The 57671-nt window shown below is 37.7% G+C and carries 49 protein-coding genes, 1 tRNA gene and 1 pseudogene (2 of these 51 cut by a window edge); 17 read left to right on the top strand and 34 right to left on the bottom strand.

Annotated elements, in window-relative coordinates:
* From V6984_RS22040 to V6984_RS22020, 5 genes are all read right to left on the bottom strand, one after another.
* Window positions 1-437 carry the 5' portion of an alpha/beta hydrolase gene (locus V6984_RS22040; RefSeq protein WP_342757740.1) on the bottom strand. Its footprint begins 388 nt before the window's first position, so 437 of the gene's 825 nt are visible here — the first part of the coding sequence; its start codon is at window positions 435-437; its stop codon lies off the left edge, out of view.
* 80 nt (window positions 438-517) lie between these two features.
* The gene (locus V6984_RS22035) at window positions 518-1114 is read right to left on the bottom strand and encodes an ATP-binding cassette domain-containing protein (protein ID WP_342757739.1); all 597 of its coding nucleotides are present in this window, start codon (window positions 1112-1114) and stop codon (window positions 518-520) included.
* 23 nt (window positions 1115-1137) lie between these two features.
* Entirely contained in the window at window positions 1138-1896 is a 759-nt protein-coding gene (locus V6984_RS22030; protein ID WP_342757738.1) for an ABC transporter permease, read from the bottom strand.
* Window positions 1877-2968, bottom strand: a complete 1092-nt coding sequence (locus V6984_RS22025; RefSeq protein ID WP_342757737.1) for an ABC transporter substrate-binding protein — start codon at window positions 2966-2968, stop codon at window positions 1877-1879. The genes V6984_RS22030 and V6984_RS22025 overlap by 20 nt, the downstream gene beginning before the upstream one ends.
* Before the next feature lie 24 nt (window positions 2969-2992).
* The gene (locus tag V6984_RS22020) at window positions 2993-4297 is read right to left on the bottom strand and encodes a DUF6688 domain-containing protein (RefSeq protein ID WP_342757736.1); all 1305 of its coding nucleotides are present in this window, start codon (window positions 4295-4297) and stop codon (window positions 2993-2995) included.
* Window positions 4298-4595: 298 nt separating this feature from the next.
* Here V6984_RS22020 and V6984_RS22015 point away from each other — a divergent pair.
* A pseudogene (locus V6984_RS22015) lies at window positions 4596-5475 on the top strand (HAD-IC family P-type ATPase); the annotation flags it as partial.
* A gap of 1 nt (window position 5476) precedes the next feature.
* On the opposite strand, the gene V6984_RS22010 reads toward V6984_RS22015, so the two are convergent.
* From V6984_RS22010 to V6984_RS21970, 9 genes are all read right to left on the bottom strand, one after another.
* Window positions 5477-6664, bottom strand: a complete 1188-nt coding sequence (locus V6984_RS22010) for an anaerobic nitric oxide reductase flavorubredoxin (RefSeq protein ID WP_342757735.1) — start codon at window positions 6662-6664, stop codon at window positions 5477-5479.
* A gap of 112 nt (window positions 6665-6776) precedes the next feature.
* A complete protein-coding gene (locus tag V6984_RS22005) occupies window positions 6777-8351 on the bottom strand; it encodes an ABC transporter ATP-binding protein (protein WP_342757734.1) in 1575 nt (524 codons plus the stop codon).
* Entirely contained in the window at window positions 8341-9177 is an 837-nt protein-coding gene (locus V6984_RS22000; protein WP_342757733.1) for an ABC transporter permease, read from the bottom strand. Before V6984_RS22000 ends, V6984_RS22005 begins: the two co-directional genes overlap by 11 nt.
* A gap of 1 nt (window position 9178) precedes the next feature.
* A complete protein-coding gene (locus V6984_RS21995; protein ID WP_342757732.1) occupies window positions 9179-10162 on the bottom strand; it encodes an ABC transporter permease in 984 nt (327 codons plus the stop codon).
* 200 nt (window positions 10163-10362) lie between these two features.
* Window positions 10363-11964 (bottom strand): ABC transporter substrate-binding protein, encoded by a 1602-nt coding sequence (locus V6984_RS21990; protein WP_342757731.1) that lies wholly within the window; start codon window positions 11962-11964, stop codon window positions 10363-10365.
* A gap of 521 nt (window positions 11965-12485) precedes the next feature.
* Entirely contained in the window at window positions 12486-13727 is a 1242-nt protein-coding gene (locus V6984_RS21985) for an extracellular solute-binding protein (protein ID WP_342757730.1), read from the bottom strand.
* A 117-nt stretch (window positions 13728-13844) separates the two neighbouring features.
* A complete protein-coding gene (locus V6984_RS21980; protein ID WP_342757729.1) occupies window positions 13845-14795 on the bottom strand; it encodes a hypothetical protein in 951 nt (316 codons plus the stop codon).
* A 24-nt stretch (window positions 14796-14819) separates the two neighbouring features.
* Window positions 14820-15914, bottom strand: a complete 1095-nt coding sequence (locus tag V6984_RS21975; protein ID WP_342757728.1) for a hypothetical protein — start codon at window positions 15912-15914, stop codon at window positions 14820-14822.
* Between the two features lie 212 nt (window positions 15915-16126).
* Window positions 16127-16429, bottom strand: a complete 303-nt coding sequence (locus V6984_RS21970) for a hypothetical protein (RefSeq protein ID WP_342757727.1) — start codon at window positions 16427-16429, stop codon at window positions 16127-16129.
* 517 nt (window positions 16430-16946) lie between these two features.
* On the opposite strand from V6984_RS21970, the gene V6984_RS21965 reads away from it, so the two are divergent.
* The 3 genes from V6984_RS21965 to V6984_RS21955 are packed head-to-tail and all read left to right on the top strand — an operon-like array spanning window position 16947 to window position 18822.
* Entirely contained in the window at window positions 16947-17372 is a 426-nt protein-coding gene (locus V6984_RS21965; RefSeq protein ID WP_342757726.1) for a BlaI/MecI/CopY family transcriptional regulator, read from the top strand.
* 22 nt (window positions 17373-17394) lie between these two features.
* Entirely contained in the window at window positions 17395-18531 is a 1137-nt protein-coding gene (locus V6984_RS21960) for a M56 family metallopeptidase (protein WP_342757725.1), read from the top strand.
* A gap of 54 nt (window positions 18532-18585) precedes the next feature.
* Window positions 18586-18822 (top strand): hypothetical protein, encoded by a 237-nt coding sequence (locus tag V6984_RS21955; RefSeq protein WP_342757724.1) that lies wholly within the window; start codon window positions 18586-18588, stop codon window positions 18820-18822.
* A 200-nt stretch (window positions 18823-19022) separates the two neighbouring features.
* Here V6984_RS21955 and V6984_RS21950 read toward each other — a convergent pair.
* The 9 genes from V6984_RS21950 to V6984_RS21910 form a co-directional block, all read right to left on the bottom strand.
* Window positions 19023-19096, bottom strand: a tRNA-Arg gene (locus V6984_RS21950).
* A gap of 113 nt (window positions 19097-19209) precedes the next feature.
* Window positions 19210-20100, bottom strand: coding sequence for a DUF3881 family protein (locus V6984_RS21945; RefSeq protein WP_342757723.1), 891 nt, complete (start codon window positions 20098-20100; stop codon window positions 19210-19212).
* 58 nt (window positions 20101-20158) lie between these two features.
* A complete protein-coding gene (gene serS / locus V6984_RS21940) occupies window positions 20159-21436 on the bottom strand; it encodes a serine--tRNA ligase (RefSeq protein ID WP_342757722.1) in 1278 nt (425 codons plus the stop codon).
* Window positions 21429-22508, bottom strand: coding sequence for an HD-GYP domain-containing protein (locus tag V6984_RS21935; protein ID WP_342757721.1), 1080 nt, complete (start codon window positions 22506-22508; stop codon window positions 21429-21431). The genes serS and V6984_RS21935 overlap by 8 nt, the downstream gene beginning before the upstream one ends.
* 21 nt (window positions 22509-22529) lie before the next feature.
* Entirely contained in the window at window positions 22530-23045 is a 516-nt protein-coding gene (locus V6984_RS21930) for a DUF4446 family protein (protein WP_342757720.1), read from the bottom strand.
* Between the two features lie 57 nt (window positions 23046-23102).
* Window positions 23103-24011 (bottom strand): ParB/RepB/Spo0J family partition protein, encoded by a 909-nt coding sequence (locus V6984_RS21925; protein WP_342757719.1) that lies wholly within the window; start codon window positions 24009-24011, stop codon window positions 23103-23105.
* 3 nt (window positions 24012-24014) lie between these two features.
* Entirely contained in the window at window positions 24015-24782 is a 768-nt protein-coding gene (locus V6984_RS21920) for an AAA family ATPase (RefSeq protein ID WP_342757718.1), read from the bottom strand.
* 268 nt (window positions 24783-25050) lie between these two features.
* Entirely contained in the window at window positions 25051-25695 is a 645-nt protein-coding gene (locus V6984_RS21915; protein WP_342757717.1) for a response regulator transcription factor, read from the bottom strand.
* A 172-nt stretch (window positions 25696-25867) separates the two neighbouring features.
* Window positions 25868-26842: a sensor histidine kinase gene (locus tag V6984_RS21910; protein WP_342757716.1), complete on the bottom strand. Its 975-nt coding sequence runs from the start codon at window positions 26840-26842 to the stop codon at window positions 25868-25870.
* Window positions 26843-27065: 223 nt separating this feature from the next.
* Here V6984_RS21910 and V6984_RS21905 point away from each other — a divergent pair, with 223 nt between their 5' ends.
* Complete coding sequence (locus V6984_RS21905; protein WP_342757715.1) at window positions 27066-28016, top strand: alpha/beta hydrolase; 951 nt, start codon at window positions 27066-27068, stop codon at window positions 28014-28016.
* Window positions 28017-28110: 94 nt separating this feature from the next.
* On the opposite strand, the gene V6984_RS21900 is transcribed toward V6984_RS21905, so the two are convergent.
* The 9 genes from V6984_RS21900 to rpmH all read right to left on the bottom strand — a co-directional run bounded on the left by V6984_RS21900 (window position 28111) and on the right by rpmH (window position 35896).
* Complete coding sequence (locus tag V6984_RS21900; RefSeq protein WP_342757714.1) at window positions 28111-28803, bottom strand: alpha/beta hydrolase; 693 nt, start codon at window positions 28801-28803, stop codon at window positions 28111-28113.
* 43 nt (window positions 28804-28846) lie between these two features.
* The gene (gene rsmG, locus V6984_RS21895; protein WP_342757713.1) at window positions 28847-29611 is read right to left on the bottom strand and encodes a 16S rRNA (guanine(527)-N(7))-methyltransferase RsmG; all 765 of its coding nucleotides are present in this window, start codon (window positions 29609-29611) and stop codon (window positions 28847-28849) included.
* 17 nt (window positions 29612-29628) lie between these two features.
* A complete protein-coding gene (gene mnmG / locus V6984_RS21890; protein ID WP_342757712.1) occupies window positions 29629-31527 on the bottom strand; it encodes a tRNA uridine-5-carboxymethylaminomethyl(34) synthesis enzyme MnmG in 1899 nt (632 codons plus the stop codon).
* Window positions 31528-31544: 17 nt separating this feature from the next.
* Window positions 31545-32996 carry a tRNA uridine-5-carboxymethylaminomethyl(34) synthesis GTPase MnmE gene (gene mnmE / locus V6984_RS21885; RefSeq protein ID WP_342757711.1) on the bottom strand — a complete coding sequence of 484 codons (1452 nt, stop codon included), beginning with the start codon at window positions 32994-32996 and terminating at the stop codon, window positions 31545-31547.
* Between the two features lie 141 nt (window positions 32997-33137).
* Window positions 33138-33761, bottom strand: a complete 624-nt coding sequence (gene jag / locus V6984_RS21880) for an RNA-binding cell elongation regulator Jag/EloR (RefSeq protein WP_342757710.1) — start codon at window positions 33759-33761, stop codon at window positions 33138-33140.
* A 12-nt stretch (window positions 33762-33773) separates the two neighbouring features.
* Window positions 33774-35084: a YidC/Oxa1 family membrane protein insertase gene (locus V6984_RS21875; RefSeq protein ID WP_342757709.1), complete on the bottom strand. Its 1311-nt coding sequence runs from the start codon at window positions 35082-35084 to the stop codon at window positions 33774-33776.
* A 50-nt stretch (window positions 35085-35134) separates the two neighbouring features.
* Entirely contained in the window at window positions 35135-35344 is a 210-nt protein-coding gene (yidD, locus tag V6984_RS21870; RefSeq protein WP_031391728.1) for a membrane protein insertion efficiency factor YidD, read from the bottom strand.
* A 32-nt stretch (window positions 35345-35376) separates the two neighbouring features.
* Window positions 35377-35721: a ribonuclease P protein component gene (rnpA, locus tag V6984_RS21865; RefSeq protein ID WP_342757708.1), complete on the bottom strand. Its 345-nt coding sequence runs from the start codon at window positions 35719-35721 to the stop codon at window positions 35377-35379.
* Between the two features lie 40 nt (window positions 35722-35761).
* Window positions 35762-35896 carry a 50S ribosomal protein L34 gene (rpmH, locus tag V6984_RS21860; protein ID WP_031391730.1) on the bottom strand — a complete coding sequence of 45 codons (135 nt, stop codon included), beginning with the start codon at window positions 35894-35896 and terminating at the stop codon, window positions 35762-35764.
* Between the two features lie 649 nt (window positions 35897-36545).
* On the opposite strand from rpmH, the gene dnaA reads away from it, so the two are divergent.
* From dnaA to gyrA, 6 genes are all read left to right on the top strand, one after another.
* The gene (gene dnaA / locus V6984_RS21855) at window positions 36546-37898 is read left to right on the top strand and encodes a chromosomal replication initiator protein DnaA (protein WP_342757707.1); all 1353 of its coding nucleotides are present in this window, start codon (window positions 36546-36548) and stop codon (window positions 37896-37898) included.
* Window positions 37899-38204: 306 nt separating this feature from the next.
* On the top strand, window positions 38205-39314 hold the full coding sequence (dnaN, locus tag V6984_RS21850) for a DNA polymerase III subunit beta (RefSeq protein ID WP_342757706.1): 1110 nt from the start codon (window positions 38205-38207) through the stop codon (window positions 39312-39314).
* 58 nt (window positions 39315-39372) lie between these two features.
* On the top strand, window positions 39373-39582 hold the full coding sequence (locus tag V6984_RS21845) for an RNA-binding S4 domain-containing protein (protein ID WP_342757705.1): 210 nt from the start codon (window positions 39373-39375) through the stop codon (window positions 39580-39582).
* A gap of 41 nt (window positions 39583-39623) precedes the next feature.
* Window positions 39624-40703, top strand: coding sequence for a DNA replication/repair protein RecF (recF, locus tag V6984_RS21840; protein WP_342757704.1), 1080 nt, complete (start codon window positions 39624-39626; stop codon window positions 40701-40703).
* Window positions 40704-40796: 93 nt separating this feature from the next.
* Complete coding sequence (gene gyrB, locus V6984_RS21835; protein ID WP_342757703.1) at window positions 40797-42731, top strand: DNA topoisomerase (ATP-hydrolyzing) subunit B; 1935 nt, start codon at window positions 40797-40799, stop codon at window positions 42729-42731.
* Between the two features lie 47 nt (window positions 42732-42778).
* Entirely contained in the window at window positions 42779-45349 is a 2571-nt protein-coding gene (gyrA, locus tag V6984_RS21830) for a DNA gyrase subunit A (protein ID WP_342760069.1), read from the top strand.
* Window positions 45350-45430: 81 nt separating this feature from the next.
* Here the strand turns inward: gyrA and V6984_RS21825 are convergent, their stop codons facing one another.
* On the bottom strand, window positions 45431-46846 hold the full coding sequence (locus V6984_RS21825; protein ID WP_342757702.1) for a hypothetical protein: 1416 nt from the start codon (window positions 46844-46846) through the stop codon (window positions 45431-45433).
* 316 nt (window positions 46847-47162) lie between these two features.
* Between V6984_RS21825 and V6984_RS21820 the strand changes: the two genes are divergently transcribed.
* The 5 genes from V6984_RS21820 (at window position 47163) to V6984_RS21800 (ending at window position 56125) form a co-directional block, all read left to right on the top strand.
* Window positions 47163-47894, top strand: coding sequence for a hypothetical protein (locus V6984_RS21820; RefSeq protein WP_342757701.1), 732 nt, complete (start codon window positions 47163-47165; stop codon window positions 47892-47894).
* 48 nt (window positions 47895-47942) lie between these two features.
* Entirely contained in the window at window positions 47943-52529 is a 4587-nt protein-coding gene (locus tag V6984_RS21815; RefSeq protein WP_342757700.1) for a DUF7601 domain-containing protein, read from the top strand.
* A complete protein-coding gene (srtB, locus tag V6984_RS21810; RefSeq protein WP_342757699.1) occupies window positions 52519-53322 on the top strand; it encodes a class B sortase in 804 nt (267 codons plus the stop codon). Before V6984_RS21815 ends, srtB begins: the two co-directional genes overlap by 11 nt.
* 220 nt (window positions 53323-53542) lie before the next feature.
* Window positions 53543-54502 (top strand): aminoglycoside 3'-phosphotransferase/choline kinase family protein, encoded by a 960-nt coding sequence (locus V6984_RS21805; protein ID WP_342757698.1) that lies wholly within the window; start codon window positions 53543-53545, stop codon window positions 54500-54502.
* Window positions 54503-54601: 99 nt separating this feature from the next.
* On the top strand, window positions 54602-56125 hold the full coding sequence (locus V6984_RS21800; protein WP_342757697.1) for a glycoside hydrolase family 43 protein: 1524 nt from the start codon (window positions 54602-54604) through the stop codon (window positions 56123-56125).
* A 10-nt stretch (window positions 56126-56135) separates the two neighbouring features.
* On the opposite strand, the gene V6984_RS21795 is transcribed toward V6984_RS21800, so the two are convergent.
* A complete protein-coding gene (locus V6984_RS21795; RefSeq protein ID WP_342757696.1) occupies window positions 56136-56996 on the bottom strand; it encodes an AraC family transcriptional regulator in 861 nt (286 codons plus the stop codon).
* A 360-nt stretch (window positions 56997-57356) separates the two neighbouring features.
* Between V6984_RS21795 and V6984_RS21790 the strand changes: the two genes are divergently transcribed.
* Window positions 57357-57671: the 5' end (the start) of an ABC transporter substrate-binding protein gene (locus tag V6984_RS21790; protein ID WP_342757695.1), read on the top strand. 1068 nt of this gene lie beyond the right edge of the window; 315 of the gene's 1383 nt are visible here — the first part of the coding sequence; the start codon lies at window positions 57357-57359; the stop codon falls past the right edge of the window.

Here is a 57671-nt window from a genome sequence, read left to right as displayed (position 1 = left end):
AATCCATCCACATAACTTCTTGTAAGTCCATAAGGATAACCGGGGCGCTGCGTCCATGAAGGAGCCGCTGCCGCTAACAGAATCAACTGCTTTACTCCGTATCCCTGATATATGTTCATGTACCGTAATGCGATCGCTCCGCCCATGGAGAATCCTACCAAAACAATATCCGTAAGGCGAAGCGCCGTAATAATTCCATAAATATCCGCTGCCATCCGATCATAGGAATAACCGCAGGCCGGAGCATCAGAGTTGTCAAAGCCTCTTAAATCAATTGACACTACCCGATAACCACAGGCAATTAATCTCTCTACCTGATATTCGTAGATTTTATGGGAGAGCGGCCAGCCGTGAATAAGAAAAACCGTATGAGTCCCGCCGCAATCATAATTATATACTGCTATTTTTACATTATCTGAGGAAGTAATATAGAACATAGATATATCCTTAATATTTAAGTTATATTATTATATGTACTTTCCTCCGCTTCGTTATAGAATAAAAGATTCCGAAAGCCTCAAATTAATCTATGATCTCCGTTATTCAGAAATATTATTTTTCCATCCATAAATTTCGCTTCATTTTCATCGTGGGTCACCAATATAACCGTCTTACCCATACTTTTTTCCAAGGTATAGCTCATGACTTCATTTTTTTTATGTTCATCCAGCCCTTTAAAAGGTTCATCCAGAATCAGAATATCATAAGGGGACAGCAAGGCCCGTACCAGAGCGGTTCGTCTTCGCATACCGCCGGATAATTCCCTGACGGGCTGCCTTTCGCTTCCCGAAAGACCTACTCTTTGCAGTTCTTCCTCGATCTGCCGCACGGTTATCCCGCTATCGCATACCAGACGAATATTGGAAACTGCATTCAGATTTTCACAAAGTCTGTCCTCTTGAAAGACCATGCCGATCCTTTTGTTTTCCATTCCTATAACACTTCCCTCATCCGCCTTCTCAAGCCCCGCCAGAATTCTGAGAAGCGTTGTCTTGCCTGCTCCGGAGGGCGCCATAACAGAAGTAACTGTTCCCTCTTTTATTTTGATGGAAAAGTTACGAAGTACTTCTTTCTCCCCGTACTTTTTTGATACATTAATAACTTCAATATCCATTTCTTATGGTTCTCCTTGGGTTTTCAACCTCTCTCCATCTTTTTAACCAACTTATCCACAAAAAGTAGAAATATTTTCTCGAAACTCACACTCAAAAGGACAATGGTGAGTGTCCATGCAAATAAATCCGGAGTCTGCAAATAAATCTTCGCTTCATATAACTTTTCTCCGATAGATCCTTTCGGAATGCCTATCACCTCCGCTGCAATCCCCGCCTTCCAGCATAGTCCCAGGGACAGAGAGGCCGCCGTCTTAAAAAAGGGCATGATCTGAGAAAGATATATATATCTGAGGCGCCTTCCATAAGGTACTTGAAAGACCTGAGCCATTTCCAGAAGCTGCCGGTCCATCCTCTCTATACCCTCCGAAATATTATGATATACCACCGGCAGTACCATGAGAAAGGAAATAACTACCGATAAATTGCGGGAAGGCACCCATATCAATACGAGGATAATGAAGGATGCCACGGGCACTGTCTTTATTACCGCGATAAGAGGTCGTATCAGTTCCTTGATAAAGTTGTGAACAGAGCTGATTGCTGCCAATATCATTCCGGCACATAAAGCTAACAAAAATCCTCCGATGATACGAAGGAGAGAAAAGAAAATGGATTGCCAGAACGAGAAAGTAAAGGACAATTGCAGAAATTTAGTCAATACAACAACAGGAGATACCAAAAGTATCTCCTGCCCGATAGAACGCGCCGCTATCTCCCACACGAGCAGCCATAGCAAAACAGCCCATATTTTTATATTTGATTTAATTCCCTTGTCTTTCATAGTAAAAGTCATCTGCCGGAATCTCTCCTCCCACGGACTTTTCATTCTGTTCCAACAATACGCTCAGATATCCCGAAAGTTTATCCTTCATTTCCGCTCCCTCGATAAAAGTAATATTGCAATACGGCAGCGCCTTTTGTGCTACAGCGGCAGGAACGATATCGAACTTCTCGATAAGCTTTGCTGCTTCCTCCATATTTCCATTTACGTAATCTACAGATTTCTTATAGGAATCCATAAAAGCACTTATTGTCTCAGGATGCTCCTCTATGAAATCGGCTCTCGCTACAACGACTCCGGTAAGAAGGGCACTGGGCGTCTCCTCATCCTTTTGCAGCATGTCCCACTCCTCTGTCAGATCAAGCGCAATACGTATTCTGTCATCCTGTGTCTGCGCTATGGTAACGAAGGGCTGAGGGAGCAGAGCGATACCTCCATCTTCGGAGGCCGCAAGCGCCGCCACACATTCCGCATGTTCCGACTTCCATTCTATCGTTACATCTTTTTCCGGGTCTATTCCATTTTTCATAAGAATATAGTCTATTGCATATTCCGGAGTTGCGCCTTTTCCGCTGGCATATATGGTTTTTCCTTTCAAATCCGCCGCCGAATGTACCGTATCTCCCGTATCCACAATATAAAGCACCCCTAAGGTATTGATAGACAACACCTGTACCTGGCCTTCCGTATTGTTATAAAGCACCGAAGCCAGATTAGCGGGGACTGCCGCAATGTCCGCCTCACCCTGGACCAGCTTGGGAGTTACTTCATCCGCAGAAGCCGCGATGGTGAACTCATAATCGTTCCCGTTCACAGCACCGGATTCGCTTTCATTCATAAACTCTACTAAACCCATAGCGGTAGGCCCTTTCAGTGCCATGACCCGAACCGCTGTATCTGTCGTATCGGATATGTCCGCAGTCTCTTTAGTCTCTTCTCCAGGAGCCTGGCTCTCCGCCCCGGAGGTTTCCGTCGGCTGGACCTCCGAGGGACCTCCCGCCTGGCTGCCGCAGCCCGTTATTAGTGTGAGGCACAAAGCCAAACTTATAGGCAACATCAATAATTTTTTCATAATTCTTCCCTTCCTTACCATTTATTAATTTATTTCCTCAAACCTCATATGAGGTTTGGGAATATACTGCAGTGCAATTCTATTCTCCGGCTTGCTGTCACAAAGGTAAATGACCATCAGGAAAAACCATTCTGCCGGTTTCATAACATAATAAATAAAATCTGCCATAAACGGCGATTTGATATTCTTAGCAATCGGATAACCATATTTATCGTAAGCATCTCTTATCACTGCGTGCAAGCGAGGAGTCCTTTCTTCAAGAATCTGCTCGAATGCATTAGCAACGCAAAGCTGTCTATTGACGATGACCTCATGTCCGTGCCTCACTCCAAGCCGCAGAGGCTTCACCACCCTCTTATGTCCGCCTGCTGCTACCGTGCATAAATAGTGTTCGTCGTACATAACGTTCTGCGGAGCTATTCTTTTGGACAAGCTCCAATCAGCTGTCTCCGTCCAGGCCTTTATAAAGCTGTCCGGCGCCTGTCCGAACAGCATCAGGATCACGATCACAATTCCCAGAAGCGGAAGGATAAGTATCAGTCCTATGACTGGCCATTTGGATGAATTCATCAGCCATGACTGGATAAAAGAAAAGGATTCTTTTGTCTGACTTGCATCCGCAGCCTGAAGCTCCTGCCATCTGAATATAAGCTCCTTTATTGTTTTAAATACGATAAGAATAAAATTAAACGGCAATAAACTAAAAAATATGCTGTCATATTCCATTTCCCATATTTGCACAATCCAAAGAACGCACTGTGCCGCTCCCAGATACATGCCGGCAATACAGAAGGTAAGGACTAAAGGCGGTAGTTTTTCCAGCCTGCCATAGCGAACGATAATATATCCCAGCATAGAAAGGCCGATGATCGCTAATATGGTAGGCAGGGCCTCCGTAAGAATAGGAGAATGCTTTTCCAAATTCCAGAGCTCGATCCACCAATCATTAAAGGTTATATTAGAAAAACCTGAACCCGCATAGATGACGCTATAAACAATTCCAAGAAAAATGGTGAGTGCCTCAATTCTCCTGCTGCCTCTCGAAAGCTCCGAAGAGGGATTTTTAAAAAACAAGGCAGCCATATTTATTATCGTCAGCACCAAGGGTACCGCAATGAATATCCAAATAAGGATAAAAATAATAAAATACATGTACAAATCATCCTTATCTACCCCATGATTTAATATCTCTGAGATAAAAACCAAGACGGCCGGAACGGTAAAAACAGCAAAGCTAAGAACCAGACATAAAAGTATTGGATGCTTTTTATAATGAAAGACTATTTTTCTAAATAAACTTTTTATAATATTTTTTAATCTTACACCCATTGTAATAGTTCTCCCCAATCACGTTCTTACGCAGCCTAACAGCAAGTGTTAAGCTGCTGTGTAAACGGTAATCTATTATATTAAAAGTTTGTTAAATTTTTATTACACTTAAATATTACCACATAAAGCAATAAAATGAAAGAAAAGGGAAAGCTTTCGGTTGCTTGAAATGAGGATAATTTGTTATTTTACTAAGGAGGAAGAAAAATGAAGCACCATAAATATTGGGCGTGGGCGATGGTATTCTGCCTCATAATGACAATATACACCGGATATGAACACTAATGACTACGAAAGAGGAAAATATCTTGTAGCCATAGCACAAGCAGATACTATTGTCTTCGATAAGACCGGTACCCTGACCAAAGCACAACCTGCGGTTATCAATGTGGTTTCCTTCAACGGAGACTCTCCCGACGAACTGCTGCGGATGGCTGCATGCATGGAAGAGCATTTTCCTCATTCCATGGCTAAAGCCGTGGTGAACGCCGCCAGAGAAAGGAATCTGGAACATGAAGAAATGCACTCCAGGGTAGATTATATCGTCGCACACGGCATTTCTACTTTTATAGGAGATAAAAAGACGATTATCGGCAGCCACCACTTTGTATTTGAGGATGAAGGCTGCGAACTTCCTGAAGGCATGATGGAAAAATTTCATAAGCTGCCCGGGGAGCAATCTCACCTATACCTCGCCATAGACAATAAGCTGGCAGGGGTCATCTGCATAGAGGACCCGTTAAGAGAAGAGGCCGAGGGAATCATTAATTCCTTGAGAAAAGCCGGAATAAGCAAAATAGTCATGATGACCGGAGATAACAAACGTGCTGCTGCTTCTATCGCGAAAAAAGTGGGTGTAGACGAATACTATTCGGAAGTTCTTCCTGAAGACAAAGCGAAATATGTGGAAAAAGAGAAAGCAGAGGGGAAAAAGGTGATCATGGTAGGAGACGGTATCAACGATTCTCCTGCTCTATCTGCCGCAGATGAAGGAATAGCTATCAGTGACAGCCTGATGAAGCGCATCGGCACAAACTATCGTTTCATCGTCGGCTTTAAACTCCGAATTGATCGCTCTGGGAGCAGGAGGCATCCTGCAGCCCGCAACCTCTGCGCTGCTGCACAACACCTCCACTCTGGCTGTAAGCGTAAAGAGCATGGGAAATTTACTGGAATAAATTATAGTGCCTTGGCGAATTGTCTGCCATATTCCACACATGAGGTAATACCCTCCTCATCCGGCACCCAGAGCAGGCGCAGGCCGTCATTAACAACTTCAAAGCCTCCTTCACCGAGGAACTTTGTCAACTGCTTCACCGATTCGCCGCTCCAGCCGTAGCTTCCAAAAGCTGCGGCTTTTTTATTTTTGAATTTAAGGCCCTTCATCATCTCGAGAATACCGCCCATAGAAAAGAGCAGACCATTGTTAATGGTGGAGGAGCCTGTAAGAATGGCTTTGGAGCGGAATACCTCGGTAATAATATCGTTCTTGTCCTCCTTAGCAGCATTCATCAGCTTGACCGTTATGGAAGAATCGGTCTGACGAATGCCCTCCGCTATGGCTTCCGCCATTTTACGGGTAGAATTCCACATGGTATCGTATACGAGTGTAACCTGATTTTCCTGATAGTTATCCGCCCACTTTAGATAGTTCTCGATAATCTGAACCGGATTATCCTTCCAGATTACTCCATGGCTTGTACAAATCATATCTACCGGAAGGTTAAGAGCTAAGACCTCTTTGATTTTCTTCATAACAAGAGGACTAAAGGGGGTAAGGATATTCGCATAATATTTCAGTGCCTCTGCAAAAAGCTCTGCCTCATCCACAGCATCGTTATACAGAGATTCTGTCGCATAATGCTGCCCGAAGGCATCGTTGCTGAAAAGGATATTTTCTCCGGTCATATAAGTCATCATGCTATCCGGCCAATGAAGCATGGGCGCTTCCACGAAAACCAGCTTGCTTTCACCAAGATCCAGAGAATCCCCTGTCTTAACAGTTACGAAATTCCAGTCCTGATGATAATGACCCTTTATTATTTTTACACCGTTCGCCGTACAATAAATGGGTGTATCCGGAAGCTCTCTCATCAATTCGGGCAATGCGCCGCTATGATCGATTTCACTGTGGTTTAAAATAATATAATCAATTTTCTCTAAATCGATTTCCTGTTTTAATCGAGCTACGAACTCTTTGTCATAGGGCTGCCATACCGTATCTATCAGTACGTTTTTTTGGTCTCTGATCAAATAAGAATTGTAGGAAGAGCCCCTGTGGGTGGAATACTCATCTCCGTGGAACTTCATAAGCTCCCAGTCCGTTTTTCCTACCCAGCTCACTTTATCGGTCAATTTCTTTCCCATAAAATACCTCCTTTTCTCTCTCCTTTTTATATTTTCCTTTTTTCCTATATTTAATCATACCTAAAATCTTTGATGGGTACAAGCTCTATCGAAAAAGAACTTTTTAAACGATTTATATAAAAGGTTCGAGTCCGCCCTGGGCGCGTTCGGTGCTGCCGAAGGCTGCCGCTTCTATTAGTGCTTTTGTATAGCTGTTTTCTGGTGATTCAAAAATTTCCCGGGCTGTGCCGTGTTCAACTATACGTCCCTCATTCATGACGTATACCCTCTCTGCAATCATACGTAATACTGATAAATCATGAGTGATAAAAAGCACAGCAAGGTGACGTTCACGACGGAGCTTTTCGAGCATATTCAATATCTGGTTCTGAACGACTACATCCAACGCCGACACTGATTCATCACATATTAACAAATCGGGGCGGGGCGCCAGGGCATGCGCAATTGCTACTCTTTGTCGCTGTCCCCCCGATAATTTGGCGGGTTTTCGATCCAGAAGTTCTGCGGGTACTTCAGCTAGAGATATCAATTCTTCTAGCTCGCTAAGCGGTCTGTTTGATGCTTTCAGCGCTGATTCTAAAATATATCGTATTTTATGGGCAGGATTAAGCGATGAATAAGGATCTTGAAAGACTATCTGAGTGCGGTTTTTTCCGAAAAATTTAACCGAGCCGGAATCAGCCTTGGTTAATCCGACAAGACATCTCGCCAATGTTGTTTTACCCGAGCCTGACTGCCCTACTATGCCGACGCATTCGCCGGCACATACGTCAATAGTAACATCAATAAGTGCATTAACGCTGCCGAATCTCTTGTTCAGGTTCTCTGCCTTAAGCAGGATGTCGCCGCCCGAATGAGAATCGGAAAACGATCTTATCTGCAAAAACCGGTCGGCTTCGATTAGTGTTTTGGCCGCTTCCGAACGGGGTTGTTCGGTTACTTTTTTTGCTGTGCCTTCTTCTACAATTTTTCCGTTTTCCATAACCAGCACACGGTCGCATCTTGTTTTTGCAAGGCGTATATTGTGGGTGATTATGATTAAAGGCATCGTGCGAACACTGCGGATATGATCGATAAGGTCGAGAATTTCCTTTTGTGTTATTACATCCAACGCGGTAGTTGCTTCGTCAGCTATCAGCAGACGGGGTTGGGTTGCAAGGGATGCGGCAATTACTATCCTCTGCCGTTGACCGCCCGATAATTCAAAAGGGTATCTGTCGGCGACTTCTTTTGGCAGGCCGACTTCTTCCAGGGCGGACACAATATTAAATACGGCTTTTTTATCATTCGGGACGCCGTCCAGAATTTGTTTGCCGCACTTTTTCAGAGGATCAAGGGCGGTAAAGGGGTCTTGCATAACCATACCTATACCGCTGCCTCTTATTTTTCCCCACTGCTTTTCACGAGCGTTAAGATTAAATTTTTGTTCGTCTATTCTGTAATCTCCCGCCTGCTTCGCCTGATCCGGAAGCAGCCCGATGAGGGAGCGCATCATCATTGTTTTGCCCGAGCCCGATTGCCCTACAATACCGACACTTTCATTACCTTCCAGCTTAAAATCTATACCTTTTAATATTTCGCTCTCGCCGATTTGCACCCTTAAATCGCTGATGCTTATTTTAATTGTAGCTTCGGCATCTATTTTTTGAACTTTATTTTCGGAGGGCTGTACCGGATTAAATGTCATCTAAACCGCTCCTTTCAAGAAGATAGCTGCCTATAAGATTAATAGAAACAGCTGTTAAAATTATTACGATACCCGCAGAGAGGGACACGGCGGGATTTTGTGACAACAACTCGCGCCCGTCGGAGAGCTGCCGTCCCCAATCGGCTTCCTTTGGTCCTACTCCAAGCCCCAAAAATGACAAGGACGACATACTCATTAAACCGTATGCTATGTTTAAAAAGAAATTAACCAGCACTACCATCGCGATATTGGGGAAAATGTGTTTTGCTAAAATGTTAACAGCGCTTAGATTAAGCATTTTTGCCGATTCGATATAGGGTTTGCATCTTTGCTGTATTACCGCAGAGCGTACCAAACGGATATCGAAAGGAGAATACAAAATAATCATAACCAGAACGCTTACCCAGTAACCCCCGCCGATAATTGCAGCCGCAACAATAGCCAGCAGCATTGACGGCATTGAAAGAGTTAAATCCGCATAAGCTGATACGATTTTATCCCAAAATCCGCCAAACCAACCTGCTGTACTTCCCAGAACTAGTCCTATAATAAGGGATCCCAACGCAATACACACCGGCCCTATCATTGCACTGCCGGCACCCGCAATGAGAAGTTTTAGTACATCACGCCCCAAAGCATCGGTACCGAGGAGATGACCTTCTGAACCGATGGGCAGCTTGGTATTATTAATATCCAGGCTTAAGGCATCGGGAGCAAAAAGCGAGGGAGCAATAATCCACAAGAAAATTATAAACAAAAACAGGCCTGATAAGATTATTCTGGCAGGAGGTACCTTTAACTTTTTATTTTTTATAGTTTTTTTCATATCAAATTTCCCCCTTTGCCGCTTTTTTATTGCCACTTTGTGCTCTGTGGGTAATTGGATTGAAAAGATAAACTAAAATATCAACGAATGCCGATGTAAAACAAATTATTACCGCCAACATAAGGGCGATAAACTGAACAACCGGAACATCGCGAAAAGTAACTGATTTGGTTAGCAGTTCGCCAAGCCCGGGAATTGCAAAGACGTTTTCTATCAAAACAGTTGAGCCGAAAAGGCTTGCGAGCACCAGCCCTGTGCTTGTTAAAACAGGAGATGAAGCGTTTTTAAGCTGAGAGAGCACTATCTTTTTTGTGGGGATTGCCCGTGCACGCATAAATACGGTGTAGTCACTGGATACTTCCTTTAGCATAGCAGAGCGGGTTATTTTAATAAGCAGGGCGGCGACTCCTATCGTAAGTGTGATTGCCGGCAAAACTAAGTGCCACAAAACATCAATAGGATTACTCTCGTCACCTATGCCATACATTGGAAAAATGCCGAACTTATAGGAAAAAAAATAGAGCAGCACCAACCCTAACGCAAAACTCGGCGAGCAAGTGCCGATTAAAGATGAAATGTCGATTATTTTATCGGCAAGCCTGCCTTTTCTGCGCGCCGACACCACACCCAGCCCAACGCCGATCATTATGCTGAACAGCAGGGATAACCCAACAAGCTGAAAGGTAACGGCAGCGTGGGAGGCTATATAATCGATAACAGGGTATCCCGCCTTTATTGAGTTGCCGAAATCAAGCGAAAGAGCATCCTTAACCCACCTAGTGTACTGGGAAAGAAAAGGATCATTTAAATGGTACTGCTCGCGGATTTGGTTTAATAACTCGGGAGTGACTTTTTTCGCCCCCACAAGGGCGCGGGCAGGGTCACCGGGAGCTATATAAAGCAGTGAAAAAATAACAAAAGACAGCACCACCAGCGAAACAAGACACTGAAGCAGCCGTTTTATAATAAATCTTAATTTGCTCATAATATTTTCATCCTAGTTACCATCAATTGACAAGGTCTAACACGCTCTAAACCGTGTGTAACCTTGTCAATTGATAGTATATTCATACAAAATGAACTCACACTTCCCGACATTTTTGTTTGCTATCGGGAAGTGTGATGTTTATTATTAATTTTAAACCTTAAATTGTAGAAAACTGTGCTGTCTTCCATTATAAACTATTATTTTGTAAAAGTAAAATTTTGGGGCCAGTTTTGTGACAGGAAAGTATATGAGCTGAAGTTATCAACCTCAATCGAACTGTTGTAGGCAATTGCGCCCTCGCCCCACCAGATGGGAGCGTAAATTGCCTGTTCCTGCGCTATACCGATACCCTTTAACAAATCATCAAGACCTTCTTCAGCAGATTTCTCGTAAATCGCCTGAAAATAGGGCTGAACCGATTCATCTGTCCAGTTTGCAGGGTTTGTACCCTCGCCTGTGGTATCAAGAAACCATACGGCAATTTCGGCTGGGTCGAGTGTTGGCGGGCGGTAATCCATCCAGTCAATCCCCTTTGTACCTGAACCCATTTCGTTTAGCCACTGCTCGAGAGGAATCTCCTGAACATCAACAGTGATTCCTATTTCTTTCAGGGAATCGGCAATCACTAAGGAAGCCTTACCTAGATCCTGGTTACTGTCGGGATAATAGATCGTTGTTGAAAAGGGTTCTTCGCCTGAAAGCTCGAATTCCTCTTTTGCTTTTTCAAGGTTATAATCATAATGCGTAAGCTCATTTAACTTTTTGCGGGCATCATCAGCCGAGAGAACAGTTGCGAACTGCTCGGGTGCTGTGAATGCCGTTGCCTTTTCCGGATAGCCATCCTTTATGCTGTCGATAATCCCTTGTGAATCAACTGCGTAGGAAACAGCCTTGCGAATGTGCTCGTTATCAAAGGGTTTTACGGTTAAATCAAAGGTCAAACCGACATAAGAGCGGTCTTTATAAGTTTCTACCTTAGCACCGTCTACCGACTGATAATCGCTTATCTGACTTACTGGAATATCAAAGGCAAAGTCAACATCACCCTGCTTGAACGCAAGAAGACGGGTCTGGCTGTCGGGGATAAAATCTATTCTCACCTTTTTCATCTCGGGTGTGCCGCCCCACCAGTAATCGGAGGCTTCCAGTGTCACGTGAGAGCCGGGAGAGAATTCTGATATTTTATACGGACCTGAGCCAAGCAGCAAATCCTTAGCGGAGCCTATTGCTTCAGCATTTTGCGCCCATTCCTTTTTGGTTACGAACAATCCTCCATTATTTGATATCGACCAAATAAAGTTTGACTGTGCATGGGGTAATGTGATTTTTAAAGTATATTCGTCCACTTTATCAATGGCAAAACCATCGGGGTAAAAATAAGCGATTGAGGGAGACTGTTCAGGGTCGGCGCTGCGCTCAATTGAATAAATGATATCATCAATCGTTACGGGTGAGCCATCGGAGAACTTGGCATCTTTTCTCAGATTGAATGTCCAAACGGTAGAATTCTCATCCTCCCAGCTTTCAGCCAGCGCGGGATGGATCTTTCCGTCCTCACCAATCGCTACAAGACCTTCGTTAACTATCTGCTGAATATAATACTGGATAACTGAGCCCTCCTGACCTGCTTCGAGCAAGTTAATGGCATCGGGCACTGCAATTACCAGTGTTTTTTCTTCTTTCGAATCAGTGCCTGGAACGGTCGAGGCTGAATTTCCGCAGGCGGCAAGGCTTGTAAGAGTTAGAAGTGATACGATAGTTACAACCGTGCGGGTAAATAAATTTTTTTGCTTTTTCATTTCTGTCACCGTCCTTTTAAATTAATTTATTGTATTCATATATGATTTGTAGGTTATATTATATTGCCTGATTATAGATTTGTCAAGTATTTCATACTCAGTCTTTTATGATGCTTTTATCAGATTTTATGGGCTGTATATTGAATAATTATTATTGATAAAGAAAGAGCCCTGCAACTATTGAAATTACAGGGTTTTTACAACGTTCCCGAGGTGACTTGAACACCCGACCTACCGCTTAGGAGTTCCTATGGAGGGTTACATCATCATTTGTTATCAGCATTTTGTCTATTGCTTATTAAATAACCCTCTTTTCTCTTTGTCTGTCAAGGGGGTGTGAAACCAATGCAAAAAAGTGAAAATTCTAAAAATTCCGTCATCAAAAAAAGTGCATTTAGAGTAAGTTCTAAATCCACTTTTTAAAAAACATATATAATCAAGATATCAAATCCCCAACAGTCCGTATTTCAAAGGCATGAAGTTTCTCCAAAGCAGCCCGACCGCCAAGGACAATCTCGAATCTATTTCTTCTCATTTATATATATACTTGCTCGATTTTGAATAATATCTGCGACATTATCTACATTCCGATCATCATTAAACAAGTAATCTGCCTCTTCCAGCATGATGCTATATAGGTTAGAATCAACCGTCATACTAAACTCAATTTTACTAATAATTGCTTTAAGTGTTTCTGCATCTTCATTAGTTATTTCATAGATATTAACAGAATCTTCACTATCAAAAATAAGCCGCTCTTTTACTACCTTTTCGCCATTTGAATCAAATTCTGCCCTCTTTGCATCCTCTAACTTTTGTTCCAATGAACTGATTCGAAGCGGTAATCCGCTTTCGGTGTTATCTTGGAATTCACCGTCAAGCAAGCTTCTTAAAAACCCCCATGCTTCCTCTTTATTTTTACTGGTTGAACTGATACCGATTGAGATATCAACAATCGCCGCCATGTTCCCATTGCCTGAATCAAGCGGATAACCAATATAAGTCGGCGTTTCCCCATAAAGCGTTCTTATTCTGGTTGTTCCATAAACATTGTCAATGGAAACCGGATACAAAAGAGCACGGCCTTCTGTAAAAAATGCCTTCGCCGAGTAATCATTCGCCATGTTTAGACTTAGCGGAAATTGATTAGCAAAATTTAAGATTTCTTTAAAACTGTCACTATTAAAATGGCATATGCCTTCACCCCAATCAACGTAGTTTTCCAGACTCCCATAGCAGATCATTCCGAAAACAGCTTTTTTAGTTTCTCCCGGAAAAAGAATACTTTCATCATCCAGCATATTGTAAGCATCTGCTAATTGCTTAATATCCATTCTTTCTAAACCTAAAAGTTCATTGTTAGCCGTAGCATATGAGTCTATTCTATAGGTGGGTACAAGCACATAAAGGCTATCACCTACCTCAAAAGATTCAAGAATATTATAGTAAAAATCTTGCTTATCAAACGACTCATCATTTTGCATTAAAGGGTATAAATCAGCCATCATTCCGGATGAAGCATCAAGCGGTGAATATTGCCCGCCAAAATTAATCATGTCAGGGCCTTTTCCGGCACTAATTTCGACTTTGATTTGATTAAAGGCTTCAAACGAGTCCGAGTAATTATCTAAATAATTTACAATTTCAATTTTTACATCAGAATTATTCTCATTATACAAATTCACCCATTGAAATAGCTTTGACCTTGATAACTGCGATTCACTTTCAAAGACCGCCAGCGTCAAGGTTTTTGTTTCTGTCACCGCAGATGACTTCGCATTACATCCCGTAAATGAAAAACACAATATTAGTAAAATCCATAAGATATGCTTTTTCATCCCAATATTCCTCATTCTATCATTATTATATGTACGATAATTCTACTGGAAAACACCTGTTACTAAATCTATCGTTTTCAATTCTATAGATTTTATTTTGTGCCTTTTATCATCATCTATATCAGTAAAAAAAATGTACAGTTCATCTTCTACAAAAAAGCTCTTAGTAAATTCAGCTTCGAATGGAGGAAAATATATTATATTCTCAGCAGCTTCCGAATTAAAATTATATCCATAAACACCATATATTCCCTTCATTACCAAATCATATTTTGTGCATGTTCCCATGACACTATAAATCTCTTCAGTTGGCAAAATATTTCCATTACATATTTCATTGATTAATCCATCAGCAAATGAAATGATTTTAAATCCACTCCCAGCATCGATATTTTTACAAAATAGTGCATACACTTGTCCGTCTTTTCCGGTTGCCATGCTTTCAAATGAAATATCACTCGCTACATCCTTTAACCTGGATGTTTCAAATCCACTTTTATCTATGACTATTACCTCATCCGAAGAAATCTCTCTAATGAAAAAATTCCCATTTCCATCAATAGTAAACGCCCGGATTCCTCCGTTGTTTTTCTCATCTATAGAATTTGTAATGTCATATTTATTTAATACAATCCCATTATTGATTTTCCATATCTCATATATTGCGTTTTCGTCTTGTTTTCGCACAATTGAAAATAAGTTATTATCTTTGTCCAAGGCAATTTTTTCAAAACTCATGGAATCTATTAATGTCATATTATTATATAATGACATTTTATATCTATCCTTATCTAAGATATAAATCCCGCTTGCTAACAAATCCCCAGACTGGTCATCAAATGTATTACCAATAATAAAAATCTCATCTATACTACCGCAAGCCGCTACAGGCATTGCCGGATGGTCATGTGTTTGTAGGAAAAATATAGTACCTACTGCAAAGGTTAGCATTAAAAGCACAATTATGATAGCCTTTTTCCTAAATTTCTTCATATTTTCTCTACTTTCATAATATCCTTATTTACCCACAGGAATATACTTAAAAAGCAGATGCTTAGAACTCTCGCCATCAACATTATCTGCATTATTATCATTTACTGTTTGTCCCAGCAAAAGCAGCCGGCCATCGGGCAAAAATATGCGGAGCCAGAATTCCGATTCCGTATCGAAACCCAAACGAAGATCAGATAGTGGCACACGGTTTTCCATGATTCCACTTTCCGTATCGCAAGCCCAAACTCCACTGTATGGGCTCAATAGCAAAAGATTCGTATCTGTACCGCCGGACATCGCCATAAAAATCTCACTGCCCGGAAAATAAAGGGACGAATTTTCATTTTTTATTAGGCAGTTTTTCACATCTAACTTACCAATTTCCCATTTCTCATCCCGATCGCCGTAAACGAGATAAATCTGGCCGTCTTTTCCGACTGCGGCTTCCCTTGTCCACCTAATTCCAAGTGATTCCAACGTAAATTTATGCTTAAGCACACCTTCACTGTCAACAATTATTCCATTCCGATTTAGAGGCCACTGGATATAATAGGTACCGTCTTTATGAATCAGAAACCAAAGCGGCACTTGTTTTTCTTCAACATATGCGGAAATGTCAATTGTTTTGTCAACCTGATAGCTTTCATCAAGCCGCCAGATAAAATATTCCTCGTTATCACGGTCCGCAATGAGTAAATGAATTCTCCCATAGCTGTCAAAAGCAAGATTGTAAACATCCATTCCTTCCGGGATGTCAATATTCGCCGGGCTAAGCTCATCTGTACCAACCGGCATGATATAAAAATCCTGCTTGTCAACCAAATATATATTCTTCCCATCGGATTTACAGAGAGGCGGAGATGCCAACAGATCAATATAATCCTCACTGTAATAATGAATATCTTCTATTTTGGTATTTACAGGAACCTCAAGCGGCTTTGGCAAATCTTCGGATGGTTCATTATTTTCATCATCTTTCATCCTTCCTTCTGTTTCTGTAAATAAATTATCACTATCAATCTTACTGTTTTCACTTTGCCCGCAGCCAGATAAAATGAATATGCCAATGAGCAATGTAATGAATGCTTTTCTTTTCAAAATAAACCGTTGTCTACTCATCTTTTGACCCCATCCAACTAAATAAAACACACAATCTCAGTACATTTAATTTTAAATAATAGAGGCATAGGGTATCTCAAAAGATGATAATTCGAGACACCCTTTCCTTCAAAATGATTAGAATCAACTATGTACATAATAGGCGTAGTCCATATAACCTATTGTTTGACTCTTATCTCTTTTTACGTGGATACAAGTATTATCAACCATGGTCATTGATGGTCATATAAATCATAGCCCATATAACCTATTGTATTAGTCTTCACTCTCTTTACATGAACCCAATAATTATCGCTATACTCAGAGTCAATCCATATGCCCTCGCCTTTGTACATTAATTCCAATATGGTCCCATTGAAACTTGGGGTTTTTCTTAATCGGACACCATCTCCACCAACCGTGGCATACTGGTTAAAGTTTGCAGCATAAGTTGTTAATGGTGCAATTAAAATTATTGCTCCCATAATAAGTGCAAATGCACCAGCTAAAGTTTTGTTCTTAAAATGTTTAATCATAGTTCTTCCCCCTTTTTTTGATTTAATATAAGATCTGTTAAAAAACTGAAAGCCTTTGACCAATCTTTGATTTTTTCTCCCATCTTACTTCCATTAAAAAAACTAATCATCTCTAAAATAAATAGTTATTTTTCTAATTATCATATTCTCACCCCCCTCACTCAGATAAATCAGAAAAGAAACTTTACCAGCTTTCGTAGAATTTCATTTCTAAGGGACTAATTCTGCTTGTAAAATTCTCCTTTTGCTTCTTTCTTTTGGCTAAAATATTTTTACAAATTATAAATCAATCCAATCTGTGTCCCCCAATAACCCTGGCTTACGTTTTATTTCCAATATTGGCAATGTTTGCCTTAATTGGCAACCGTTGTCAATTAAGATGATTATACCATAGCAGAATTGTTATGTAAAATCAAGTCGTTTTTTGAAAAAATCGGCAACTCTTGTTGACGCTGACAATCTTAAGTTGTTATAATAATCTTAGTCTTTAAAATATCCGCAAGAAGGAGCACATTGTATGAAATTGACCAAACGTGAAATTGATGTTATGCGTATATTGTGGGAGTCAGAAAAAGCTCTTATGGTATCAGAGGTTGTTAATAGAGAGGGGGGGACTGTATACAGTGTACAGAGGGTAATGCAATCTTTGCTAAAGAAGGGCATGGTTGCTGTGGATGGATATGCCTATAGTAATAAGACACTGGGACGTAAATTTAAGCCGTTAGTCAGCTCAGAAAGCATAGAGTCGGAGGCCCTGCAAGAATTAACCGGGTCCTTAATTAACAAGAGTATTGCTACATCTCATCTATTGGCATCATTATTACCAACAGATAATAGCGAAGACACTTTAAGTGAACTCGACAGATTGGAAGAAATGATTAAGGAACGAAAAAAGCAGATACTTAAAATGGAAGACTCAGAGCACCAAACCTTTGAGGACTAAATAGAGAAATAAAGGGGAATTTATGATAATTACTTTATCAACAGTGTTGAATATTGTATTTTTCAGTGGGATTGCAACATTATCTCTCAATTATATTATAACCAAAAGTGAGATTGTATTAAAAATTGGAATCCAGATTGTGTTGTTTATTATAGTAATGATAATGTTTCGACTATTTTTGCCTTTTGAATTACCTTCTCAGAATAATATCAACATTACAAAATTCTGGCCAGATATCTATATTACTTTTGTAAAACCTGTATTCGCCTTCGCTGAGATGGAATGGTCATTACTATCAATTATGATTATAATATCAATCATAGGAAGCATAATATTCGTTTTAAAACTGATATTATCTTATATTGCGCTAAAACACACTGTTAATAACTTTAAAATAATAAATAAATCTGCTGTGAACCGAGTTGTCGATAAAATAAACTCTAAATATAAAAAACAGGTTTGTTTTAATGTGGTAAGTAGTAGCCAGGTAAAGTCACCTTTCATATTTGGGCTGCTTAATCCTATCATTATATTACCAGAAATAGAATTGTCAGTAGATGAATGGTATTATATACTGAGTCATGAAATGGCACACTATTATTTCAAAGACTTATGGATCAGGTTCATATGTGAATTATTACAAGCAATTTATTGGTGGAATCCATTCGTTTATTTGCTACGTAATCAGTTGATAAAAATTCAGGAACTCCGTGTCGACTCAGTAGTGATTAATAAGCTGGAAGAATTTCAAAAAATGGAGTATCTTGAATGTTTGATTAGAATTGCCAGGTTGCAGTCAGATATACATAGAATGCATTGGGTTGCTGCATTCAATAGTGATTGTGAAGATGACATAGCAAATCGGATAGAAGCTATATTTGAATACGCCAAGGGTAGTGAAATAAAAAATAAGCGTACTATCAAATATATGCTTATAGGATTGGTTTTAGTATTGATTATTTTTCTTATGCCCAACTTCATCATATTTGAACCATATGCCATAACAGATGAGCATGCGGAAGGAACATATGAAATTAATGAAACGAATTCGTATCTCATTCAGAATGATGATGGAACCTATGATGTGTATGTTGAGCAGGAATATGTTGGCACAGTAACAGAAATTTTTGATGAAAACCTAATAATATATAATGAATAAGACAGAAAACATAATTTATAAATGAACTTTGATTCTTTAAAAAGGAGAAAGTAAATGAAAAAAAAATTTATTATTATATTGATTATCCTATGTTCAGTTACATTTATGAATTTATGGACTGTTCCAATTTTTGCCTCTGAATCTTTAGTTGTAAATCGTATTAATACTGAATTTCAGACAAGAGCTGCTAATATTGGATGGAGATATAAAAATGAAGATGGGCGATTATACCGACGTCTATACGACTATACTAACCAAAAATGGATTGGTGAATGGGAATTATGCCCCTAAAGAATCTCTATTTGTATTCCAGCCAAAAAATTTTATAGCTACGCTCCATCATTTAGTCATAATACTTTTGAAAATCCGGTATTAGAATACCTATTCTATTAAATAATTTTTATTTTTAAAAAATAGATATTCACATATTACAGAATTTGGGGACAAAAAAGAGAAGTATTGAAAAATCCAGTGTTTTCAATACTTCCCAACGTTCCCGAGGTGACTTGAACACCCGACCTACCGCTTAGGAGGCGGTCGCTCTATCCAACTGAGCTACGGAAACACATTATTGAAAAGGGACTGTTACCGAACTATTCTACCACAAGAATTGGACTCTGGCAACCTTCCCTTTTCAAAATTATTATTGGGTTACTGTGAACGGAGTGAACAGTAATGCTATTCGGGAAAGTTAATAAATCCCTGCATCCATATATTTCCCTTGAACCTTCTTCCCACCTGAGGCTCGCCGTACAGATCCTCCGTATTGATACAGATGTCGAATTGCAAATCATTGCAGCTTACAGTCATCTGGTGGATTTCCTCTCCGGTCATTCTATTGGTCACTTTATGACATTCTATGATTTCCCCCAAGACGGAGTACTGGTCACATTCCACGCCGTAGGGCATGAAATAGGTGTCCACGAGACTGAATACATCCTCTTTCTGGATTCTCTTGGAAATGGTGGTATAAGTGTCCATATCCTCTAACGTCAGACTCTCAATAGCATCTTCGTCTCCCTTTCTTGCAGCGGCAATCAAGGAATTTCGGTTATTGGATGCCTTTTGAATAATCTTCTTATCCTTTTCATTTTTTATGATTGGCATCATAATCTTTCCTTGGAGAGAAAGTCCTGACAAAGTGAGTGTCGTTCCTCTTATAGGAAGGCTGTTGCTGTTTTGTGCCTTCACGTATGGAATCATGTTCTGCAAGTAAAAAATAAGTGAAACTCCAATTTTAATGTCGTCACACACTCCTGCGTAAGATTCCGTACCTGCATGACGTTCCACAGATACGTCTTCCTCCGAGGTAACACCGCTTCCTCTCAAATACGGATAATAATAATCATACGAATATCTCTCTTCCCTATCGAATTCACCACAGACAGCGATTCCCATATTTTCAGCAAAATCTTTGCGGAATTCTGCTATGATCGTATCTTCTCCATTAGATGTGTAAGAACGTTCATTCGTATTTACAATAATATCGGTTAAAAGATTTTGCAGTTCTTTTCTATCCTTCAATTTACTAAAACCGATTGCCCTTAAATATTTATGCAAAGATTTCACCTCTTTTCAAAAACTACAGATTGCATTGGGGCAGGGGCACAAAAACTGTTTTTGTACATTATTTAATTACTTTCTTACCGCCCATATAAGGCTGTAACACCTCAGGAATTCTTATGGAACCGTCCTCCTGGAGATTATTCTCCAGAAATGCAATCAGCATTCTTGGCGGAGCGACTACCGTATTATTTAATGTATGCGCGAAGTACTTTCCATTTTCTCCGTTTACACGAATTTTTAATCTTCTTGCTTGTGCATCTCCTAAATTGGAACAGCTTCCCACTTCAAAATATTTCTCCTGTCTCGGTGACCATGCCTCCACATCATAAGACTTTACCTTCAGGTCTGCCAAATCGCCGGAACAGCATTCTATCGTTCTTACCGGAATATCCATAGAACGGAATAAATCTACCGTATTCTGCCACAGCTTTTCAAACCACATAGGTGATTCCTCAGGCTTACATACCACTACCATTTCCTGCTTTTCGAATTGATGTATTCTATACACACCACGTTCCTCCAGCCCATGAGCGCCTTTTTCCTTCCTAAAACAAGGAGAGTAGCTGGTGAGAGTCTTGGGAAGCTCTTCCTCAGGAACAATAGTATCGATAAATTTACCTATCATAGAATGCTCGGAAGTTCCGATTAAATACAGATCCTCACCCTCAATCTTGTACATCATCGCTTCCATTTCGGCAAAGCTCATAACTCCCGTTACTACATTGCTTCGAATCATAAAAGGTGGAATGCAGTAAGTAAATCCTCTGTCGATCATAAAATCTCTCGCATAGGAGATAACTGCGGAATGCAGCCTTGCTATATCACCCATTAAATAATAGAAACCATTTCCTGCAACCTTTCTGGCACTATCCAGATCAATTCCATTTAACTTCTCCATGATTTCCGTATGATAAGGGATTTCAAAATCAGGAATTACAGCTTCTCCATATTTTTTAATTTCAACATTTTCTGAATCATCCTTGCCGATAGGTACGCTGGAATCGATGATATTAGGGATAGTCATCATTATTTTGGTTATCTTTTCTTCCAGTCCCTTTTCAACTTCTTCCAGCTCTGCAAGACGCTTCGCACCGACTGCAACTTCCGCTTTTTTTGCTTCCGCTTCTTCCTTTTTCCCTTGGGACATCAGCGTTCCGATTTCCTTGGAAATCTTATTGCGGTTCGCCCTTAAATCATCAGCCTTCTGCTGCGTCTTTCTGCTTTCCAAATCCAGCGCAATTACTTCATCCACCAGAGCAATTTTATTGTCCTGAAACTTCTTTTTGATATTTTCCTTTACTGTTTCCGGGTTCTCCCTCAAAAATTTAATGTCAATCATTACCTTGCTCCTCTTTTCTATTATTTTCCATTACTCTCTCAATATATATATTATCATATACCGATAAATCTTTCACTATATCTTGCAGAACCGTTTCACCTTTATTATCGTATATTATTTTAATAAACGGCTTGTCAGGCATATTCTTATTCTGTCTCAAAACAATGCCTATTTCTCCCTCGTTGGTGAGAACGTAAGAACCTGCAGGATAGACAGCAGTAAATTCGAGGAATGTATCTATAATTTTACCGTCATACATAATATCCTTGTTTTTCCTTAAGTGATCGATAGCTTCGTGGACCTTTATCCTCTCACAGCCGATTCCGCATATCATTTCATCAAAAGCGTCGCAAACATTAACTATTCTCGCTTCCATTGGAATATCCGTAGCCTTGAGCGGATACCCGGATCCATCCAATCTCTCATGATGATACAAAATAATATTCTTGCCCAGTTCAGAAATCCATGGCTCGTTCTTCAGAGCAGAATATCCATATACGGGATGTTTCTTATATTCTGACAGCTCAAGCTCGGATAATTGCTCAAGCTTTTTATTCATATAATCGATCGTTAAATATCTTAAACCTAAATCATGCAGTAGACATGCCACACCAATGTCGTGTATTCTGTCCTGAGGAATTTTCATTTTTAAAGAGGTCAATATTGCTAAAGAACAAATAGTAATTGAGTGTTCGTAAATATCGGCAATTCTTTCCTTAATATCGTATATTTTTTCAATTACCTCTTCTTCCTCTAAAAGGTTTTTGATAATATTATCTGCCGTTTTACTCAATTCTACTAATTCTTTGCTATGAGTATAAGTATGTTTTTCGATAATTGTTTTAACTTTTTCTTTAAAGTTATTCTCTATTTCATCTTTTAACAATACTACTTCTTGCGTATTGATTTCTTCTCTTATGTATACTTCCCTAATTCCCAGCTCAATCAGTTTCTCAATATATTCTTTCCGTAAAATTGTCCCTTCCGCTAATAATACCTGATAGTCCAGCGTCATAATTGGTCTGGATAAAATCTCTCCACCGGACAAATTACTGATATCACATACCTTCATCAATATTACTCCTCTTCTGTATTAACCCTCCATATCCATTGCTATGTCGAGCGCTTGTTTTTCTTCCTCCCCTAATAAGATTGAACACTGCCCATTTTTTATTTCTTTCGTATAAGAATAGCAGCCTTCCGTGCTATGAACGGAATTTAATACAAAACCGTTATTGTTTTCATCAAGCAATGCCAGACTGAAGCTGAGTTGCCCTCCCATTTGTTTGAATGCATCGTATTTTACTATTCCTATCTTCTGAAAGGTAGATTCCAATTTCTTGTAAAGATTCTTTATATCCTTTCTGTTTTTTTCTGCCGCCGCCTTTACAAACTTATTATCTTCATACAATCCGATAATATCCTTTTCCAGATTCTTCGCATCCTTACCCTGCATGAATTTAGAATACTTTTTCTTTAATTTCGACGTAGTGACCATTTGGATAATGACTAACACAGCAAGTATAATGATAAGAGTTATCATTCCTATAAACAGATACCCTATATCCAAGTTGCCTAATCCAATATAATTCAATATTTCACTTTTCACAATTTTACTTTCCTCCATTCGTATTTCACCAAAGGTACCATTTCAGTTTATCATTATTTAATGTGTTAGTTTATCTGTAATTTTTTCCAAATCGTCATGATTGTAGAATTCGATTTCTATTTTTCCTGTACCTTCGCCTTTGGAGGATATGGATACTTTTGTACTGAGAGATTGTTTTAATTTTTCTTCTAAATCTTGATAAATTACTTCCAGATTTTTATCAGTCAATGAGACCTTTTTCGGCTTGGACGGCTTATTTAAATTTTTTATTAATTTCTCTACATCGCGGACGCTCAGTTTCTCATCGAAAATCTTTTGAGCTAAAGTATACTGCTGTTCCTCATCCTCTATCGGAATAAGCGCCCGGGCATGTCCGGTGGAAATCATATCGGTGATAATCATTTGCTGCACTTCATCACAAAGCTTCAATAAACGCATGGAATTGGTCACCGCAGTTCTGCTCTTAGATACCCTTTCTGCCACCTCATCCTGCTTTAAATTAAACTCATTCAATAACCTTTTATAAGCTAATGCTTCTTCGATAGGATTTAAATCCTCTCTCTGAATGTTTTCAATTAAAGAAATTTCAACTATTTCCTGCTCCGTCAGATTTCTTATAATAACCGGCACTTCCTTCAAACCGGCCATCTTCGCAGCGCGCCATCTTCTCTCACCTGCTATTATTTCATAGTAAGTCTTTCTGTCCTGAACAAGAATAGGCTGGATCAGACCAAATTGCTTTATTGATTCAGCCAACTCCAATAACGCATCTTCATCGAAATTCTTTCTTGGCTGTTCCCTGTTCGGTTCAACCTTAGTAATCTTTACTAATGTCTCAGAACTATTTCCATTCGATCCATTCTCACTATTAGATACCTCTTTTTTTTGTGAGGCATTACTCGCCTTAGTATCAACTCCACTTGGTATTAAAGCATCAAGTCCCTTACCCAATCCTCTTGCCGCCATAATTTATTCACCCTTTCTATTAATAACTTCATCCGCAAGTAACATATATGCTTCAGCGCCTGCCGATTTCGCATCATACATATTTATCGGCATCCCATAGCTTGGAGCCTCCGCCAGACGAATATTTCTGGGGATAACAGTCTTGTATATGTTTTGATTCAAATGACTTTTAACATTTTCTACTACCTGCATAGATAGATTTGTTCTTGAATCATACATGGTAAAGACAACTCCCTCTATATCGAGCTCGGGATTCAGTCTCTCTTTTACCAAATTAACTGTATGTATCAACTGACTCAATCCTTCCAACGCATAATACTCACATTGAATAGGAACTAAAACCGAATCAGCCGTCGTCATTGCATTAATAGTCAACATATTGAGGGAGGGGGGGCAATCGATAATAATATAATCGTATTGATCCTTAACCCAATCCACTTCATTTCTTAGAATAAATTCTTTTTTATCCACTCCTATTAATTCAATTTCCGTCGCTGCAAGATTCACATTAGAAGGAATAATTGATACGCCCGGCACAATATTTTTTATAATACATTCCTGGATAGAACACTCTCCCAGTACTAATTCATAAACCGTATTATCAAGTTCGTTTTTATTAATGCCAAATCCACTAGTCGTATTTCCCTGAGGATCCGTATCTATGACTAATACTCTTTTTCCTTTCTCCGCAAGTGAAGCAGATAAATTAATCGATGTCGTCGTTTTACCTACTCCACCTTTTTGATTTGCAATTGCAATCGTTCTTCCCATTTTTTACTCGCCTTTCGTTTTTTCCAAACGATTTTCTAATTATATTATTATATCGTCTTGTTCGATTATATCATTATTTATATTTAGAATCTACATAATTTTAAGATAATCTCATGTTTCACGCTATTAAAAATGTTTCACGGACAGGTTTTACAACATCTAGGGTTTCTATGTTTCACGTGAAACATTATCTTGTGGAATAATTAAAAAAGAGCACTATATGTTTCACGTGAAACATTAAATACTCTTCTTTTTCGGATTTTAAAACCTAATAAAGCTGTATCAAGTTATTCTTAATTGCGAAAACAGCAGCCTGAGTCCTATCGTTAACCTCTATCTTCTTAAAAATATTTGATATATGATTTTTAACAGTTCTCTCACTAATATCTAAGCTATTTGCAATCTCTTTATTAAACATACCATTCGATACTTGAATCAGAACTTCCAATTCTCTTCTAGTCAAAGAATCAATTTTTTCCTTATCCATATCCCTATTGACCAAACGTGAATTCAATGCTGGGATTAAACTAGGCTGTATATAATTCTCACCCTGTATAATATAATTAATAGCACGTTTCAATTCTGCAGATTCAGTATCCTTCAATATATATCCATCAGCTCCAATATCTATCGCCTTCAACAAATATTCAACTTCATTATGTACCGTCAGCATTAATATTTTTACAAATATATTTCTCCTCTTAATCTCAGTCAATACCTCTATACCATTTTTGCCAGGCATATTAATATCTAACAAAATAATATCAGGCGTTATATTCTTTAGATTGCTCAAACATTCAACACCATCCGATGCCTCTGAAACCACCTCAATACTTCCATCGAACTCCAAAAGATTTTTTATCCCCTCCCTCATCAAAATATGGTCATCCACCAACATTACTTTAATTGACATTTTATAATATTACTCCTTTCAATTCAGGACAAATCTTTCAATCTTGAAATACTAAATCCTAAAATTTCATATATAATAATGTATAATCTCACAATAATGTCACTCCATCAAAAACTATAAGTTTTATACAAAATTTTCCCCTTAATATTTATAAACAGACATATTAATATACTCACATCTCCAACAAAGGAATAAATATATGTATGGCAGTCCCACTACCCGGTTTAGAATCAATATTTATACTTCCTGAAAGAAGTTCTACTCTTTCTTTCAAAATATATAGTCCAAAGTGTCTTTCTTCCGGAGAAAGAGCTTCATTACAATTAAAGCTTTGTCCATTATCTTTAACCTCAATTGAACAACCCCCATTTTCATTTTTCAGTGTAAAGACAACTTTATTTCCCTCCGAATGCTTCAAAGCGTTATTAACACATTCTTCAACAATTCTATATATTGTCATCAACACTAAAGAATTGTCACACTCGATTTCATCTACTTCAAATCTAATATCATAATTTGAAGACTCTCTGAATTTATAAATTAATTTTTCAAAAGCAGTCTTTAATCCTAAGTCGTCAAAAATCATAGGCCTTAAATCAAAAATGGTATTCCTTATATCCTGAATAACAGATTTCAGATTTTTGTTTACGGCAGCCAATTCAAGCTTTGCCTTTATAATATCCTGATCCATATACATGGACGTAAGTTCCACCTTATGAACTAAATAAGCAAGATTCTGAAGAGAAGTATCGTGCAAGTCCCGAGCTATACGCTGACGTTCTTTTTCCTGTATATCCAAAATCTGACGTTGCTCGCCAATATTTTTTTGATTACATCTCAAATGCTTGTCCAAATCAATATCCGACTTATCATATTCAGCAATAGAAATTTTATCAAGAAGATTTAATGCGGTACCCAAAATTTTTATTCTATCGGCTAGAACATCAATCTTTCGATAATAATACTGATTATCATTTTCAATATTAATCTTCTCAGTTCTCCATAAATCTGCATCATGTTCATGCAAATAATTATCAATCTGTGAAATTCGATTCTTATTGTTCTCTAGCATATCCTGTAATTCTTGTTGTTCTTTAAAAAAACCATTATACATTTCTTTTAAATTTACATATAATTCATTCAGCATCCAGAGTCCCCATACAATACCAAAAATTTACTAAACTATATTATACCACATCTTATTAATATTTTGTAAAATGATTGCTTCAAAAAATCACTATTGATATAATATAATAAAATAAATACTATGAAAAGACATTTTAACAATTTTATTTGTAATCACTTTGCAAATATAATACAATAAAAATGTAAATCAAAAATAAAACTATGGGAAGGACATGGTTCACTATATGAAGCAGAAATTAAAACACCTCTTAATTTTGTCAGGACTTGCTACTGTTGTAATTCATATTATAAACAGAGTTTACTATACCATATACATCGCCAAAAATCACCTTCGTTATCCGAAGAATAACTATTACGAATGGAGATTCGGCAAGATACGTTATACAAAAAAAGGAGAAGGTTCCCCCTTGCTGCTTATCCACGACTTAAAAGTAGGAAGCTCTCTTTATGAATTTAGTAAAATCACGGACATGCTGGCGAAGGATCACGAAGTGTATTCCATCGATTTATTAGGATACGGTCTGTCGGATAAACCGAATATGACCTATACCAATTATCTATATGTGCAGCTTATTATCGATTTCATAAAAAATATTATTGGTAAAAAGACAGACATAATAGCTACTGGAGATTCTGCACCCATTATATTAATGGCTTGCCACAACGATCCGGAAGCAGTTGACAAAATGATTTTCATCAACCCCCAGAATCTTTATGATTCCAACCAGATCCCATCCAAGCAGACGAAAGCTTTTAAATTATTACTCGACGTACCCGTTATTGGAACCTTTATCTATAACATGCTTACTAATAGGGCATCAATTGAAAAATCCTTTAGAGAAGAATACTTTTACAATAAACTAAATATAGAAGAAAAGGATATTTCCGCTTACCTGGAAGCAGCACACCTTCCTGACTACACCTCAAAATATGCTTTTTCCAGTTACATGGGAAAATATATCAATACCAATATTATACACGCCTTAAAGGAAGTCAATAACAGCATATATCTCATCGGTGGAAACGGAAAAGAAAATATTCATACATCATTAGAAAATTATATGTACTATAACAGCGCAATTGAAGCTTCATATATTCCTTATACAAAGCTTCTTCCCCACATGGAAGCGCCGGAGAAGACATATGGGTATATTGATGTTTTTCTGACTTCATAGTAAGACAAAAATGTGCTCTGCACACTTTCCTATCACATAATGAAAATCCAAATGAACCCTTTCACATTTAAACCATGGCTTCATTTGGATTTCTTTATATATTGGCTCTCATCCAATTCTCTACAACCGGTGCGTCACTTTCATCCATAAAAGGATGTTCACTGTTTTCCGAAACAGTAATAACACTGCAAAATTTCTTTGTGAAATCTTCTATAACCTTCAAACTTTGCAAATTATCCTTCAACCCATATAAAATATGTGTGGGTACATTCCACTTTACAATAGGATTTTCTTTTACAAAAGTATAATAATCCCACGACAAAATATCAACGGGTGTTTCAATCTCTCTTTTCTCCTCCAATATAGGTTCCGAAACATCAAACCAAATAAACATCTGATGAATAAGATATTCCATATCTAAAATAGGTGATTGAAACAAACAATTTTCGAATTTCCTATCCCTATACGCATGTAAACTAAAAAAAGCTCCTAAGCTGGAGCCGAAAAGAGATATTCTTTCCCACTTTGAAAAAACATAATCGCCCACTTCTTTCAAATCCTCTTTACCATTCCAAATATCACACTTTCTCTTCTCCCCCTGCCGTTCACCGTGAGCAGGCAAATCAAAGCTAATCGTCTGATAACCTTTTTCCTCAGCAATCTTTGCAAACAACCCGGCACTTTCTTTGCAAGACATCTTTCCATGAACAAAAATATATACTTTATCTGACTTTTCACCCCATATAACAGCAGGTATGCTCCCTATATTAATCTTTAAAGTTTTCATAAATCTCCTTCATATATTATATTCAGATTATTTCAACTATTTCTTACTTTATAGGTTCCTTTACCGGAAGTCCCGCCTTTCTGGGAAACTTTTCCGGTGTATTTTTTACTTTTCTTATAATAAGAAGATTTCTATTAATATCGGAATCAGGAAGTTTAAAATATATCTGATCCTCCACCTCTCCACCAAGCAAGGATATTACCTTTCCGGCTTCTTTCAACTCATCCGTCAGTTTTTCCGACTTATAAGAAATAAAAAAACCATCTTTTTTCACAAAAGGAAGACATAACTCTGAAAGAGTAGAGAGATTAGCTACTGCCCTGGATACGCACAAATCATATTTTTCTCTAAGTGTTCCATATTTATTCAGTTTATCCGGCTTAGCATAATCCTCAGCACGTCCATGAAGGGTATCAATACCTGAAAGGCCTAACTTATCTATTACCTCATCCAAAAATTTAATCCTCTTCTGAAGAGAATCCAACAGGGTAATCTTAATATCAGGAAAAACAATCTTCAAAGGAATACCCGGAAAACCTGCACCCGTTCCTATATCAATCATATCAAATCTCATATCACTTAAAGAAAAACCCGATTTACCAACAAAATTTTCATTCATGTAATTGAATGCCTTAACAATAGAAAGACTATCAATAAAATGCTTCTTCATAACCTCATCATAATCAGTAATCGACGTCAGATTCATAAAAGAGTTCCATTCGACCAAAAGCTCATAATACTGCATAAACTGAGACTTTTGTACATCGCTCAAGTATATTCCAAATTCCCTCAAATCATCTTCAAACATATCAAACCATTCCCTTTTTAAACTCGATTATTATTTTTATTAAACTGTTCCAAATAAATAAGCAGCACAGAAATATCCGCAGGAGAAACCCCCGAAATTCTGGAAGCTTGACCAACAGATACCGGCTTATAAGAAATCAACTTCTGACGCGCCTCCAGGCGAAGGCTTTTTATATCGTTATAATCCAGATCAGAGGAAATCTTCTTTTTTTCCATCTTCTTAAACTGCTCTACCTGCCTCATCTGACGGGAAATATAACCCTCATATTTAATCTCTATCTCTACCTGCTCAATAACACCTGCAGGTAAAGGTTGTCTGTTCACATCGATTTCAGATAAAATCTCATATGAAAGCTCCGGCCTGCATATTAACTCAGACATATTTGTTCCGGTCTTTAAAGTAGAACTTTCTTTGGAAGATAAAAACTCCTGAATATTTTTCGATGCTCCGACAATCGTATTTTTAAGACGATGGATCTCTTTATTTATCAACTCCCTCTTATCTATAACAGCTTTATAAGCTTCCTCTGAAATAAGCCCTGCCTTATAACCTTTTTCCCTAAGACGAAGATCTGCATTATCCTGACGAAGAATTAATCTATACTCTGCCCTCGAGGTCATCATCCTGTAAGGTTCAAAACTTTCCTTAGTCACTAAATCGTCAATCAATACACCTATATATGCTTCCGAACGATCTATTACAAGCTGTCCTTTATTCTGAATAGAAAGAGCTGCATTAATTCCGGCAATTAATCCCTGAGCCGCCGCTTCTTCATATCCACTGCTTCCATTAAATTGACCGGCGCTGAAAAGCCCCTTTATATTTTTGAACTCCAAAGTAGGATATAACTGTCTCGGATTAATACAATCATATTCTATTGCATAAGCATTTCTCACTATCCTGCAATTTTCCATTCCAGGCACCGTACGATACATAGCAAGCTGCACATCCTCCGGAAGAGAAGAAGACATTCCTCCTACATACATCTCATTAGTATGAAGCCCTTCCGGTTCGATAAATACCTGATGTCTTTCTTTATCCGCAAACTTTACTACCTTATCTTCAATAGAAGGACAATACCTGGGCCCGGTTCCTTCAATAATCCCCGCATAAATAGGAGAGCGGTCCAAATTTCCGCGTATGATTTCATGAGTATTCTGGTTCGTATACGTCAACCAGCAAGAAACCTGATCTATCTGTACATCCTCCGGATTAGTTGAAAAAGAAAAAGGAACCACTCTTTCATCTCCAAACTGCTCCTCCATCTTTGAAAAGTCCAAACTTCTCTTATCCATTCTGGCAGGAGTTCCCGTCTTAAATCTTCTTATCTCTATTCCAAGATTTCTCAAAGAATCCGTCAAATGATTAGCTGCCTGCAATCCATTAGGTCCTGTATAAGTAATACTCTCTCCGCAAAGACATCTGGCTTTCAAATAAGTACCCGTACAAAGAATTGCTGCCTTACATTCATAAATTGCACCCGTAAAGGTTTTTATACTCACAATCCGGTTATCCTCTATAACCAGTTCACATACCTCTGCCTGTTTAATCGTAAGATGATCCTGATTCTCCAAAACCTTTCTCATAAGTCTGGAATATTCTGCCTTATCTGCCTGAGCTCTAAGGGAATGAACTGCCGGACCTTTAGACACATTCAACATTTTAGACTGAATGAAAGTCTTATCTATATTTTTTCCCATCTCTCCTCCGAGAGCATCTATTTCTCTTACCAAATGCCCTTTAGAAGAACCTCCTATATTTGGATTGCATGGCATAAGAGCAATACTGTCAACACTGACAGTAAAAATAACGGTTTCAAGTCCAAGCCGTGCACAAGCCAAAGCAGCTTCACATCCGGCATGTCCGGCCCCCACTACACAAACATCCACTTTTTCTTTTATACTGCTTTCAAACATTCTATTTCCTTCTTTCGTTATTTTCCCATACAAAACTTTGAAAATATCTCATTTACTAAATCTTCTCCGACTTCCTCTCCTATTATAGTACCCAAAGAAGAATAAGAGCTCATCAAGTCGATGGAATAAAAATCTTCAGGCATACCATCCTCCAAACTTCGCCTTACCTGAAGCATATCTTCATAAGCATTCATAATTGCTTCCTTATGCCTCATATTCGTAATGAATACTTCATCATTAAAGGATATCTCCCCTTGGAAAAACATATCCTTAATAGCCTTCTCCAATAAATCGATTCCTATATTTTCCTTTGTAGAAGTCTTTATAATCCTAATATGAGAAGCATCTACAGCTTTATCCACAGCCCTTATTTCAGCAGATAAAATATCTTCCGTAGTTACCTCATCCAAATCTGTCTTATTCAAAAGAATTATCGTTTTCTTACCGGCAATCATTTGAATGATATGATTATCACTCTCATCCAAAGGCAGAGAAGCATCCACCACAAAAATAACTAAATCTGCAGAAGAAGCATACTTTATTGCCCTTTCCACACCAATTTTTTCCACCACATCTTCAGTATAGCGAATACCCGCAGTATCTATAATATTCAAACTTATACCGTGAAGCTTTATGGATTCTTCCAGGACATCTCTGGTAGTACCAGCAACATCGGTAACAATTGCCTTTTCTTCTCCCACAAGAAGATTCAGAAGAGAAGACTTACCTGCATTAGGTTTACCGACAATTACAGTATTAATCCCTTCTTTAAGCATCATGCCGTTATCAGCAGAATCAAGCAGTTTTTTTAACTTCGAAATAATATTATCCGTCTTTTCATAAAGCCTTTCCCCATATCCCTCCAGACTAATATGCTCCGGATCATCCAAAGCGGATTCTATAAAAGCAATTTCATAAATAAGCTCCTGACGGAGCCCCTTAACTACTTCCGACACCGAACCCTTTAATTGACTCACAGAACTTTTTAAAGCGAACTGATTCTTCGAATGAATTATATCAATGACAGCTTCCGCTTTAGATAAATCTATTCTTCCATTTAAAAAAGCCCTTTTTGTAAATTCACCCGGCTCTGCAATTCTCGCCCCATTCTTAATTACCAGCTCCAATATACGATTCATCATGAGAACACCCCCATGACAATTAATCTCGACTGTATCCTCCGTAGTATAGCTGCCAGGCGACTTCATAACGCCGACCATGACCTCATCTACAATATTACTTTCTTTAAGATAACCTTCATCCACATCATTTTTCTCACCGGAAGAATTATCCACAATATATCCATAATTTATAGTATGAGAAACTACTTCACGCAGAATCCTTTTTCCCGATTTCGTTCGAAACATCCTATCCGCAATTTCAATAGCTTCTTCACCACTAATCCTCACAATTCCAATTCCGGAATCTGCCATCGCAGTAGCAATAGCAGCTATAGTATCTGTCTTCATAATAAACCTCTTATATGCTTTCCTTAAAAGCTTAATACTTTAAGATTACCCATTTTTACTTTAATTCATTAAATGACTTACCTTTCACACTAAAAACCCTTGAATCTGTTAAGATTCAAGGGTTTATTATATCATATATCTTTATTTTTTTAAAGTAACAACTACACGACGGAAAGGCTCCTCCCCTTCGCTATGGGTAGTCACATATTTATCTCCCTGTAAAGCAGAATGAATAATTCTTCTTTCATAAGGATTCATAGGCTCGAGTGATAGCGGACGCTTCGTTCTTTTAACCTTATAAGCCATATTTTTTGCAAGATTTTCAAGAGTATCTTTTCTTCTCTGTCTATAATTCTCAGTATCTACCTTCACACGGATATAGTTTTCAGCATCTTTATTAACTACTAAGGATACAAGATATTGAAGAGAATCGAGAGTTTGTCCTCTCTTTCCAATGAGAACTCCCATTTCATCGCCGCTCAAGTCGATATCCAATGAATTTTCAGCTTCATCGTACTTCGCTTTAACTACCACTGTAAGGTTCATCGCTTCGAAAACATCCGTAAGGAAAATCTTCGCTTTATCATCAACAGAGGACTTTACTCTAGCCTTAATAACAGCAGGCTTTGAGCCAATTCCAAGAAATCCGGAGGAACCTTCTTCTACAACTTCATAATCCAATTTATCACTCGTAACAGTAAGTTTTCTACAAGCTTCCGTAATCGCATCATTTACAGTTTTTGCTGAAATCTCAATAAATTCCATGACCATACCCTCCTACTTATTATTCTTTTCATTATATTGTTTTACCATGTTAGCCTTGGAAGCAATGCTGCCAGACTTTGCATTCTTGCTATAGTATTCTGTAGATTTCTTTACTGCCTCATCCTTCTCCTGCTGCGTCATAGAGGAAGCCCCAGAAACATTCTGCTGCGCCTGCTTAGCCGCCACATTCTTTGTATTCATGTTGGCATAATCGTTAATCGTCTTTAAATTAATGCCCTTTGATTTTTCAAGCTTCTTATTTCTCTTCTCTACGTTCTTTTTAATAAGTTCATCCAGATCCATCTTGTCAATGTGCTTATTGATCACTATCTGCTGAACGCTTCGCACTACAGAACCGGCAATCCAGTATAGACCCATACCTGCGGGAAGAGTATAACAGAAAAATGCCGACATAATAGGCATCATCATATTCATCGTCTTCATAGAAGAAGCCATCGGATTATCCTTATTATTGCTGGTATCCGGCTGAGGCATCAGCTTCGTATTGATCCACTGGGTAACAGCTGACAGAACAGGAACTGCAAGAGCAGCAACTATCATTATATAGGTTCCATTAGCAATTGCTTCCTTCATTATAAAAGAAGGAGAATTTCCTATATTCAATCCAAGAAAATTATTATATCTATCCAAAGTCTGAAGCGTACTAGTCACGTCCGTAGATAAATTAGGAAACTTATCCGAAATAGAAAGCCATTCGGAGGTAGATGCCTTATTCAGTACATCAATAAAAGTATTCTGCACATACTCCACAGTACCACTAGTAAAAGCATCTGATTGGAACTGTTTGCTATACATGTTAGCTTCCTTAAAGTTCCTTATGAAATCCGTACTTCCCGGAGAAGAAATCAGCTTGTCCACCAACGGGAAAAAAGCTTCCTTAATCTTACCTACATAAGCAGGCATAGAATAAATTACACGATAAAGTGCAAACAATATAGGCATCTGAATAATGAGCTGAAGACAACTTCCTGTAGGAGAAACACCGTATTTTGCATACACGGCCTGCGTCTCTTCATTCATTTTCATGGCAGTCTCATTGTCTTTCTTATTTTTGTACTTCGCTTGAATCTCTTGAAGTTCAGGATTCATCTTAGCGGAAAGTTTAGAGAATTTCTGCTGCTTAATAGTGAGGGGCATCATCATAAGATAAATAACGATAGTGAATAAAATAATAGCTAAACCAATATTTGGAATACCTATTTTGTCCAAACAGAAGAAAATTCCTTCCATTATATATCCGAGAAGCTTAGCAACCGGTCCTATAATAAAGGTTTGATTCTGGGTTAATATAATACCTGACAATTTTTCTCCTCCTTAATGAAGCATAACATAAATTTTAAATAGTAATTATTCTACGGAACTGGATCATAACCTCCCTTGGAAAAGGGATTACACCTTAAAATTCTCCATAACGACAAAAGCCCACCTTTCAAAGCGCCATATTTGCTGACCGCTTCCAGACCATACTCTGAACAAGTGGGAAAATAAGGGCATTTTGTTCTCTTCATAGGAGAAATATATTTTCTATAGAACTTAATCATGTAAATCAATAATTTTTTCATATCAATTATCAAATCAAACTTCTTTACATACATTAAAAATATATCTTTAATATATGATGAAGTTTTCCCAGATGTAATAATGCGCTTTCTATCTCGGCATAAGAAGCCGAAGCCGCATTGTTTCTTGCAACGACTACTATATCTAATCCATCATTAAATATATTTTCATGCAGTCTGTAACTTTCTCTCAACAATCTCGTAACTCTGTGGCGCACGACACTGTTTCCAACTTTTTTACTTACCGATATTCCGATTCTGTTCATATTTCTGTTATTTTCCAACACATACATTACAAGATATTTATTAGCATAAGATCTACCACTTTTATAAACAGTTCTGAAATCGTTATTTTTCTTCAATGATTCTGAAAATCTCATATTTTTCGCCACAAGAGAAAAAAGGCCACAAAACTGCGGCCTATGCTGACAATCTCTTTCTTCCTTTTGCTCTTCTGGCAGCTAATACTTTTCTTCCGCCCGGAGTACTCATTCTGGATCTAAAACCGTGAACTTTCTTTCTCTGTCTGTTTTTAGGCTGAAATGTCATTTTCATAATTGGTGCACCTCCTTTTTGAAAACCTTCTATAATATAAGGTAAACGAATAGTTTTTTATTAATATCGTGTTGGAAAAATATCATTACGATTATATAAGATAAAAAAGTTTCCGTCAAGTAAATAACCATAAATTTAATAAATTAAAAATACCCAAAAAACGTTGAAAAAATCGTGATTTTAACTAAAACTACATATTGTTATTTCAAAGATAAGCTAACCACTAAATGTAGATAGAAAATAAAGTTATGCACATGGAAGTAAATTAATTTTTAATTTACATAAATCTATCCACATATTGTGTATAAAATGTGGATAACACCTTGATATTATGTGAAAACATAGTGAATTAACTTAATAAATCCTCTAATAATCGATATTTACTCATGTTAATAATTATTTTTAGAGTTATACACAAGGCTTTGGAACGTATAAAATTCTATGTTAACTTTTATTTCAAAATCATACTTTATTCCCCTTAATTATCCACAAGATGTGCATAAACCCGTTCATAAAATTAACCATTTGAAATTTTGTATTATTTATATTAAGATATAAATGAGGTATTATCGCTTAAAGAATACCAATACTACTAAGATAGTATTACTATCAAAATAGTATGCTTTACTTATTAAACCGGAGGCATTTCATGGATTCTATTAAAGAAAACTGGGAATTAATTAAACAAACGATAAAAAAAGAATATGATTTATCTAATATTTCTTATAATACATGGGTAGCTAACCTCAATTTTTACAGTGTGGAGAATGATGTGGTCACTATTTTGATTCCTTCCGACCAAGCTCATGCTCTCAGCTACATAACAAACAAATATAAGAGTTATTTTCAAGTAACCATTACGGAAATGATGGATCATGAATATGACATTTCTTTTATATTGGAAAAAGATGTGGATGAAAACGAAGATTCTATGGCTTTGAAGCCTCAATACAACATTAATTACGAGAAAGCTAATCTGAATCCAAAGTACAGATTCGATACCTTCGTGGTAGGAAGCAATAATAAATTTGCTCATTCCGCTTCCCTCGCAGTGGCCGAATCTCCCGGAGAAGCGTATAATCCCCTCTATTTATACGGAGGCGCCGGATTGGGTAAGACTCACCTCATGCACTCCATCGGACATTTTATCCTTAATCAGAATCCTAATATGAAAGTACTTTACGTTACCTCGGAACAATTTACCAACGAAGTAATTGAATCCATAAGGAGCGGTAACGCTGCGGCCATGACGAAGCTCAGGGAAAAATACAGGACTGTAGATGTGCTGCTTATTGATGATGTACAGTTTATTATAGGAAAAGAAAGTACACAGGAAGAATTCTTCCATACCTTTAATGTACTCCATGCTTCCGGGAAGCAGATCATTCTCTCCTCAGATAAGCCTCCTAAAGAAATGGAAACTTTGGAAGAAAGATTTCGTTCCAGATTTGAATGGGGACTTATTGCGGATATTCAGCCCCCCGATTATGAGACCAGAATGGCAATACTTAAGAAAAATGCGGAAAGCTACAGTAAAGAAGTAGATAATGAAATCTTCAAATATATAGCTACGAATATAAAGTCCAACATCAGAGAATTAGAAGGTGCTTTTAATAAGATTATTGCTTTTTCCAAATTAAATAATGTAGATATCACTCTTGATATTGCGGAGGAAGCTCTAAAAGATATTATTTATCCTGACAAACCGAAAGAAATAAGTCCTTCCTTTATTATTAATGTAGTTTCGGAACAATTCGGAGTAAATGCTGAGGATATAACCTCCAAAAAACGTAATTCTGAGTTTGTGGAACCGAGGCAGGTAGTTATGTATCTTTGCCGCAGCATGACAGATACCTCTTATCAAAATATAGGTAAGATACTTGGCAAAAAAGATCATACCACAATTATCCACGGAGTTAATAAGATTACAGAGGAAATTAAAACAAACGAAGAACTCAAAAATAAAATAGAAATCATAAGAAAAAAAATTAATCCTTCATAGATTTCATAATAGCTTTCCACAATCTTATGTTTATTATTATGTGGTTATAATGTTGATATTTTTATGAGTATAAGATTTAATTTTATGCTTCAAAAAAAGAGATGTGAATAATTCACATGTTATCCAAAAGTTATATTTAGTTTTTCACATATATTATGATTTCTTTTTTTACTGAAAAATAGTATAATAGATAAGGTTATACACATATCAACAACTATTATTATTTATATTATTAAATTCTTTATATATTAACCGGTTTTCGGCAAATCAAATTTTTCATCTTTTCAGGAAGGGAGTTATACACAAATGAAATTAGTTTGTTCAAAATCAAATCTGCTTAACGGAGTACAAATCGTATCGAAGGCTGTTCCTAATAAAACGACGATGTCTATTCTCGAATGTATTCTCATCGATGCAAGGGGAGGAAACATTAAACTGATCGCCAATGATATGGAACTCGGTATAGAGACCTTGATTGAAGGAAATATAGTGGAAAAAGGCTTGATAGCTTTGGATGCCAGGATTTTTTTAGAGATAGTAAGAAAGCTTCCCGATAACGATATAACTATTGTAACGGATTCTTCTTATAAGACTACCATTACTTGCGAAAAAGCTAAGTTTAATATTATTGGAAAGTCAGGAGATGATTTTTCCTACCTGCCTTCTATCGAAAAGATAGATTCTATCATTGTTTCCCAGTTCACCTTGAAAGAAGTGATCAGACAGACTATATTTTCTATTTCTGATAATGACAGCAATAAACTGATGACAGGTGAATTATTTGAAATTAACGAGGATATTTTGAAGGTAGTTTCTCTGGATGGTCACAGAATATCCATAAGAAAAATTGGACTGAAGAATTTTTATATGCCTAAAAAAGTAGTAGTTCCCGGCAAGACGTTAAATGAGATAAGCAAGATACTGTCTGGTGGAATGGAGGAAGACGTACATATCTTCTTTACGGACAAACATATCGTATTTGAATTCGAAAGTACTACTGTGGTTTCCCGCCTGATTGAAGGAGAGTATTTCAAAATAGATCAAATGCTTTCCAGTGATTATGAGACGAAGGTAAGAATTAACAAGAAAGAATTTTTAAATTGTATCGACAGAGCTACTCTTCTCGTGAAAGAAGGAGATAAGAAACCTATTATTATAAATATAATCGATGGTATGATGGAGCTTAAGATCAATTCTACGGTAGGAAGCATGAACGAAGAAATAGACATCGATAAAAAGGGAAAAGATATTATGATTGGCTTTAACCCTAAATTTCTGATTGATGCTCTTCGTGTAATAGACGATGAAGAAATAGATATTTATCTTGTGAATCCTAAAGCTCCTTGTTTTATCAGGGATGTTGAGGAAAAGTATACTTATTTGATTCTTCCGGTAAATTTCACTACCGTAAATTAGTGTATTATTTAAAAGATTTCACAACATATAAACATATATTTGTAATTTAAGGAAAAATATGGAAATAATAAAATTAAGAGATGAGTATATTAAACTCGGCCAGGCGTTAAAAGCTGTGGGTCTTGTAGATTCCGGCGTAGAAGCGAAGGATGTTATTGTGAACGGAGAAGTGAAGGTTAATGGTGCGCCGGAATTTCAAAGGGGAAAGAAGCTTTATGAAAATGATATTGTGGAATTTGACGGGAAAAAGATTTTAATACAAAAATAATGATTATGTATATTTTTGTATTTGGAAAATAAGGTGTAAGAATGATTATTAAATCGTTGGAACTGATGAATTTCAGAAATTATGAATTTCTGGATTTAAAGTTCAGTGAAGGAACAAATATCCTGTACGGCGATAACGCACAAGGGAAAACTAACGTGTTGGAAGCCATTTATCTATCCGCAACCACAAAATCACATAAAGGAAGCAAAGACAGAGATATTGTTAAATTTGATTCAGAAGAAGCTCATATAAGAACTTATATTGAAAAGCAGGAAATTGAATACAAGGTAGACGTACATCTTCGTAAAAATAAATCAAAGGGGATTGCGATTGACGGACAGAAGATAAAAAAAGCAGCAGACCTCTTAGGTTTATTGAACGTTGTCTTTTTTTCTCCCGAGGACTTAAGCATTATTAAAAACGGACCTGCAGAAAGAAGAAGATTCGTGGATATGGAACTTTGTCAATTGGACAATTTTTATATCTATAATCTAAATCATTACAATAAAATTGTGAATCAAAGAAATAAGCTTTTAAAGGATATGTACTTTAAACCTGAGTTGAAGGAAACCTTAAATATATGGGATTCTCAGCTTGTGTCTTTCGGAAGCAAGATCATTGAAAGACGCCGTATCTTTGTGGACCAGCTCAATGAGATTATTTATGACATACATAAGAAGTTGTCGGGTGATAAAGAGGAATTGTTTATAAAATATGAACCCGATGTGGAAATCGATGATTTTGCAAGGCTGATGAAAAGCAGTCAGGAAAAAGATATCAGGTTAAAACAAACTTCGGTAGGACCTCATAGAGATGATTTCTGTTTTATGGTAGGGAATATTGATATCCGTAGATTCGGTTCACAGGGACAGCAGAGAACAGCGGCTCTTTCCCTTAAATTATCTGAGATAGAGCTGGTAAAGAAAATTGCCAAGGATACCCCTGTTTTACTTCTGGATGATGTGCTTTCAGAGTTAGACAGCAGCAGACAGAATTATCTGCTTAGCAGTATAGGAGATGTACAGACTATAATCACTTGTACAGGCTTGGATGAATTCGTAAATAACAGATTTGAAATAGATAAGGTTTTTAAGATAGTGGAAGGAACCGTCAAAGAATAGGTTACTATTGGGCCTATGGCTTCCTGGAAACAGTTAATACGCAGAAACACTGCTGCGCAGTATTTCGCGCTTGAAAGGAGCATAGATATAAAAATGAGCAATGAAAATGTATACGGAGCAGATCAAATTCAAATATTGGAAGGTCTTGAAGCGGTAAGGAAGAGGCCCGGTATGTATATAGGAACTACTTCCTCCAGAGGTCTTCACCATTTGGTGTATGAAATCGTGGATAATGCCGTAGATGAAGCGCTTGCAGGATATTGCGATAGAATTGAAGTTATTATCAATAAGGATAATTCCGTAACAGTTATCGACAACGGGCGTGGTATCCCTGTGGGAATTAATCATAAAGCTGGTATTCCTGCTGTGGAAGTGGCGTTTACTATTCTTCATGCCGGCGGTAAATTCGGCGGAGGAGGATATAAAGTATCCGGTGGTCTTCACGGTGTAGGAGCTTCTGTTGTAAATGCTCTTTCCGATTGGCTGGAGGTTGAGATTTATCAGGATTCCAAGGTACACAAGCAAAGATATGAAAGAGGACATGTGAGTTATCCATTGAAGGTGACAGGTGAATGTCCGCAGGATCAGACAGGAACGAAGGTTACGTTCAAGCCTGATGCTACTATCTTTCAAGAAACTACAGTTTTTGAATTCGATATTTTAAAGCAGCGGCTTAGGGAAATGGCTTTTCTTACGAAAAATCTTAAAATTATTCTTAAGGATATGAGGGTAGAAGAAGATAAAGAGCCTGTAGTAAGAGAATTTCATTATGAAGGCGGAATCAAAGAATTCGTAACGTATCTGAATAAAAGCAAGACGGCGCTTTATGACAACGTAATGTATTTTGAAGGTATGAAGAATAATGTTTATGTTGAGGTCGCTATGCAGCATAACGATTCTTATACTGAAAGTTCTTACAGCTTTGTTAATAATATAAATACTCCTGAGGGCGGAACTCATTTAATAGGTTTTAGAAATGCCCTTACCAAGACCTTTAATGATTATTCAAGAAATAACAAGCTTTTGAAGGAAAGTGAAACTAATCTTATGGGCGATGACATAAGAGAAGGTTTGACGGCAATCGTCAGTGTTAAGATAGAGGACCCTCAATTTGAGGGACAAACCAAACAGAAGCTTGGAAATTCTGAAGCCAGAGGCGCTGTGGATAATATAGTCAGCGAACAGCTCACTTACTTCCTGGAACAGAATCCTTCCATAGCAAAAACAATATGTGAAAAATCCATTCTCGCTCAGCGCGCCAGGGATGCTGCAAGAAAAGCGAGGGATTTAACGAGAAGAAAGACAGCCTTAGAGGGAATGAGCCTTCCAGGAAAGCTTGCGGATTGTTCGGATAAAGATCCTTCCAACTGTGAAATTTATATTGTAGAGGGAGATTCCGCGGGAGGCAGTGCGAAGACAGCCAGAAGCCGTGCGACTCAGGCTATCCTTCCCCTTCGAGGGAAGATACTCAATGTAGAAAAGGCCAGACTAGATAAAATATACGCTAATGCGGAAATCAAAGCGATGATTACTGCTTTCGGTACAGGAATCCATGAAGATTTTGATATCAGCAAACTGCGTTATCACAAAATTATTATTATGACTGATGCCGATGTGGATGGAGCTCATATTTCTACTTTGCTGCTGACATTCCTTTACCGTTTTATGCCTAATCTTATCAAGGAAGGCTACGTATATCTGGCACAGCCTCCTCTTTATAAGCTTGAGAAAAATAAAAAGGTGTGGTATGCCTACAGTGACGAAGAGCTGGAAAGTATTATTCAAGAGGTAGGAAGAGACCAGAACAATAAGATACAGCGTTATAAAGGACTTGGAGAAATGGATCCGGAACAGTTATGGGATACAACAATGGATCCAGAAAAACGCATTCTTCTTCGTGTAACTATGGATGGAGAGGCGGAATCGGAAATTGACTTGACGTTTACTACACTTATGGGTGATAAAGTAGAACCGCGGCGGGAATTTATTGAGGAAAATGCGAAGTTTGTAAAGAATCTCGATATTTAATTAATGCTGCGATTACGAAATGGAGATAATGAAAAATGGAAGAAAATATTCAAGACACAGTCTTTGACAAAGTTCATGACGTGGATTTGAAGAAGACTATGGAAACCTCTTATATCGATTATGCCATGAGCGTTATAGCTTCCCGCGCGTTGCCCGATGTAAGGGATGGTTTGAAGCCGGTACAGCGAAGAGTGCTGTATTCCATGATAGAATTGAACAATGGTCCTGATAAACCGCATAGAAAAAGTGCGCGTATCGTCGGAGATACTATGGGTAAGTACCATCCTCACGGTGACAGCTCCATATACGGAGCATTGGTGAATATGGCACAGCCATGGTCTACCCGCTATCCTTTAGTCGATGGACATGGCAATTTCGGTTCTGTGGACGGAGATGGTGCGGCGGCTATGCGTTATACGGAAGCGAGACTTTCCAAGATTTCCATGGAGCTTCTTGCAGACATTAATAAGGATACGGTAGATTTTATACCGAACTTCGATGAGACGGAAAGAGAACCTTCCGTACTTCCCAGCCGTTATCCCAATCTGTTGGTTAATGGTACCACAGGTATCGCAGTAGGTATGGCTACCAATATACCTCCCCATAATTTACGTGAAGTAATCAAGGCTGTAGTTAAAATTATTGATAATAGGATTGATGGAGACAGAGATACGGATATAGAAGAAGTCCTTTCTATCATCAAGGCTCCTGACTTTCCTACCGGAGGAATCATCCTCGGAACGAGAGGAAGCGAAGAGGCTTACCGTACCGGCCGGGGTAAGGTCAGGGTACGTGCAGTTACCGATATAGAGACTCTTCCCAACGGTAAGAGCAGGATTATAGTAACTGAGCTTCCGTATATGGTAAATAAAGCTAACCTAATACTGAAAATAGCTGAGCTCGTTAAATTGAAGAGAATCGACGGAATTACCGATCTTCGCGATGAATCTGACAGAGAAGGTATGCGCATCGTTATCGAGCTTCGAAGGGACGCCAATGCCAATGTAATTATGAATCAGCTTTACAAGCATACCCAGATGCAGGATACTTTCGGTATCATCATGCTGGCGCTTGTAAATAATGAACCAAAGGTTATGAATATTCTGGATATGCTTGTAAATTATCTGGCACATCAGGAAGAGGTCGTAACCAGAAGGACGAAATATGATTTAAATAAAGCGGAAGAAAGAGATCATATTTTACAAGGTTTACTGATTGCTCTCGATAATATCGATGAAGTAATAAGCATTATAAGAAGCAGTGATAATGTTCAAATTGCAAAGCAAAAGTTAATGGACCGCTTTGGTCTCTCAGATCCTCAGTCTCAGGCTATTGTAGATATGAGGCTCCGTACTCTTACCGGTTTGGAAAGAGACAAGATAGAGAACGAGCATAAGGAACTGCTTGAAAAAATTGCCCAGTTACGAGCTATTCTTGCAGATAGAAAGTTGCTGCTCGGAGTAATCAAAGAAGAAATTTCTATTATTGCTGAGAAGTACGGAGATGAAAGAAGAAGCGTAATAGGTTTCGATGTTTATGACATTAATATGGAAGACCTTATCCCTAAGGATAATACGGTAATCGCAATGACCAGCCTTGGTTATATTAAGCGTATGACTATCGATAATTTTAAGAGTCAGAACCGCGGCGGAAAAGGCATCAAGGGAATGCAGACTATAGAAGAGGACTATATCGAAGATCTTCTTATGACTACAACCCATCACTATATTATGTTTTTTACTAATTTCGGCCGGGTATACAGGCTGAAAGCCTATGAGATACCTGAAGCAGGAAGAACAGCAAGAGGAACCGCTATCATCAATTTACTTCAGCTCAATCCGGGAGAAAAGATTTCCGCTATCATACCGGTAAAAGACTATGAAGATGATAAGAATCTTTTTATGGTCACGAAAAAGGGTATCGTTAAGAAAACTCATATTATGGAATACAGCAATGTGAGAAAGAACGGTCTGGCTGCTATCAATCTTAGAGAGGACGATGAACTGATCGAGGTGAAGATAACAGATGTAAATACGCAAATATTCCTTGTTACCAAGCATGGTATGTGTATCAGATTCAAAGAAACTGACGTAAGGGCTACGGGAAGAGCTTCTATGGGTGTGATCGGTATGAATCTGAGTGACAGAGATGAAATTGTGGGAATGCAGTTGGATCATCAGGGAGATTCTCTCCTCATCGTATCTGAGAACGGAATGGGCAAACGTACTTACCTTGAAGAATTCACTGTACAAAAAAGAGGCGGTAAGGGAGTAAAGTGCTATAAAGTCACGGAAAAGACCGGATACGTAGTAGGAGTAAAGGCGGTAAATGATGACCATGAAATTATGATGATAACTACGCTGGGAATCATTATTCAGCTCCGCATGGAGGATATTTCCACTTTGGGAAGAATTACATCGGGTGTTAGGATGATTAACCTTGATGAAGGAGTGAAGGTAGCCAGAGTAGCTAAAGTAAGAGAAAAGGTCTCAAATGGTAATCAGGAATTCGAAAATATCGAAGATGCCCTTGAGGACATACCTGAGGATGAAAAACATCCTGTAATAATTGAAGAGGAAGAAGAAGTAACTCTTCCTACCGAAGAAACAGAAGAATAAACTAAAATTTAAAAAGGATAAATCCATTTCTAAATCATAAGAAATTGGATTTATCCTTTTTGTTGTCTGCCATTACACTAATTAGGGAATGTGATCCACAAGCTCTTGTTGATAAGCGTTCCAGAGTTCAGTCGAAAAATCTATAGATAACTCACTGTCTTTCATCATTTCATTGTATAAAAGAGAGCTGATTTTATTTGTGTTAAAGAAATGAAGTGTCTCTCTTTCATAGGTATCACTTATCACATATACCAGACTAAATTCTTCAAAACAGAATATAACCATATTTGATAAATCAATGTTAATAATTTTCAATTTGTTATAGCTGCCCGTATTCATGTAGGAATTAAATCTCTGTAAATATGGAATTCTCTTATTGGGCGGAAAATAAGAAGTACCAATAAAAGGAACGATCATCTTTCCCATGGATATAAATTTATCCATAGAAGTGTTAGTTACCAGGTAATTAGTATCCTTGTCCATAGCGTCGTCGAATAGCTTTTTAATATTCTTTCTAAGAGTCTTATTTCCATTTAACGAATCTAACTCTTCATTTGTTAACATATATCCGAAGGAAGTGAAGTTATAGACGCTTCCAGGCCCCTTCTCTTTTAATTTTTCAAAGAAATTAGGATTTTTCTCCAAGAATGTAATAATCTCTTCTTTTTCATAACTAATTTTATTTGTATCTTTCTTCATAAGCATATTATAAAAAACTGCAAGATAACTTTTATGATAAACAGTAGTTAAAAGCGGAGTTCCATCAATTTGTGCATTGAAAAACATCAAGATATTGCTCTTTAAGAGCAAAAAAGGAGTAGTGTCCTGAGAGGTCTCCCATAGATTGACTTGAAAATACTTATGGAACTTGACGATCAGAGAGAGAATACTGCTAAAGTTCATAACACCCGGATTATTTTCTATGAGTTCGCTTAACAAATTCTTATTATAAAAGAAATTAAATGTGATATTTTTAAATACATCATTCCCTATCAGTACTATTTTGTGGAATATCTTCGTATAAGAAGAATCTAACAGAGGAATGGAAAAATAAATTTCTGATAGATTATCAGAATTACTAGTAACATAATCCGATAAAATAATGCAAAGAATACCGATCACCGGTCTCTTGCCAATATAATATTGTCCTCTCTCGGAATAATCCAGATTGATGTTAATTTCTTCCGTAAAAGCTCCATCCAGGGCATATTCGATAGCATAGGATAAGAAAGACTGTAAATCATCCTGAGATTCAAAATCATAGATTACAGGAAAGATATTTTCAAATTTCCAATAGCAGCCGGGAGAATAAATATTTTGCGCAAAATATTCGGCGGCCAGCCTGGTAAAAATTTTCCTGTCTCTAATAGTAGGAATTCCCTTTTCCGTAAGAATCTTACTAAGTCCGCTGGGAGTCATATTCATGTGAAGTGCAAAATCTGTCTTTTGCTTTTTGGCAATTGTAATGAGTTCTTTTAATAGAAAACTGATTTTCATACGTGATACCATACTTTCTTTTTATGTGTAAGAATTTTTTATACCCTGTATTTTTATTTCATTTTAACACAAAATCATATTAATTTACCATCGATTTTAAAAATATTTTGAATATTTTTCCGTTAGACGACATAATAGGACCTTTTTTTTGAATATTTTTCAAGTTTCTTTTTTTATAATTCTATATACTTTAGAAGAAAGAAAATGATAATAATTACTATCACTATGATTATTATTGAAAAACTTTAATTTGATATATATACAATTTTTTTCTAAATTTAATATTTTATAAAAAACATCAGGGTGAGGCAGAAGAATGAATCCATTTAAATCAGTAATGAAAAAGAAGTTTATAAAGGGGATAAGCTGGTTACTTTTTTTCGTTATGATAAGCACTAATAATATAATTGTAAATAATTCTTTAACAGCATATGCACAGGGAGTATCTTCAAATTCCTCTGTGACTGGAGAAAGTCAGAATTATTTCACTGAAAAAGATACCGAGAGTACTGCAGACGGAGTTACGGGTTCTGGCAGTGAAGGGGGAGAAACTGGTAGCAGTGAAAGCAGTAAAGAAACCAATATTTTAAATAATAGTTTGGGAAATACCGAAAGTACGGATTTAAACGGAATTAATGGCAATGCAAATGAGCCGTCTGTAATGGAAGCAAATGATATCATTTTGTTAGGTACATATGTAGGAATTGAAAAATCAAATCTTCTGAATAATTTTTTAGCTACTTTAAAACAAGGTACCGATATAATAGATGTAACTGCAGGGGAAAAATTAGATCCTAAGAAAGATGTAGATGTGAATGTATCGTTCGATTTTCCCGTTATTGGTGATAATGGTATAAATAAGGATGATACATCAAAATATATAATAGGCGGAGATTATGCTATAATCGATTTTCCTGCTGATTTCAGTTTGGTTAATTTAGTAGCGGCTGAATTGGAATTTAATGGTATTCCAGTAGGTACTTTAACATTAGATGATGCTGATGATGGCAGCGGTGGTACCAAAAAAGTTGCAAAAGTACTTTTTTAGGATACTATAAATGATCCTACTATTAATACCGCAAGTGCAAATTTTAGTATGACATTGAAATACGATGGTGAAAATGATGGAGAAGAAGATTTAGAGAAAACAGTTTCCATATATGATAAAACTTTTGAAATAACAATACCTCCGAAATCAACTACTGTAACGACTGAAAAAACCGGTATTGCAGATGCGTCCAATAGAAAAATAACCTGGAAGGTAAAAGTAAGTGCAGATAAAGAAGGCGGGGCTGCAGAAGATGGAAATTTAAAGGGTTATACTTTTTCTGATGATTTGACAAATGTAGGAACCTATAATTCAAACAGTTTTAAAATCACTACGGATGCAGATGGTATTAATCCAATCGGAGGGGGAGCGGTTACGCCTGACTATATAAGTGATAAATTGACTTATACTTTTCCTGCCGGTGCTGATGTTATAGGAACGGTTTATATTTTCTTCGATACGGAGATACCTGACGATAAATATTATAGTAATGGCACAACTACAATTAATAATATGGCAGAGATATATAAGGATAGCGTAAGGGTTTCTTATGACGATGGTTCCGCTTCTTATACTATGGATTGGATTAAGAAAGGCGGAGAAGAAATAGGGGATGGAATGAATGGCGGTACTTATGATCCTTCTAACAGAGAAATAAAATGGACCATATTTATCGATGGTGCAATGAGTAATGCTCAATTAGAAGATTTATTGCCTTTAGGCCTTTCTTATGTCAGTTCTACTGTAGATAAATATAATGATTTAACAAATGAATATGATTTGTCATTATCTATTCATCCAAGTAGTAGTGTTGAGGGAAGCAGAGAGAAGCTTACCTTTTCTATGAGCGACATTTCCGGTAAATATAAAGTTACAATAGTTACCAAGGTAACAGATACATCTATTAATGGGCAGAAACAGGTTACTTTTAATAACAACGCGACAATAAAAGGAACAGAAAAACCGGGAGGAATAACAAGCAGTGATGCCAGTGTTACGATTGGTGTTCCAAGTATTACAAAGACAGCCGGTTCTTATGACAATCAAAATCATAAGATGGGTTGGAATATTAAAGTTGATACATTAAAGCAATCTTTAGGAGGAAATTTACGGGTACTCGACCTTCTGGTATACGGAGGGAGTATTAATATCGATGATATTGATGGTATAGATTTCGGAATAGGTGCTTCCGGAGATTTAAGATATGTGACGAAAGATGTCCTGAATGAGATTACTCCCCATTTTTATCAGATGATAGACCAGACGTCATTGCCTTCTGTTACAGGGCTTGGATTTACGGTGCATACTCTCACTATTGCTGGAGAAAAGGTTGCGGACTTATTAGTAGTGACTAAGGATGATTTTCAAGGGATAGATTATTTGAGTACTCATAATTTTTCTTTTAGCACTATTGTTACTAATCCAAATTATTATGCCTCAAATGGAAGCAATACGATTGATAATACAGCTTTTTTATTTGCCGGAGCTAATAAATTAAATGATAGTACTGCATCTATAGGTATCTCGAGTAATATGCTTAAGAAAAATACTTTATCGAGAGAAGATGCGGATACGGTTACAGCGGGAAATCCAAATGATAGCGATGTAATAGCGGCTGTTAACGGCAGTTCAGGCTGCAATACAGGTAGCTATGATTATGTTGATAAATCGGTTATTTATCGTATTTATGTCAATGCATACAACATCGATATAACAGATGGCGTTACCACCAATATAGATGAAATGATAGGAGATTATAAAATAAAAGATACTCTCCCGGAAGGATGGGAATTCAAAAAAATTAAGGATGACGATTACTTCTTGCTTTATGAGGGGACAGGAAATGGTACTAAGGTAAATGCAACAGGTTATATATCAGATTATTCATCTGTTATGCAAGTAGCCGGACCGAATGCATCTGTCAATGCGGATGAAGGACAGGAAATGACTTTTAATTTTACTGATCTTAATAAAGGTTACGTTATTTTGTTGAAAGCAGGCCCAACAGAAGATACTGCAAAAGGCTATCTAAGTGAAATTAAAAATTATACAAAAAAAAATAATGTAAATCTTATAGATAATACGAAGGTGACCGTGGGAGTTAATGCTAATACCGATGTTATAATTGAAAATTCTATAGTTACAAAAGATGTAGATAAAAGTTATGTTAATCAAGATTATTTGGTATGGACGATAGATTACAGACCCTATGACATTAGTTATACCGATGCTTATATTAAGGATATTCTTAATCCGGGTATCGACCTAAGAATTGATAGTGAAGGTGAATTGCTGATTAATGATGCTGCGACCGGAAAGAAGAATATACAAATATTTGAATTGAAGCTGAATAAAGATGGATCATATACGGAAGATACTGAGTTAACTCTTCCTGATAAGAATATATTAACGTATGATAATGAAATGCGGACTCTTAAGTTTTATCCTCCGGATTCAAGCCAGTCTTATCGATTGATTTATTATACCGATATAACTGGAGACGGAAAGGATATAAATAATACGGTACAATTTGTTAAATCCACAGGATCTCCTGTATCCAGACTCTCGGCATTCAGCCTCGCAAGCTTCGCATCCGGCGCGTTGTATCAAAGAAACGGCTGGTTTGAAATAACAAAAACAGATGGAGATACGAATCTTAGAATACCAGGTGTTAAATTTGTATTATATTCTTCCAATGGAGTAGTTATAAGAGAAGGAATTACTAATGCAAGCGGAGTTCTTTCTTTAAAAGCTCTGCCGGATGGTGATTACATCCTAAAAGAAACAGAAGTACCGACGGGATATACTCCTTCGGAAAAAGAATATATGGTTCATGTGGAAAAGAATGGATCGGGTATTCCTGTAACAAGCATAGACGGTACTGTCGAAAATAATATCGATATTAAGAATTATAAGGATGGCACGACAGGCAATCTTTTGATTTCGAAAGCGGTGGCTGGTTCAGGTGCCGACCTTTCAAAAAAATTTGAATTTACATTACTCTTGAATGATAAAAACGGCATAGAACTTACATCGGCATATGCATATAATCTCTTTGATAAGGATAATAAAATTGTAAAGGGTGGAGTGGTTAAAAGCGGAGATACCTTTGAATTATCTAATTTGGAAAGCTTTAAAGTATTAGATTTACCTATGGAGAGTACCTATAAGGTAGAAGAAGAGGATTATTCTTCAGAAGGTTATGTCTCGATGGCATTAGGTGATGCGGAAGGGACTGTAGAAGTTGATAAAACAAAAACGGTATCATTTTCGAATATTAAAAATATCGGAGGATTGGTCGTTCAAAAAATAGTTTCGGGCAGCGGAGCAGATTCTAATAAGGAATTTAATTTCAAAATAGAATTCAATGCTACCGGTTCCTATTCCTATACCGGTCTGGGCGGTGTACCTGACGGAACGATAACTAACGGTGGTACTATAAAGTTAAAACATGGCCAAAGTATATCTATAGATGGTCTGCCTGAAAATACGACTTATAAGATTACCGAAGACGACTATTCCGGTGAAGGATATATCACTACAAAAGCAGGAGATACGGGAATAATAGAAAATACGAAAACCAGTGCCGCTGTCTTTAGAAATGCGAGAAATATAGGTGAACTCGTTATTCAAAAAACTGTAGAAGGAAATGCCGGAGACAAAACTAAAAAGTTTGAATTTAATGTAAATTTTAAAGATGCGAACGGCTCTTATTCTTATTCAGGAAATGGAGTTTCTAACGGAACGATAGCGAGCGGTGGAAAGATTGAGCTTTCTGATGGACAATCTATTACAATTCATGATCTTCCTGAAGGAGCAAAATATGCTGTAACTGAAAAGGACTATTCTGAAGAGGGCTATGTTACAACGAAAAATGCGGATACAGGATTGATAAAGGATGGAATAACAAGTACTGCATCTTTCATTAATTCTAAAAATAACGGAGTTCTTTCTATTGCTAAGACGGTTGCAGGAAACAGAGGAAACAAAAGCAAGGAATTCGAATTTACCGTCACTTTCAATACGAGTAAGACTTATTCTTATACGGGTATAGGATTGGATAACGGAACGATAGCGAGTGGGGATATAATCAGGCTCGCGGACGGACAGTCTATAGAGATTACCGGGATTTTGGAAGGTACATCGTATACCGTAGAGGAAGCTGATTATTCTTCGGAAGGGTATGTGAAGAAATCTACTGGTGAAACCGGAATTATTTCGAAGGATACGGCCAGTGTGGCGCATTTTACAAATACATATAACGTAGATGAGTCTAATGGCGGCAGTAAGGATCCTGAAGATCCGGATAATACTACTTCTTCCAAGTCTTCCGTAGTTCCTAAGTACAAGACAGGCGAGGTGCCTGATCCCAACGGAAAGGACGCCCCTGACAAGATTATCTTGGTGGATAAGGACGGCAATGTTCTGGGAACATATACAAGAGTGCAGAATGCCGATGGTACTTACTCATATGTGGATGAAGACGGTGTACTCTTGCCGGCATCTTCTATTGCCAAGACAGGGGACGGTATGCCTCTGATACCTATTATTATTGTTACGCTGATTGCGGTTGTCGGAGTGATGGTGCTCTTTTTATACAAAAGAAAAATTTTTGGCTATTACTATGATTCATAAGTACAAAAGATATGCAAAAAGTACAAAAGAAAAAGCGATTGATCTATGTATTGGAATTCTTTGTGTAATTGTCGTTGCAGGATGCCTGAGCGTTGGAATTTATTTCTACTCGCTCTCCCACGATGCAGCAGAATTCCATAGATTGATTGAAACAGCCGATGGCAGGAGCACGGCTCCCATGGATTTATCCGGGGATGTGCCTCTTGCCGGGGCAGAAAGCAAAGGTTTTATTGATTTAACGGCGTTGCAGCAGGAAAATAGTGACATCGTAGGTTGGATTACGATTCAGGATACGATGATAGACTATCCGGTAATGTATACGCCAAAGGACGGAGAATATTATTTGCATAGGAATTTTGTGCAAAAGTATTCATTGTCAGGGGTACCTTTTATAGATGCAGCCTGTTCCGTCACCCCACGCTCCGACAACGTAATCGTTTATGGCCACAATATGAAAAACGGTTCTATGTTTTCAGGCCTCTTATCCTATCAGGATAAAACGTATTGGAGAGCGCATAAAAAAATCCTCTTTTATACATCCGAAGAGGTACAAGAATATGAAATTCTGGCAGCCTTCCCCATAGACGCCGCCGATAATTCACAAGTAGAAAAGTATTTTTTTGTGAATCTATCTGGGGAGAAGGAATTTGACAGCTATATCGAAGAAGTAAAGAAGAAATCTCTTTACCAAACCGGAGTAGATGTGCAGTACGGCGACAGATTTCTCACTCTCTCCACTTGCTCTTATCATACTGAAGATGGAAGGTTTCTTGTAATAGCCAAGCAAAGCTAAGAAATTAAATTAACAAATCGGATTTACGTAATTGAATTAAAAATAGCTGATCTGAACTTTTTGCAAGAAGTCAAATCAGCTATTTTTTTGCTGCATAATACACTGCTAGAAAAGAATAAGATAGGAAAACTACAGATCATATGATAAAATAATCCTAAAATAAATCACATAAAAACCGATATAATTTCTAAATATAATCACATTGCCAAAGGAGATAAGAATGCCGGTTAGTATAACGAAAAACAAAGTAAGCGAACAGTGCATTGAGCAAATGATTTGTAAAGCTTTTCCGCAAGAAAAAATAAAAAATATGGTTGAATTGACGGAAGGCTTTTTCAACGTCGCATTTAAGATAAGCTTAGAGAAAAGGGATGTGATATTGAAGATTGCACCTCCTCCGGATGCGATTATAATGACTCATGAAAAAGATATTATGCTAAGTGAAGTGAATGCAATGAAAATGATGGAGGAGCAATCCGTTGTTCCTGTACCGCGGGTATTATTTTATGATAACGGATGTGAAATATGTGAAAGCGGTTATTTTTTCATGGAGAAGCTGGAAGGCAGCAGTTTTTCAAGCATTGCTGACAAGATGACGCAAGAGGAAAAGGATGAGATTTTCTTCCAAATGGGGAAGTACACGAAAGCGATTAACAGTATTGAAAATGATGTCTTCGGTTATTACGGACAGAAAGAAAAACAAGGAACTAATTGGTATGAGGTATTCTGTTCGATGGTGATGGACACTTATTCCGATGCAAGACGTAAGAATATCTCCATACCGGTTTCCGAGGAAAAGGTATTATCCATGCTGAAGGCCGACAAGAAGATATTTGAAGAGGTGAAGAAAGCGAAGTTCGTTCACTGGGATATATGGGCTGGGAATGTATTTGTTGAAAATACTACAGTAACCGGGATCATCGATTTCGAAAGGTGCCTATGGGCCGATGAACTTATGGAAGTAGGATTTAGGACTTATGGGTTGGAAAAAGCTTTTTTTGAAGGTTATGGAATCGAAGGATTGAGCTGCTCGCAGCTGAAAAGGGCAAAATGGTATGATATTTACCTGTTTTTAATTGCTTGTCTGGAATGTGATTATAGGATGTATGACAATAAGGGCATGTACGAATGGGGAAGCAAAATGCTTAAGAAGAGTATCGATGAAAAAGCAACTTCCTAATAAAAACAATAATTGAGAGAAGCAGAGCAAGAATTATATAGTAAAGCAAAAATTGATAAATTATAATGATTTTACTAAGGTATTGGATTGGAGGTAATTATGGGAAGTGTTCGTAATCCGTTACTTAAGGGATTTTATCCGGATCCGTCGATTTGCAGAGCCGGAAAGGACTATTATATTGTGAATTCTACATTTTCTTATGCGCCGGGAGTCCCTGTTTTTCATAGCGGGGATTTGGTGCATTGGGAGCAGATCGGTCACGTGCTGGTGCGTGAAGAACAGCTTTCCTTGAAGGGTGCGGGAATGTCTCAGGGAATTTATGCCCCGTGTATCCGGTATCATGAGGGTACATTCTATATGATTACAACGAACGTGTCCGGAGGGGGGAATTTTTATGTGACAGCTAAAAAACCGGAAGGGCCTTGGTCGGACCCTATCTATTTAAAAGATGCGCCGGGAATCGATCCAAGCTTGTATTTCGAGGGGGAGGATTGTTATTATATCGGGCAGCGCGGCAAAAAGGATTCGAGATATTACGGTGATTGTGAAATATGGATACAGAAATTGGATCTGAGCAAAGGAGAATTGACAGGAGAAGTCCATGTAGTGTGGGATGGATCCATGAAAAATGCCATTTGGGCGGAGGGTCCCCATTTATATAAAAGGGGAGAATATTACTATGTGCTCATAGCGGAGGGCGGAACCAGTTATGAACATAGTATCTGCTTCGCAAGAAGTAAGGATATATTCGGTCCTTATGAGGCTTGCCCTTATAATCCGGTACTCACCCATAGACATCTTGGACATGATGCGAAAGTACAGAATGTGGGTCATGGGGATATCATCGAGACGCCGGAGGGCCTTTGGTATATCGTTATGCTCGGAACGAGGCCGGAGGAAGGGTATGCTCCCCTTGGCAGGGAGACCTTTTTTGCTGAACTCGTATGGGAGAACGACTGGCCGATCGTTAATCCGGGAGAAGGTAAGCTGACGGAGGTTCAAGAAGTTCCTTTTGCTTTAGAAAGGGAAGTAACTGCTCTTGGCAATAGAGGGAATATTGAATGGAAAGATTCCCTGGATTATAGATGCGTCTTTTTCCGTTTTCCGGAGAAGGACATGTATCGAATGGAAGAGGGCGGAAGGCTCGCGCTTAAGGTCCTTCCTCAAAATATATTAGATGAGCTTTCTCCTGCTTACATTGGAGTGAGAGTTACTTCCAGAGACTTTTCCATGGAAACGACGATGGAATTTATTCCTTACGGCGGGCAAGAGGCGGGGCTAGTTTACTTATATAATGAAAAAAATTATGTTCGTTTTACCGTAACGGCTTCAGATGCCTCCGTTAATGGAAGTAAGGTGAGAATAATAAAGACGGAAAAAGAAAAAGAGACCGTCTTATTTGAAGAGGAGGCAGCAAGCTCCTATAGGCTGAAAATGCACGTAAAGGGGCTCTCGCTAGTTTGCATAACGGAGGGAAGGACACTGCATAGTACCGATATCCGCGGTCTTACCTCGGAGGCTGCCGGAGGTTTCGTTGGTTGTACCATGGGTATCTATGCGACGTCCAATCATGATGCTAATAACGGCAATTATGCCCGTTTTACACAATTGATTCTTACCTAGGTATTTGATTTTATGAAATGGTATACATGCTCCGAAACTCCGTGGGCGTACAATTCTTAATGATCTTGAACATCCTGATAAAGGAAGAGAGGCTTGAGAATCCTGAATTCAAGGCAACGTCCGTTATTGTATACTGAGGATTCGCAAGAAGCTTTTCTGCCGTAGCAATCCTTTTTTGGTTTAAATATTTATAAAAGGACACGTTAGTGAACTGCTTAAATAGCCTTGTAAAGTGGAACTTAGAGAAACCCGCAAGGCTGGCTGCGTCATCCAGAGTCAGGTTTTCCGTGCAGTGAGCGCTTATATAATCGCATATATACATAAATTTTTCGGTATATTCCTGCTGCTTATTATTCGTAACGTCAAATGTCTTTCTATTTTCCGTATAACTGCGTCCGATCAAAATGAGAATGGAAAGAAGTTTTCCGTAGATAGCTGCCTCCGAAAGAGGAGTGTTTTTCAGATATTCATCTTTGATTTCCAATAACAAAGCCTGAACCTGTGGATGGATCTGAGGATACTCCTCCGGAGTTATGACAATGACAGGAGATAATATGGATAGTACAGTTTCCAATTCTCTTATCTCACGAAGGACAGATATGTCCGGCTGAAAAATAATTCTTCTGCCCTTTTGAGGTGCATATAAGGTATGCAGGCAGCAGGGACATATAAGAATAATATCGTTTTCCCGCAGCACAAAGGTATGCTCACAGCATATGACCGTATATGTGCTTTCAGTGGGCATTATAATCTCGAGAGGTGTATGCCAGTGAGGCGGATAGTCTTCATATTTATTGTTATCATAAAGTCTTAAATTCGTGTTTTCTTTAAAATTTACAGTTTCATAAATACCTTTTAAATTCTCAATCATATCGGTCACTTCCCCTGTTTATCAATCAAAAAGTAATTAATAGTGTATATGACAATTTTTATGAGTTAATTATTGCCAAATTATAAATAAAAAACACCTAACAATTTAATAAAATAGTAGCAATACAAGACAAAAAAGTAAATATATTAAATCCATAATTAATTTTATTTGTTAAATATGTTATAAAAACAAGTTATATTATAGTATATTTTGACAATAATAATAATTTTAATATAACTAAAATAGCAATAATTAATAATTATAAGGCAATTATTCGAAAGAAAGAGTAAAAGCAGTATGTTATTTTAAAGTTACAAAGTTATGAAGTTGCCAAAAAGTAAAAATAGGGAGGTAAAGTAAATGAAGAAAAAATTATTGTCATTGTTACTGTCGGTTGGAATGATTACAAGTCTTTTGTCAGGATGCGGCGTATCTACGGATACGGGAAGTACGGCACAAACCGAAAGCAGCAGTACAGAGACTACCGATGCGGCTGAGACGGGAACAAAAACTGAAACGGCTTCAACCGGAGAAGAAGTGGAAATCACATGGATGTTTTGGGATGACCTAGAGGCTACGGAAGATTTAATTACCAAAGGTTATAAAGAGGTTATCGACAGATTTAATAATGATTATGCAGGAACCTATCATGTTAACGTTATAACTACGAATCTG

Source organism: Kineothrix sp. IPX-CK, assembly GCF_039134705.1.
In the GTDB taxonomy this organism is placed as follows: Bacteria; Bacillota; Clostridia; order Lachnospirales; family Lachnospiraceae; genus Kineothrix; species Kineothrix sedimenti.
Note: the sequence above shows the minus strand (reverse complement) of the source record. Positions and strands in the feature narration are given on the sequence as shown.

What these genes read in the sequence shown, in the direction of transcription:
- V6984_RS22035 (WP_342757739.1), bottom strand. Translation starts at nt 1,114, where the DNA reads ATGGATATTGAAGTTATTAATGTATCAAAAAAGTACGGGGAGAAAGAA.
- V6984_RS22030 (WP_342757738.1), bottom strand. Translation starts at nt 1,896, where the DNA reads ATGAAAGACAAGGGAATTAAATCAAATATAAAAATATGGGCTGTTTTG.
- V6984_RS22025 (WP_342757737.1), bottom strand. Translation starts at nt 2,968, where the DNA reads ATGAAAAAATTATTGATGTTGCCTATAAGTTTGGCTTTGTGCCTCACA.
- V6984_RS22020 (WP_342757736.1), bottom strand. Translation starts at nt 4,297, where the DNA reads ATGGGTGTAAGATTAAAAAATATTATAAAAAGTTTATTTAGAAAAATA.
- V6984_RS22010 (WP_342757735.1), bottom strand. Translation starts at nt 6,664, where the DNA reads ATGGGAAAGAAATTGACCGATAAAGTGAGCTGGGTAGGAAAAACGGAC.
- V6984_RS22005 (WP_342757734.1), bottom strand. Translation starts at nt 8,351, where the DNA reads ATGACATTTAATCCGGTACAGCCCTCCGAAAATAAAGTTCAAAAAATA.
- V6984_RS22000 (WP_342757733.1), bottom strand. Translation starts at nt 9,177, where the DNA reads ATGAAAAAAACTATAAAAAATAAAAAGTTAAAGGTACCTCCTGCCAGA.
- V6984_RS21995 (WP_342757732.1), bottom strand. Translation starts at nt 10,162, where the DNA reads ATGAGCAAATTAAGATTTATTATAAAACGGCTGCTTCAGTGTCTTGTT.
- V6984_RS21990 (WP_342757731.1), bottom strand. Translation starts at nt 11,964, where the DNA reads ATGAAAAAGCAAAAAAATTTATTTACCCGCACGGTTGTAACTATCGTA.
- V6984_RS21980 (WP_342757729.1), bottom strand. Translation starts at nt 14,795, where the DNA reads ATGAAGAAATTTAGGAAAAAGGCTATCATAATTGTGCTTTTAATGCTA.
- V6984_RS21975 (WP_342757728.1), bottom strand. Translation starts at nt 15,914, where the DNA reads ATGAGTAGACAACGGTTTATTTTGAAAAGAAAAGCATTCATTACATTG.
- V6984_RS21970 (WP_342757727.1), bottom strand. Translation starts at nt 16,429, where the DNA reads ATGATTAAACATTTTAAGAACAAAACTTTAGCTGGTGCATTTGCACTT.
- V6984_RS21965 (WP_342757726.1), top strand. Translation starts at nt 16,947, where the DNA reads ATGAAATTGACCAAACGTGAAATTGATGTTATGCGTATATTGTGGGAG.
- V6984_RS21960 (WP_342757725.1), top strand. Translation starts at nt 17,395, where the DNA reads ATGATAATTACTTTATCAACAGTGTTGAATATTGTATTTTTCAGTGGG.
- V6984_RS21955 (WP_342757724.1), top strand. Translation starts at nt 18,586, where the DNA reads ATGAAAAAAAAATTTATTATTATATTGATTATCCTATGTTCAGTTACA.
- serS (WP_342757722.1), bottom strand. Translation starts at nt 21,436, where the DNA reads ATGATTGACATTAAATTTTTGAGGGAGAACCCGGAAACAGTAAAGGAA.
- V6984_RS21935 (WP_342757721.1), bottom strand. Translation starts at nt 22,508, where the DNA reads ATGAAGGTATGTGATATCAGTAATTTGTCCGGTGGAGAGATTTTATCC.
- V6984_RS21925 (WP_342757719.1), bottom strand. Translation starts at nt 24,011, where the DNA reads ATGGCGGCAAGAGGATTGGGTAAGGGACTTGATGCTTTAATACCAAGT.
- V6984_RS21920 (WP_342757718.1), bottom strand. Translation starts at nt 24,782, where the DNA reads ATGGGAAGAACGATTGCAATTGCAAATCAAAAAGGTGGAGTAGGTAAA.
- V6984_RS21915 (WP_342757717.1), bottom strand. Translation starts at nt 25,695, where the DNA reads ATGTCAATTAAAGTAATGTTGGTGGATGACCATATTTTGATGAGGGAG.
- V6984_RS21910 (WP_342757716.1), bottom strand. Translation starts at nt 26,842, where the DNA reads ATGCTGAATGAATTATATGTAAATTTAAAAGAAATGTATAATGGTTTT.
- V6984_RS21905 (WP_342757715.1), top strand. Translation starts at nt 27,066, where the DNA reads ATGAAGCAGAAATTAAAACACCTCTTAATTTTGTCAGGACTTGCTACT.
- V6984_RS21900 (WP_342757714.1), bottom strand. Translation starts at nt 28,803, where the DNA reads ATGAAAACTTTAAAGATTAATATAGGGAGCATACCTGCTGTTATATGG.
- rsmG (WP_342757713.1), bottom strand. Translation starts at nt 29,611, where the DNA reads ATGTTTGAAGATGATTTGAGGGAATTTGGAATATACTTGAGCGATGTA.
- mnmG (WP_342757712.1), bottom strand. Translation starts at nt 31,527, where the DNA reads ATGTTTGAAAGCAGTATAAAAGAAAAAGTGGATGTTTGTGTAGTGGGG.
- mnmE (WP_342757711.1), bottom strand. Translation starts at nt 32,996, where the DNA reads ATGAAGACAGATACTATAGCTGCTATTGCTACTGCGATGGCAGATTCC.
- jag (WP_342757710.1), bottom strand. Translation starts at nt 33,761, where the DNA reads ATGGAATTTATTGAGATTTCAGCAAAAACTGTAAATGATGCGATTACG.
- yidD (WP_031391728.1), bottom strand. Translation starts at nt 35,344, where the DNA reads ATGAAAAAATTATTGATTTACATGATTAAGTTCTATAGAAAATATATT.
- rnpA (WP_342757708.1), bottom strand. Translation starts at nt 35,721, where the DNA reads ATGAGATTTTCAGAATCATTGAAGAAAAATAACGATTTCAGAACTGTT.
- rpmH (WP_031391730.1), bottom strand. Translation starts at nt 35,896, where the DNA reads ATGAAAATGACATTTCAGCCTAAAAACAGACAGAGAAAGAAAGTTCAC.
- dnaA (WP_342757707.1), top strand. Translation starts at nt 36,546, where the DNA reads ATGGATTCTATTAAAGAAAACTGGGAATTAATTAAACAAACGATAAAA.
- dnaN (WP_342757706.1), top strand. Translation starts at nt 38,205, where the DNA reads ATGAAATTAGTTTGTTCAAAATCAAATCTGCTTAACGGAGTACAAATC.
- V6984_RS21845 (WP_342757705.1), top strand. Translation starts at nt 39,373, where the DNA reads ATGGAAATAATAAAATTAAGAGATGAGTATATTAAACTCGGCCAGGCG.
- recF (WP_342757704.1), top strand. Translation starts at nt 39,624, where the DNA reads ATGATTATTAAATCGTTGGAACTGATGAATTTCAGAAATTATGAATTT.
- gyrB (WP_342757703.1), top strand. Translation starts at nt 40,797, where the DNA reads ATGAGCAATGAAAATGTATACGGAGCAGATCAAATTCAAATATTGGAA.
- V6984_RS21825 (WP_342757702.1), bottom strand. Translation starts at nt 46,846, where the DNA reads ATGAAAATCAGTTTTCTATTAAAAGAACTCATTACAATTGCCAAAAAG.
- V6984_RS21820 (WP_342757701.1), top strand. Translation starts at nt 47,163, where the DNA reads ATGAATCCATTTAAATCAGTAATGAAAAAGAAGTTTATAAAGGGGATA.
- V6984_RS21815 (WP_342757700.1), top strand. Translation starts at nt 47,943, where the DNA reads ATGACATTGAAATACGATGGTGAAAATGATGGAGAAGAAGATTTAGAG.
- srtB (WP_342757699.1), top strand. Translation starts at nt 52,519, where the DNA reads ATGATTCATAAGTACAAAAGATATGCAAAAAGTACAAAAGAAAAAGCG.
- V6984_RS21805 (WP_342757698.1), top strand. Translation starts at nt 53,543, where the DNA reads ATGCCGGTTAGTATAACGAAAAACAAAGTAAGCGAACAGTGCATTGAG.
- V6984_RS21800 (WP_342757697.1), top strand. Translation starts at nt 54,602, where the DNA reads ATGGGAAGTGTTCGTAATCCGTTACTTAAGGGATTTTATCCGGATCCG.
- V6984_RS21795 (WP_342757696.1), bottom strand. Translation starts at nt 56,996, where the DNA reads ATGATTGAGAATTTAAAAGGTATTTATGAAACTGTAAATTTTAAAGAA.